This window comes from Streptomyces sp. NPDC085900 (assembly GCF_044540925.1).
Taxonomy (GTDB): Bacteria; Actinomycetota; Actinomycetes; order Streptomycetales; family Streptomycetaceae; genus Streptomyces; species Streptomyces gilvifuscus.
Map to the genome: position 1 here is coordinate 237,283 of NZ_JBITSP010000004.1, position 57,114 is coordinate 294,396.

The 57,114-nt window shown below is 72.5% G+C and carries 47 protein-coding genes (2 of these 47 cut by a window edge); 21 read left to right on the top strand and 26 right to left on the bottom strand.

From position 1 onward, the window contains the following. The 5 genes in view from clpB to dnaK are tightly spaced (at most 8 nt apart) and all read right to left on the bottom strand, a layout consistent with a single transcriptional unit that may run on beyond the window. Window positions 1–558, bottom strand: the 5' end (the start) of a protein-coding gene (clpB, locus tag ACIGDI_RS15160) for an ATP-dependent chaperone ClpB (protein WP_399895848.1). Its footprint begins 2,082 nt before the window's first position; the window shows 558 of its 2,640 coding nt (coding positions 1–558); its start codon is at window positions 556–558; its stop codon lies off the left edge, out of view. Then, window positions 549–956, bottom strand: coding sequence for a chaperone modulator CbpM (locus tag ACIGDI_RS15165; protein ID WP_399895851.1), 408 nt, complete (start codon window positions 954–956; stop codon window positions 549–551). Before ACIGDI_RS15165 ends, clpB begins: the two co-directional genes overlap by 10 nt. Then, entirely contained in the window at window positions 956–1,906 is a 951-nt protein-coding gene (locus ACIGDI_RS15170) for a DnaJ C-terminal domain-containing protein (protein WP_399895854.1), read from the bottom strand. The genes ACIGDI_RS15165 and ACIGDI_RS15170 overlap by 1 nt, the downstream gene beginning before the upstream one ends. 6 nt (window positions 1,907–1,912) lie before the next feature. After that, complete coding sequence (locus ACIGDI_RS15175) at window positions 1,913–2,521, bottom strand: nucleotide exchange factor GrpE (RefSeq protein WP_399895857.1); 609 nt, start codon at window positions 2,519–2,521, stop codon at window positions 1,913–1,915. 8 nt (window positions 2,522–2,529) lie between these two features. After that, a complete protein-coding gene (gene dnaK, locus ACIGDI_RS15180; protein ID WP_399895860.1) occupies window positions 2,530–4,431 on the bottom strand; it encodes a molecular chaperone DnaK in 1,902 nt (633 codons plus the stop codon). Between the two features lie 288 nt (window positions 4,432–4,719). Between dnaK and ACIGDI_RS15185 the strand changes: the two genes are divergently transcribed. Next, the gene (locus tag ACIGDI_RS15185; RefSeq protein ID WP_399895863.1) at window positions 4,720–6,501 is read left to right on the top strand and encodes a PucR family transcriptional regulator; all 1,782 of its coding nucleotides are present in this window, start codon (window positions 4,720–4,722) and stop codon (window positions 6,499–6,501) included. A gap of 61 nt (window positions 6,502–6,562) precedes the next feature. Here the strand turns inward: ACIGDI_RS15185 and ACIGDI_RS15190 are convergent, their stop codons facing one another. Continuing rightward, complete coding sequence (locus ACIGDI_RS15190) at window positions 6,563–7,453, bottom strand: LysR family transcriptional regulator (protein ID WP_399895866.1); 891 nt, start codon at window positions 7,451–7,453, stop codon at window positions 6,563–6,565. A gap of 267 nt (window positions 7,454–7,720) precedes the next feature. Here ACIGDI_RS15190 and ACIGDI_RS15195 point away from each other — a divergent pair, with 267 nt between their 5' ends. The 3 genes from ACIGDI_RS15195 (at window position 7,721) to ACIGDI_RS15205 (ending at window position 10,538) form a co-directional block, all read left to right on the top strand. After that, complete coding sequence (locus tag ACIGDI_RS15195) at window positions 7,721–8,890, top strand: MFS transporter (protein ID WP_399895869.1); 1,170 nt, start codon at window positions 7,721–7,723, stop codon at window positions 8,888–8,890. Window positions 8,891–9,018: 128 nt separating this feature from the next. Further along, complete coding sequence (locus tag ACIGDI_RS15200; RefSeq protein WP_399895872.1) at window positions 9,019–9,864, top strand: aldo/keto reductase; 846 nt, start codon at window positions 9,019–9,021, stop codon at window positions 9,862–9,864. Between the two features lie 224 nt (window positions 9,865–10,088). Beyond that, entirely contained in the window at window positions 10,089–10,538 is a 450-nt protein-coding gene (locus ACIGDI_RS15205) for a DUF1931 family protein (RefSeq protein ID WP_200701286.1), read from the top strand. A gap of 132 nt (window positions 10,539–10,670) precedes the next feature. Here the strand turns inward: ACIGDI_RS15205 and uvrA are convergent, their stop codons facing one another. Further along, window positions 10,671–13,127 carry an excinuclease ABC subunit UvrA gene (uvrA, locus tag ACIGDI_RS15210; protein ID WP_399895875.1) on the bottom strand — a complete coding sequence of 819 codons (2,457 nt, stop codon included), beginning with the start codon at window positions 13,125–13,127 and terminating at the stop codon, window positions 10,671–10,673. 506 nt (window positions 13,128–13,633) lie between these two features. Here uvrA and ACIGDI_RS15215 point away from each other — a divergent pair. The 3 genes from ACIGDI_RS15215 to ACIGDI_RS15225 all read left to right on the top strand — a co-directional run bounded on the left by ACIGDI_RS15215 (window position 13,634) and on the right by ACIGDI_RS15225 (window position 18,625). Next, window positions 13,634–14,725: a hypothetical protein gene (locus tag ACIGDI_RS15215; protein WP_399895878.1), complete on the top strand. Its 1,092-nt coding sequence runs from the start codon at window positions 13,634–13,636 to the stop codon at window positions 14,723–14,725. 316 nt (window positions 14,726–15,041) lie between these two features. Then, window positions 15,042–16,217 carry a glutathione-independent formaldehyde dehydrogenase gene (locus ACIGDI_RS15220; protein ID WP_399895881.1) on the top strand — a complete coding sequence of 392 codons (1,176 nt, stop codon included), beginning with the start codon at window positions 15,042–15,044 and terminating at the stop codon, window positions 16,215–16,217. 233 nt (window positions 16,218–16,450) lie between these two features. Next, on the top strand, window positions 16,451–18,625 hold the full coding sequence (locus ACIGDI_RS15225; RefSeq protein WP_399895884.1) for an FUSC family protein: 2,175 nt from the start codon (window positions 16,451–16,453) through the stop codon (window positions 18,623–18,625). Window positions 18,626–18,674: 49 nt separating this feature from the next. Here ACIGDI_RS15225 and ACIGDI_RS15230 read toward each other — a convergent pair whose 3' ends face one another. The 6 genes from ACIGDI_RS15230 to ACIGDI_RS15255 form a co-directional block, all read right to left on the bottom strand. Beyond that, the gene (locus tag ACIGDI_RS15230) at window positions 18,675–19,163 is read right to left on the bottom strand and encodes a GNAT family N-acetyltransferase (RefSeq protein ID WP_399895887.1); all 489 of its coding nucleotides are present in this window, start codon (window positions 19,161–19,163) and stop codon (window positions 18,675–18,677) included. Between the two features lie 221 nt (window positions 19,164–19,384). Continuing rightward, window positions 19,385–19,627, bottom strand: a complete 243-nt coding sequence (locus ACIGDI_RS15235) for a DUF5302 domain-containing protein (protein ID WP_399895890.1) — start codon at window positions 19,625–19,627, stop codon at window positions 19,385–19,387. Window positions 19,628–19,763: 136 nt separating this feature from the next. Further along, window positions 19,764–21,113 carry a DEAD/DEAH box helicase gene (locus ACIGDI_RS15240; RefSeq protein ID WP_399895893.1) on the bottom strand — a complete coding sequence of 450 codons (1,350 nt, stop codon included), beginning with the start codon at window positions 21,111–21,113 and terminating at the stop codon, window positions 19,764–19,766. A gap of 280 nt (window positions 21,114–21,393) precedes the next feature. Continuing rightward, window positions 21,394–21,981, bottom strand: coding sequence for a hypothetical protein (locus ACIGDI_RS15245; protein WP_399895895.1), 588 nt, complete (start codon window positions 21,979–21,981; stop codon window positions 21,394–21,396). A gap of 247 nt (window positions 21,982–22,228) precedes the next feature. Then, window positions 22,229–23,671, bottom strand: coding sequence for an APC family permease (locus ACIGDI_RS15250; RefSeq protein ID WP_200701295.1), 1,443 nt, complete (start codon window positions 23,669–23,671; stop codon window positions 22,229–22,231). A 53-nt stretch (window positions 23,672–23,724) separates the two neighbouring features. Beyond that, window positions 23,725–24,420: a FadR/GntR family transcriptional regulator gene (locus ACIGDI_RS15255; protein WP_399895898.1), complete on the bottom strand. Its 696-nt coding sequence runs from the start codon at window positions 24,418–24,420 to the stop codon at window positions 23,725–23,727. Window positions 24,421–24,611: 191 nt separating this feature from the next. Here ACIGDI_RS15255 and ACIGDI_RS15260 point away from each other — a divergent pair, with 191 nt between their 5' ends. Then, complete coding sequence (locus ACIGDI_RS15260; RefSeq protein WP_399895901.1) at window positions 24,612–26,033, top strand: amino acid permease; 1,422 nt, start codon at window positions 24,612–24,614, stop codon at window positions 26,031–26,033. Between the two features lie 59 nt (window positions 26,034–26,092). Here the strand turns inward: ACIGDI_RS15260 and ACIGDI_RS15265 are convergent, their stop codons facing one another. After that, window positions 26,093–27,988, bottom strand: coding sequence for an ABC transporter ATP-binding protein (locus tag ACIGDI_RS15265; protein WP_390627348.1), 1,896 nt, complete (start codon window positions 27,986–27,988; stop codon window positions 26,093–26,095). A 174-nt stretch (window positions 27,989–28,162) separates the two neighbouring features. Here ACIGDI_RS15265 and ACIGDI_RS15270 point away from each other — a divergent pair, with 174 nt between their 5' ends. Beyond that, window positions 28,163–29,143, top strand: a complete 981-nt coding sequence (locus ACIGDI_RS15270; RefSeq protein ID WP_399895904.1) for a YbhN family protein — start codon at window positions 28,163–28,165, stop codon at window positions 29,141–29,143. 17 nt (window positions 29,144–29,160) lie between these two features. Here the strand turns inward: ACIGDI_RS15270 and ACIGDI_RS15275 are convergent, their stop codons facing one another. Then, a complete protein-coding gene (locus tag ACIGDI_RS15275; protein WP_399895906.1) occupies window positions 29,161–29,874 on the bottom strand; it encodes an SDR family oxidoreductase in 714 nt (237 codons plus the stop codon). 56 nt (window positions 29,875–29,930) lie between these two features. On the opposite strand from ACIGDI_RS15275, the gene ACIGDI_RS15280 reads away from it, so the two are divergent. After that, on the top strand, window positions 29,931–30,695 hold the full coding sequence (locus tag ACIGDI_RS15280) for a crotonase/enoyl-CoA hydratase family protein (protein ID WP_399895909.1): 765 nt from the start codon (window positions 29,931–29,933) through the stop codon (window positions 30,693–30,695). A 145-nt stretch (window positions 30,696–30,840) separates the two neighbouring features. After that, window positions 30,841–31,935 carry a mechanosensitive ion channel family protein gene (locus ACIGDI_RS15285; RefSeq protein WP_399895911.1) on the top strand — a complete coding sequence of 365 codons (1,095 nt, stop codon included), beginning with the start codon at window positions 30,841–30,843 and terminating at the stop codon, window positions 31,933–31,935. 4 nt (window positions 31,936–31,939) lie between these two features. Here ACIGDI_RS15285 and ACIGDI_RS15290 read toward each other — a convergent pair whose 3' ends face one another. Further along, a complete protein-coding gene (locus tag ACIGDI_RS15290) occupies window positions 31,940–33,481 on the bottom strand; it encodes a M1 family metallopeptidase (protein WP_399895915.1) in 1,542 nt (513 codons plus the stop codon). Between the two features lie 220 nt (window positions 33,482–33,701). On the opposite strand from ACIGDI_RS15290, the gene ACIGDI_RS15295 reads away from it, so the two are divergent. Next, complete coding sequence (locus ACIGDI_RS15295; RefSeq protein ID WP_399895918.1) at window positions 33,702–35,921, top strand: NADP-dependent isocitrate dehydrogenase; 2,220 nt, start codon at window positions 33,702–33,704, stop codon at window positions 35,919–35,921. Window positions 35,922–36,061: 140 nt separating this feature from the next. Here the strand turns inward: ACIGDI_RS15295 and ACIGDI_RS15300 are convergent, their stop codons facing one another. Continuing rightward, a complete protein-coding gene (locus ACIGDI_RS15300) occupies window positions 36,062–37,165 on the bottom strand; it encodes a DNA glycosylase AlkZ-like family protein (protein ID WP_399895920.1) in 1,104 nt (367 codons plus the stop codon). An 82-nt stretch (window positions 37,166–37,247) separates the two neighbouring features. Here ACIGDI_RS15300 and ACIGDI_RS15305 point away from each other — a divergent pair, with 82 nt between their 5' ends. Both ACIGDI_RS15305 and ACIGDI_RS15310 read left to right on the top strand, forming a co-directional pair. Then, a complete protein-coding gene (locus ACIGDI_RS15305) occupies window positions 37,248–37,796 on the top strand; it encodes a YciI family protein (protein ID WP_399895923.1) in 549 nt (182 codons plus the stop codon). Window positions 37,797–37,833: 37 nt separating this feature from the next. Then, the gene (locus tag ACIGDI_RS15310) at window positions 37,834–38,643 is read left to right on the top strand and encodes an N-formylglutamate amidohydrolase (protein ID WP_399895926.1); all 810 of its coding nucleotides are present in this window, start codon (window positions 37,834–37,836) and stop codon (window positions 38,641–38,643) included. A gap of 27 nt (window positions 38,644–38,670) precedes the next feature. Here ACIGDI_RS15310 and ACIGDI_RS15315 read toward each other — a convergent pair whose 3' ends face one another. Genes ACIGDI_RS15315 through ACIGDI_RS15325 form a run of 3 tightly spaced genes read right to left on the bottom strand, consistent with a single transcriptional unit; the run spans window position 38,671 to window position 41,250 of the window. After that, window positions 38,671–39,174: a hypothetical protein gene (locus tag ACIGDI_RS15315; RefSeq protein WP_399895929.1), complete on the bottom strand. Its 504-nt coding sequence runs from the start codon at window positions 39,172–39,174 to the stop codon at window positions 38,671–38,673. A gap of 4 nt (window positions 39,175–39,178) precedes the next feature. Further along, entirely contained in the window at window positions 39,179–39,754 is a 576-nt protein-coding gene (locus ACIGDI_RS15320; protein WP_200701308.1) for an RNA polymerase sigma factor, read from the bottom strand. Between the two features lie 59 nt (window positions 39,755–39,813). Further along, entirely contained in the window at window positions 39,814–41,250 is a 1,437-nt protein-coding gene (locus ACIGDI_RS15325; RefSeq protein ID WP_399895932.1) for a S8 family peptidase, read from the bottom strand. A gap of 150 nt (window positions 41,251–41,400) precedes the next feature. Between ACIGDI_RS15325 and ACIGDI_RS15330 the strand changes: the two genes are divergently transcribed. Further along, window positions 41,401–43,965 carry a CHAT domain-containing protein gene (locus ACIGDI_RS15330; RefSeq protein WP_399897621.1) on the top strand — a complete coding sequence of 855 codons (2,565 nt, stop codon included), beginning with the start codon at window positions 41,401–41,403 and terminating at the stop codon, window positions 43,963–43,965. Between the two features lie 581 nt (window positions 43,966–44,546). Here ACIGDI_RS15330 and ACIGDI_RS15335 read toward each other — a convergent pair. After that, the gene (locus ACIGDI_RS15335; RefSeq protein WP_399895935.1) at window positions 44,547–45,464 is read right to left on the bottom strand and encodes an RNA polymerase sigma-70 factor; all 918 of its coding nucleotides are present in this window, start codon (window positions 45,462–45,464) and stop codon (window positions 44,547–44,549) included. A gap of 158 nt (window positions 45,465–45,622) precedes the next feature. Next, complete coding sequence (locus ACIGDI_RS15340) at window positions 45,623–47,458, bottom strand: LuxR C-terminal-related transcriptional regulator (protein ID WP_399895938.1); 1,836 nt, start codon at window positions 47,456–47,458, stop codon at window positions 45,623–45,625. 95 nt (window positions 47,459–47,553) lie between these two features. Between ACIGDI_RS15340 and ACIGDI_RS15345 the strand changes: the two genes are divergently transcribed. The 4 genes from ACIGDI_RS15345 (at window position 47,554) to ACIGDI_RS15360 (ending at window position 50,573) form a co-directional block, all read left to right on the top strand. Continuing rightward, on the top strand, window positions 47,554–48,639 hold the full coding sequence (locus ACIGDI_RS15345) for a M12 family metallopeptidase (protein WP_399895941.1): 1,086 nt from the start codon (window positions 47,554–47,556) through the stop codon (window positions 48,637–48,639). Window positions 48,640–48,838: 199 nt separating this feature from the next. Continuing rightward, window positions 48,839–49,210 (top strand): hypothetical protein, encoded by a 372-nt coding sequence (locus ACIGDI_RS15350; RefSeq protein WP_399895944.1) that lies wholly within the window; start codon window positions 48,839–48,841, stop codon window positions 49,208–49,210. A 43-nt stretch (window positions 49,211–49,253) separates the two neighbouring features. Further along, the gene (locus ACIGDI_RS15355; RefSeq protein WP_399895947.1) at window positions 49,254–50,102 is read left to right on the top strand and encodes a helix-turn-helix domain-containing protein; all 849 of its coding nucleotides are present in this window, start codon (window positions 49,254–49,256) and stop codon (window positions 50,100–50,102) included. Window positions 50,103–50,147: 45 nt separating this feature from the next. Then, window positions 50,148–50,573 carry a VOC family protein gene (locus ACIGDI_RS15360; RefSeq protein WP_399895950.1) on the top strand — a complete coding sequence of 142 codons (426 nt, stop codon included), beginning with the start codon at window positions 50,148–50,150 and terminating at the stop codon, window positions 50,571–50,573. A 12-nt stretch (window positions 50,574–50,585) separates the two neighbouring features. Here ACIGDI_RS15360 and ACIGDI_RS15365 read toward each other — a convergent pair whose 3' ends face one another. The 3 genes from ACIGDI_RS15365 to ACIGDI_RS15375 all read right to left on the bottom strand — a co-directional run bounded on the left by ACIGDI_RS15365 (window position 50,586) and on the right by ACIGDI_RS15375 (window position 53,330). After that, window positions 50,586–51,563, bottom strand: a complete 978-nt coding sequence (locus ACIGDI_RS15365; RefSeq protein WP_399895953.1) for a cytochrome c oxidase assembly protein — start codon at window positions 51,561–51,563, stop codon at window positions 50,586–50,588. A gap of 175 nt (window positions 51,564–51,738) precedes the next feature. Further along, window positions 51,739–52,725, bottom strand: a complete 987-nt coding sequence (locus tag ACIGDI_RS15370; protein WP_399895956.1) for a DMT family transporter — start codon at window positions 52,723–52,725, stop codon at window positions 51,739–51,741. Beyond that, on the bottom strand, window positions 52,722–53,330 hold the full coding sequence (locus ACIGDI_RS15375) for a TetR/AcrR family transcriptional regulator (RefSeq protein ID WP_399895959.1): 609 nt from the start codon (window positions 53,328–53,330) through the stop codon (window positions 52,722–52,724). Before ACIGDI_RS15375 ends, ACIGDI_RS15370 begins: the two co-directional genes overlap by 4 nt. Before the next feature lie 160 nt (window positions 53,331–53,490). Between ACIGDI_RS15375 and ACIGDI_RS15380 the strand changes: the two genes are divergently transcribed. Next, window positions 53,491–54,765, top strand: coding sequence for a hypothetical protein (locus tag ACIGDI_RS15380; RefSeq protein ID WP_399895962.1), 1,275 nt, complete (start codon window positions 53,491–53,493; stop codon window positions 54,763–54,765). A gap of 68 nt (window positions 54,766–54,833) precedes the next feature. Here the strand turns inward: ACIGDI_RS15380 and ACIGDI_RS15385 are convergent, their stop codons facing one another. Continuing rightward, the gene (locus ACIGDI_RS15385) at window positions 54,834–56,693 is read right to left on the bottom strand and encodes an ABC transporter ATP-binding protein (protein WP_399895965.1); all 1,860 of its coding nucleotides are present in this window, start codon (window positions 56,691–56,693) and stop codon (window positions 54,834–54,836) included. A gap of 380 nt (window positions 56,694–57,073) precedes the next feature. Between ACIGDI_RS15385 and ACIGDI_RS15390 the strand changes: the two genes are divergently transcribed. Then, on the top strand, window positions 57,074–57,114 hold the 5' end (the start) of the coding sequence (locus ACIGDI_RS15390) for an RNA polymerase sigma-70 factor (protein ID WP_399895968.1). Its footprint extends 910 nt past the window's final position; the window shows 41 of its 951 coding nt (coding positions 1–41); it begins with the start codon at window positions 57,074–57,076; its stop codon lies off the right edge, out of view.

Genomic DNA, 57,114 nt, shown 5'->3' on the forward strand with positions numbered 1-57,114 from the left:
GATGACCGGGTCCAGCCGCCCGGACCGGGCCTCCAGGACCAGGTCGCGGCCGTACTTCTCCAGCGCCTCGTAGGCCACTTCGGGGTTGGCGGAGGTGACCCGCTGGTTGCCGCGCACCTGGGTGAGCGCGCTCAGGAACGAGTCCCTGGTGATGCCGGCCTGTTTGAGCAGTCGGCCGGCGGCGGTCGAGGAGCTCTCCTCGGCCAGGGCGAGCAGGAGGTGCTCCACGGACACGTACTCGTCCTTGAGGCGTTTGGCCTCCCGTTCGGCGGCGTCGAGCAGCCGGGCGAGGCGCTGGGTGACGAAGACCTGGCCGGGTGCCGCGCCGGGGCCGGTGACCTTCGGGCGGCGGGAGAGTTCCTCGCGCACGGCGGCGCGCAGTTCCTTCGGCTCGGCGCCGGCCTGCTGCAGCAACCGTGGGATCAGACCGTCCTCCTGATCAAGAAGCGCGAGCAGCAGGTGTTCCCCGTCGACCTCGGTGTGCCCCATGCCGACGGCCGCGGTCTGGGCCTCCTGGAGGGCTTCCTGGGACTTCTGGGTGAGACGGTTCATGTCCATGGGGGTGTTTCACTCCTCGTGCCACGGCCGCGCAGGGCGGCTTCGAGCAGGCTGATGCGATCGAGCAGGTCCAGCACCAGGCCGATGGATGCGTAGTTGAGGCAGAGGCCGGTGCGCAGCCGCTGGATGCGGGCGAGGACCGCCGGGGCCGTGGGGTCGAACACCGGGCGCCCCGCGGCGTCGCGTTCGGCGTCGACCAGGCCGAGGGCGACGAACCGGCGGATCAGATCGGGGTGGAGGCCCGAGCGAAGGGCCACGGCGGTCAGGGAGAGCCTGGGGACGGGGACGAGGGCGTACCGGACAGCCGTCGGGGCGGTGCGGTCGGCACCCGTCCGCGCCGGACGGGCGCCCACGCCGGCCCCGCCGATCCCTGCCGCTCCCGCGGGTCGGTCGTTCATCACGTCCTCCTGGGGTCGTACGAGGAGGTGGCGGCGAGCTCCTCGAACAGTTCGCGCTCCCGCTCGCCGAGGGTGGGCGGCACCATGACGCGGAGTTCGGCGTACAGGTCGCCGTTCGCGCCTCTCGGGTTCGGCATGCCCTCGCCGCGCAGCCGCAGCCGCCGGCCGCTGGACGAGCCCGCGGGCACCGTGACCTTGGCCGTGCCGCCGCCGGGGGTGGGCACCGGCACGGTCGCGCCCAGGGCCGCCTCCCAGGGGGTGACCGGTACTTGTACGTGCACGTCGCGGCCGTCCAGCCGGAACCGGGAGTGGGGCTGGATGCGCACCCGCAGGTACAGGTCGCCCGCGGCGGCGTCACCACTGCCCCGGCCGCCCTCGCCCGCCAGCCGGATGCGCTGCCCGTCGGTGACGCCCGGCGGCACGTCGACCTCGTACCGCCGCGGCTGCCCGGTGGGACCGGCGAGCGTGACGGTGCGACGGCCGCCCCGGTACGCCTCCTCGACGGTGAGCGGCAGTTCGGCCTCCTGGTCCGCTCCGGGGACGCCGCCCCGGGCGGCGCCGGCTCCGAACATGGAGCCGAACAGGTCCTCGATGTCGATGCCCTCCGCACCGAAGTCGTCGCCGAAGCCGGTGGTGTACCGGACGCGAGGACCGCCCCCGCCTGCGGTGCCCCGACCGCGGAAGCCGCCGCCCGCTCCCGCCGCGACCCGTTCGTCGAAGTCCTCGGGGATCTTGCGGAAGTCCTCGCCGAAGCGGTCGTAGCGGGCCCGGGTCTTGGGATCGGACAGGACGCTGTGGGCCTCGTTGAGGTCCTTGAAACGCTCCTCCGCCCCGGGGTCCTTGTTGACGTCGGGGTGATGCCTGCGGGCGAGTTTGCGATAGGCCTGCTGGATCTCGTCCTGGCTCGCGGTCCGCGACACGCCCAGCACCTCGTAGAAGTCCCGTGCCATGACCGGTCACTCCCGCTTCGCGACGGTCACGGCGGCGGGCCTGAGCTGCCGGTCGCCGTCCCCGTAGCCGGGGCGCAGCACCTGGACGACCGTGCCCGGTTGGGCGTCGGGGTCCTGGACGACGCCGACCACCTCGTGCAGGGCCGGGTCGAAGGCGACGCCGGTCTCCGCGTGCCGCGGGTAGCCGAGCAGTTCGAGGACGTTCACCGCCTGGTCGCGTACGGCCCGGACGCCCTCCATGATTGCGCCCGGATCGGCGCCGGCGTGGGTCAGGGCGAGTTCGAGGTTGTCGAGGACGGGCAGGAAGGCGGCCGCCGTGCGGGACCGCTCGACCGCCCGTTCGCGCTCCAGTTCCCTGGCGTGACGCTTGCGGAGGTTGTCGAGGTCGGCGAGTGCGCGCCGCCAGCGGTCCTCCAGTTCCTTGATCGCGGTCGTGTACTCGTCCTCGGCACGCCCGGGACCGGCGGCGTCCGGTCCCGGTTCGCCGTTCGCCGCTTCCGGCCGGGGCGGGCCCGGTTGGGGCAGATCCCCGCGAGGAGGGCGTCCGGCGCCTTCCGGGACCGGTGCGACCGGATCCGACGCGGCCCGGTCGGATTCCTGGGGGTGGGTGGGCATGGCGCGCCTCAGCCCTTGTCGAACTCGGCGTCGATGACATCATCGTCACCGCCACCGCCGCTCGTGGGACCGCCGGTGGCGGCGTCCTGGCCGGGACCGCCGCCCGTGGCGCCGACGCCCTGATGGGCCGCCAGCCCGGCGAGCACCTGCTGGAGTTCTGAGGTCAGGGGCCGCACGCGCTCCACGCCCGCCTCGTCCTTGACCGCCGCCCGGGCGTCGGACACGAGCATCTCGGCGCGTGCCTTCTCGTGCGCGGGCGCCGCGTCGCCCAGTTCGGCGAGGCGCTTCTCGACCTGGTACGCGACGGCGTCGAGTTCGTTGCGGGCGTCGACGGCCTCGCGGAGCGCCTGGTCCTGGCCCCGGTTGCTCTCGGCCTCCTGGACCATGCGTTCGACCTCACCGCGGTCCAGGTTGGAGCTCTCGCTGATGGTGATGCCCTGTTCCTTGCCGGTGTCCCGGTCGCGGGCCTTGACGTTGAGGATGCCGTTGGCGTCGATGTCGAAGGTGACCTCGATCTGCGGTTCACCCCGCGGCGCCTGGCGGATGTCGGTGAGCTGGAACCGGCCCAGCACCCGGTTGTCGGCGGCCCGCTCGCGCTCGCCCTGGAGGACCACCACGTCGACGGCCGGCTGGTTGTCCTCGGCGGTGGAGAAGGTCTCGCTGCGGCGCACCGGGATGGTGGTGTTCCGCTCGATGATCTTCGTCATCACTCCGCCGCGCGTCTCCACGCCCAGCGACAGGGGGGTGACGTCGAGCAGCAGGACGTCCTTGACCTCGCCCTTGAGCACCCCGGCCTGGATCGCGGCGCCCAGGGCCACGACCTCGTCGGGGTTGACGCTCATGTTGGGTTCCTTGCCGCCGGTCAGCCGGCGGACCAGGGTCTGGACTGCGGGGATGCGGGTGGAACCGCCGACGAGGATGACCTCGTCGATGTCGCTCTCGCCGACCTTCGCGTCGGCCATCGCCTGCTGCACCGGTCCCAGGCAGCGCTCCACCAGGTCGCTGGTGATCTGCTCGAACGTGGACCGCATGATCGAGTCGGTGAGGTGCTTGGGACCCGTGGCGTCGGCGGTGACGAACGGCAGGCTGACCTGCGTCTGCGTCACCGAACTGAGCTCGGTCTTGGCCTTCTCCGCCGCCTCGAACAGTCGTTGCAGCGCCTGCGGGTCCTTGCGCAGGTCGATGCCGTTCTCCTTCTGGAAGTCGTCCGCGAGGTGATCCACCAGACGCCGGTCGAAGTCGTCGCCGCCCAGGTGGCTGTCACCGGCGGTGGAGCGCACCTCCACCACGCCGTCGCCGACGTCGAGGATGCTCACGTCGAAGGTGCCGCCGCCCAGGTCGAAGACGAGGACGGTCTCGTGCTCCTTCTTGTCCATGCCGTACGCGAGGGCGGCCGCCGTCGGCTCGTTGATGATCCGCAGCACCTCCAGTCCGGCGATCCGTCCGGCGTCCTTGGTGGCGGTGCGCTGAGCGTCGTTGAAGTAGGCGGGCACCGTGATGACCGCTTCCGTGACCCGCTCCCCCAGTTGCTTGGAGGCGTCGTCGGCGAGTTTGCGCAGCACCTGTGCGCTGATCTCCTCGGGCGCGTACAACTTGTCGCGCACCTTGAAGCGGGCGGCCCCGCCGTCGCCCTCGACGACGTCGTACGCCACTGCCTTGGCCTCGTCGGAGATCTCGTCGAAGTGCCGCCCGATGAACCGCTTGGCCGAGTAGATGGTGCCCTTGGGGTTGAGGATCGCCTGGCGCCGGGCCAGCTGGCCCACCAGGCGCTCCCCGGTGTCGGTGAAGGCCACCACGGACGGTGTCGTGCGGTTGCCCTCGCTGTTGGGCACGACGGACGGCTCGCCCCCCTCCCACACGGCGATCACCGAGTTGGTGGTGCCCAGATCGATGCCCACTGCCTTGGCCATGGGGAACTCCTCCCGGTACGGCGCCTGCGCCGACCTTGCGGATCGCTTTCGTTCAGGTAGAGGAGGGACCTCCGCCGGTTTCCCGCCGGTGCGCACGGAGGATCTCGAACGCTCCCCAGGGTGACCAACCGGGTGGCTCCACGCCTGCGCCTGGGGAGTCAGGATTGCGCGGGTCCGGTCACCCCACGAGTACGAGGGAAATAACGGGAACATTTCGGGTAGGCCGGCCGGGAGCGGGTACGCGGCACGTTCGCCGTCCTGAAGGCTCATGGAGAACGGAGTGATCCCGTGGCCGGCAGTCGGACGAACAGCCTGTACCACCACCGCTCCGACCGGGCAGGCAGCTTTCCGCGGGGCAGCCCCCGGCGGCACCCAACGGCCGTGCGCCCACGACCCCGCCCACCCGCTCGCGCCCCGGCCGATCCTGCCCTCCGCGATCTGACGGTGCTCTCCCGCGCCCTGTTCGAAACCCCGGACGAAGGCGAGATCCTGCGACTGGCCATGGACCACATAACCGCCGCGGGGCCGTGCCGCGCCGAGGCCGGATACCTCGAGGTGGGCGGCCACTTGGTCCCCAGCCCGAGGAACGGGCGCAGGCCTGCCCCGGCCGTGGGCCGCAGGGTGCGGGAGCTGGCCGGGCGGGACGGTCCCGTGACCGTACCCGGCAGGCCCTGGGGCCGGGCTCTGGGGCTGCGCGGACTCGAGGGACTCCACGGCTACCTAGTGGTGACGTCCCGCTCCCGGCCGTCCGAGGCCGAGCGATCCCTGCTCGCCACGATCGTCGGGCACACCGCTGCCGCATTGTCAGTCGCCTTCGCACACCACCGCCGACGCGAGGACGCGCTGGAGCTGCACCGGCTGAGGGACGAACGCGCATCCCTCCAGCGGCAGTTGATCTCCGTCGCGGCGGAGCTGGGGTACCAGCGGGCCGTTCACGCGCTCATGACCGGCGTCGCTGCCTCCAGCGGCGGCGAGGAAGCCATCACCCGCGCACTGCACAGGCTCACCGGACTCCCCGCGCTGGTCGAGGACCGCTTCGGTCGGTTGAGGTCCTGGACCGGCCCCGGCCGCCCCGACCCCTATCCCGAGCCGGACCCCGTACGCCAGGACGACATGCTGCACGCCGTGGCCCGTCAGGCCGGGCCGGTGCGGGTGAAGGACCGGCTGATCGCCCTGGTCCGCCCGCACGGCGAGGTTCTGGGCGTGCTGGCCGTGGTCGATGCCCAGGACGAGGCCGACGAGCACACCGTGCTCGCGCTGGAACACGCCGCCGCGTCACTCGCCCCGCAGCTGACGCACCTGCGCGATCTGGCCGAAGTGGAGCTGAGGCTGCACCGCGAGCTGGTCGACGACCTGCTGGCGGGGACGGACGAGGCGAGCGCCTACGCCCGGTCCGAGGCAGTCGGACACGACCTGCACCGCAGCAACTACATCGTCGTGGTGCAGTGGCGGAACCGGACCGCGGACGATTCCTTCGCGCAGACCGTGGCACGGACGGCCTCTGCCGTGGGCATGCGCTCGCTGCTGACCCGCCGTGCCGACCATGTGGTCCTGGTCGCCGACGACAGGCCGCACGCCCGCGCGTTGTACGAGGCGCTCGCCCGGGAGACCGGGACACGCTCCGGGACGATCGGAGTGAGCGCACCTTGCGACGCCCTGGACGACATACCCCACGGCTACGAGGAGGCGCAGCGTGCCATGGAAGTGCGACGCCACTCCCGCGAGCGCTACGGCACGACGTTCTTCGACGAGCTCGGCCTCTACCGCATCCTGGGGCCAGGCAACGACTACCGGGAACTGGAGACGTTCGTCCAGGAGTGGCTCGGGCAGCTCATCGACTACGACTCCCGGCACCACACGGCCATGGTGGAGACGCTGTCCCGGTACTTCGACTGCGGCGGCAACTACGACGAGACCGCGGAATCCCTCGCGATCCACCGCAGCACGCTGCGCTACCGGCTCCAGCGCATCCGCGACATCAGCGGCAACGACCTCGCGAACGTCGAGGACCGGCTGAACCTCCAGGTGGCGACCCGGGTGTGGAAGATCGTGCTGGGCGGCCCCGGCTGATGCGTTGCTGGAAGGGGGATGAGAAGGTGCCCGACGCCCCTCATGGACGACGGCACGGGCGTCACAGGGCGACGACGTGGAGGTCGACCAGGTCGAGCAGCGCCCGCAGGGCCGAGCTGGGCCGCCGGGTCGACGACGTGCCGAGATGCATGCTCCAGCGGAGCACGGTGCCGGCGACGTCCAGGACGTGCAGGCCGGGGGTGCGGGCGACGGCGAACGTGGGCAGGAAGGCGATGCCCAGGCCGTGCCGGACCAGTGCCGCCCCCATGTCGATGTCCGGCACTTCCAGTGCGACCCGGCGTGCTACGCCCGCCACCGCGAACGCCCGGTCGACCACCTCGCGGTTGCCGTAGCCGGGCGGGAAGTCCACGAAGGGCTCCTCCGCGAGGTCCGCAAGTGCCACCTGTCCCCGCTGCGCGAGCGGATGCGCGGCGCTCACCGCCAGCACGAGCGGCACGGTGGCCAGCTCCCGTGCGTCGATCCCGGCGGGTTTGTGCTCGGGCAGCGACAGGAAGGCCACGTCCAGGTCTCCGCCTAGCAGCGCGTGCGCCAGTCCCGCCGAGCCGGTCGTGGCCAGCCGCAGCCGGACGTCGATCGCCGGGTGCCTCCCGTGCAGCTGTCCGAGCAGCGCGGGCAGGTCCACCACCTCGACCGAGGCCATGGCGCCGACGTTCACCGTGCCGTGCAGCGTGTCCTGTGCGGCACGCACGGCGTCCTGGGCCGCCTGGGCGGCGTGCAGGGTGGCCCGAGCCTCCGGCAGCAGCGCCGCGCCCGCCCCGGTGAGCCGGACCTGCTGCGACGTGCGCTCGAACAGCGCGCAGCCGAGCTCGCGCTCCAGGGAGCGGATCGCGGCGGACACACCGGACTGCACCACGTGCAGCCGACGGGCGGCACGCGTGAAACTCAGCTCCTCGGCGACCGCGATGAAGTGCTCCAGCTGACGTAGCTCCACACGGGAAGTATCACTCGCATTGCTCGAGCCCAGCAAAAACATTCGTTGGCACTGATCGCGGCTGGTGAGGAGGATGGAAGACGCCATCCAGGTCCCATCCGAGGAGGGGTACCCCTGCCTGCCGTTCCGCCGCCGCTCAGTCGTCCCACAGCCGACGCCCCCGACGACCCGACCCACCGGATCCCAGCAATCGCTCCCGCCGGCCTGCCGCCCCGCGCCCCCGCCCGGCGTCGTGCCTCGCACGCGACCGGTTTCTGGTTCGTGGCGGTGGCCTTCACCGTGCTGATGGCCTTCGGCACCGCGCCGACCCCGCTGTGGCCGCTGTACGAGGCCCGGGACCACTTCGGCGCGACCACGGTCACGGTGGCGTACGCCTCGATGGTCGTGGGCGCGGCGGCCGCCTTCCTCGGGCTGGGACACCTGTCGGACCGGCTCGGGCGGCGGCGCGTCATCGTCCCGGCGCTGCTGGTCGGCATCGTCGCGTCCGTCGTACTGATCGCGTGGCGGGACCTGCCGGGGCTGATCGCGGGCAGGATCCTGAACGGTGTCGGACTGGGGCTGATGGCCTCGACCGCGACGACGTACCTGCACGACCTCCACCACGAGGCCCGTCCGGAACGGACGGGTTCGGTGCTGCCCGGCATCGTGGCCACCGCCGCCAACCTCGGCGGCCTGGCCTCAGGGCCCCTGGTCGCCGGAGCCGCCGCCGAGTGGCTTCCCGTGCCCCTGATCACCACCCAGGCGATCTTCGCGCTCGCCATGGCGGTGTGCCTGGTGCTGGTGCTGTCCACCCCGGAGACCGTGGACCTGGAGCTGCCCGCGGCCGCCCCGCCCAGCAGGTTCGTCCTGCGCCCCGGCGGCCGGCGGACGTTCGGCGCGGCCGGCGCGCTGGGCGCCTTCGCCTTCGCGATCCTCGGCCTGATCTCCTCCCTCGGGGCGAGCGTGCTCCACGGCACGCTGCACACCGACTCGCACCTCGTGGTCGGCCTGGCGGCCTTCCTCATGTTCGGTTCCGCGGCGGCCGCCCAGCTGGTGCTGGGCCGTCTCCGACTGCCAAGGCTCCTGACCGTGGGGGCAGTGGTCTTCCCCCTCGGCCTGGTCCTGTGCGCCGTCGCCCTCTACCACCCGGTGCTCTGGCTGTACCTGGTCGCCGTGTCCCTGACGGGTGCCGGCTCCGGGCTGCTGTTCAAGGGAGGCGTCGAACGTGCCGTCTCAGTGGCCGAGCCCGCCTCACGCGCGGGGGTCCTCGCCGTGTTCTTCGTCGTCGCGTACCTGGGGATGGGCGTGCCCTCCGTCCTGTTCAGCATCGCCCTGCGGCATTTCGCCGTACAGACCGCGATGATCGGCTTCGCGGCGGTCCTCTCCTGCGGCGCCGTCGTGTCGGTCGCCGTCGCGCTGCGCGACCGCGCACCCGGTCCCGGCGCACTCTCGGCGTAGTCCGCTCGCCCTGCTGACCTCACTGCGGCGCAGCGACACCGGTCGTCACCGGTTGTCTGGGAGACGCCGGTCCGGGCACTCGGTGCGGGCGCGCGTGACAGGAATCCGCGGCAGACGGGAGGCCGGAGATGTCTACGGGATCGGCCCGCACGATCGCACTCCCCTCCGGTGAGGAGATCGCGGCACTCGGGCAGGGCACCTGGTACCTGGGCGAGGACCCCGCCCGGCGCGAACAGGAGATCGCCGCGCTGCGGCTCGGCCTGGATCTGGGCATGACCGTCGTCGACACGGCGGAGATGTACGGCGACGGCGCGGCCGAGGAGCTCGTCGGGGAGGCCCTCCGGGGACGCCGGGAGGAGGTCTTCCTCGTCAGCAAGGTGCTGCCCGGCCACGCGGACCGCAAGGGCACCGTCGCCGCCTGCGAGGGCAGCCTGCGGCGGCTCCGTGCTGAACGGCTGGACCTCTACCTGCTGCACTGGCGGGGACGGTGGCCGCTCGAGGAGACCCTCGCGGGATTCACCGACCTGATGGAGGCGGAGAAGATCCGTTACTGGGGCGTGAGCAATCTGGACGTCGCCGACATGACCGAGCTGAGCGCCCTCCCCGGCGGCGACGCCGTGGCCGTCGACCAGGTGCTGTACAACCTCTCCCGGCGCGGCATCGAGTGGGATCTGCTCCCCTGGTGCCGCGAGGGCGGGGTGACGGTCATGGCCTATTCCCCCATCGAGCAGGGGCGGCTGCTGAAGGTCGAGGCACTGGGCGCCGTGGCCAGGGACCTCGGAGCCACGCCGACCCAGGTGGCCCTCGCCTGGGTCCTGGAACAGGGGGTGGCCGCGATCCCGCGTTCCGGAGCACCCGACCACGTTCGGGAGAACCGCGGCGCCTTGGACCTCCACCTTCCCACCGAGGCGCTCGACGCCCTCGACGAGGCGTTCGCGCCGCCCAGCGGGCCCACCCCCCTGGAGATGCTCTGAAGGAGTCGACAGGACGGAGCCTCCCATCCCATGGACGGCCGTACGGCAGGCCGAGGGATACCTGCGCACTTCATGCTGCACTGCCAGGGGAAGAATCGGTGCCCTTTTTCGGCCTGGGGTGCGGAGGCGCTCAGCAGGGGGCTCTGCGAATCTCGACCGGGTATCAGCCGATGGCGGCGGGCGGGAGCGAACGACGCCGTCCGTGCCGGGTAAGGAGTCGAGAGATGACCGTGATGGGTGTGTCGAAGTTCGAGAGGTTCTTCCGCGCCGCCGCAAGCCTCGACGTGGACAAGAACGACCTGAAGCGTTACGGCGACTTCGTCGACGCCAAGCTCTACGACTTCCTGGTCGTCGGCCAGGCGTCGGCAAAGGCCAACGGCAGGGATACCGTCGAACCGTGGGACCTGCCGATCACCAAGGGCCTTCAGGAGAGCATCCATCGGTTCCGGCGGCTCGACGAGGAGGTCGAGCTGAAGCCGATTCTGGAACAGCTCGCCGCGCACCCTCCCCTCGACAGGACACCCACCCAGGAGACCGAAGAGCGCTACCCCGAGATCATCGGCGGTCTCAGTGTCGCCCTCGCCGAGACGTTCAAAATCATGTATCCGGATGTCAAGAACCCGCAGACCGGTCACTGGGAAGGCGTGACCGCGGTGTTCGACCGACTGCTGTAGCAGTCGCGCCCCGGTGCATATGGCAGCTGACCGCGCGAGCGGCATCCGCCGCAAGGCGGAACGCAGCATGGCGCCGCGCGCCACCCTGCGCCCCGAACCTCGCCGGCCGGTGCTCAGCCCCTCGCCCCACCGTCAGGAGCGTGCGAGCCGGGCCGCGAGATACGGCGCGGTGGCGCTGCGGCGGGCCCTCGCCACCTTGGTCGGCGGGCCCGCCGCGACCACCCGCCCGCCCGCGTCGCCGCCGCCCGGCCCGAGGTCGATGACCCAGTCGGCGGTGGCGATCGTGTCCAGGTCGTGCTCGACGAGGACGACCGTGTTGCCGGCGTCGACGAGCCGGTGCAGCTGCCGCAGCAGGAGCGCGATGTCCGAGGGGTGCAGTCCCGCCGTCGGCTCGTCGAGCAGGTAGAGCGCGTGCCCGCGGCGGGCTCGCTGCAGTTCGGTGGCCAGTTTGATGCGTTGCGCCTCACCACCGCTGAGTTCGGTCGCGGGCTGCCCCAGCCGCAGGTACCCCAGTCCCACCTCGCGCAAAGTCTCCAGACTGCGGGAGGCGGACAGGAACTCGGCGGCGGCGTCGACGGAAAGCCCGAGCACTTCCGCGATGTTCTTGCCCTGGTAGGTGACTTCCAGCGTTTCGGCGTTGTACCGGGCGCCCTGGCAGGTCGGGCACGGCGCGTAGGTGCCGGGCAGGAACAGCAGTTCCACCGCGACGAATCCTTCGCCCTGGCAGGTCTCGCACCGCCCTTCGGGCACGTTGAAGGAGAACCGCCCGGCCGAGTAGCCGCGCGCCCTGGCCTCGTCCGTCGCCGCGTACAGCTTGCGCACCGCGTCGAACATCCCCGTGTAGGTGGCCAGGTTGGACCGGGGAGTCCGGCCGATGGGCCGTTGGTCGACCAGGACCAGCCGGTCGAACGACTCGACCCCCGACGCGTCCTGGACGTCGACCTCCAACTGCGCCTCGTCAGGCTCCTCGGGTACGACTCCGAGGTGGCCGCGGACGACCTCGGCGAGCACCTGCGTCACCAGCGTCGACTTCCCGGAACCCGACACGCCCGTCACCGCCGTCAGTACGCAGAGCGGTACGTCGACGGACACGTCGTGCAGATTGTGGCGGGAGACGCCGCTCAGGTGCAGCCAGCCGTGCGGAGTGCGCGGGCGGTGATCGAGCGGCTCGGCGCGCCCGAACAGGTACCGGCTCGTGGCCGACTCCCCGACCCGCTCAAGATCGGCGACCGGGCCGCTGTACAGCACGCGTCCGCCGCCCTCACCCGCGCCGGGTCCGATGTCGACCACCCAGTCCGCCCGCCGTACGACGTCCATGTCGTGCTCCACGACGAACAGCGAGTTGCCCGCCGCCTTGAGGCGGTCCAGCACGTCCAGCAGCGGTTCCGCGTCAGCCGGGTGCAGGCCCGCGGAGGGTTCGTCGAGGACGTAGACGACGCCGAACAGCCCCGAGCGCAGCTGGGTGGCGATCCGCAGGCGCTGCGCCTCGCCGGGCGACAGAGTCGTCGAGCGGCGCCCGAGGCTGAGATACCCGAGGCCCAGGTCGAGCAGTACCTCGACCCGCGCGACCAGATCGCCGCAGATCCGGACCGCGACCTCGGTCGTCTCCCCGGACCGTGCGGTCGACGTGGTGGCGTCGGCCTCGGACCGCCCCGCGACGGGCCGCAGCAGCGCCACGACCTCGATGAGCGGCATCGCGTTGATCTCGGCGATGGACCGTCCGGCGAAGGTCACGGCGAGCGCCTCGGGCCGCAGTCCGCTGCCGTGGCACTCGGGGCAGGGCACACTCCTGACGAACCGGAGCGCCCGTTCGCGCATCTTCTCGCTCTTGGAGTCGGCGAGGACGTGCATGACGTGCTTGCGGGCGCTCCAGAACTTGCCCTGGTAGCCGTAGTCGACGCGGTCCTCCTCCGGCTCGATGTACACGGAGGGCTGCTCGTCCGTGTACAGCAGCCAGTCCCGGTCCTTCTTCCTGAGCCTGCGCCACGGTCGGTCGATGTCGATCCCCAGGCCGTTCACGACGCTGCGCAGGTTGGCACCCTGCCAGGCGCCCGGCCAGGCGGCGATCGCCCCCTCGCGGATGCTCAGCGAGGGGTCCGGGACGAGCAGGTCCTCGGCGACGTCGTGCACGACGCCCAGTCCGTGGCACTCCGGGCAGGCTCCGGCCGCGGTGTTGGGTGAGAACGACTCGGCTTCCAGCCGTGCGGCCCCGAGTGGATAGGTGCCGGCGCGGGAGTACAGCATGCGCAGCAGATTGGACAGCGTGGTGAGGGTGCCGACCGTCGAGCGCGAGCTGGGCGACCCGCGTCGCTGTTGCAGGGCCACGGCCGGTGGCAGTCCGGTGATCTCCTGCACGTGCGGTGCACCGACCTGTTGCAGCAGCCTTCGGGCGTACGGTGCCACGGACTCGAAGTAGCGCCGCTGGGCCTCCGCGTAGAGCGTGCCGAAGGCGAGCGAGGACTTGCCCGAACCGGAGACGCCGGTGAAGGCGACCATCGCGTCCCGCGGAACGTCGACATCGATGTTCCGCAGGTTGTTCTCACTGGCGCCCCGGACATGCACGAAGGGGTCGGTCGCGTCCTTGTTCACCGTTCCTGACTACCTGATCGCGCCGGGAACCGCGCGACAGGCGCCGTCACCGGGCCGACCCGCTCACACGAGCGTCCGGCCAATCCCGGTATGAGCCGCAGCCAGGGAACATTCGAGGGCGCTTCACCGTTGAACCACATGTGGGTGTGAAGGGAACAGTGTCCCCGGGCCTCACCTTTTGCCCATGAGGACGATCGTTCGGCTGAAGCCTCATGGAGCCTCCGCCGCGAGGCGACCGCCCTTCGCGCCCACTCTCGATCGGCCCCGGCTGGGGATCCCCCGAACCAGTCGGGGCCTTCGCCTGCCGTGAGCGAGTTCGGTAACCGGTCCACCGGGTACTGGCGGGACGTCGGCGCCTCCTGGGCGGAGGTCGTGCGGCGCACGGTCAGGGGCCAGCGCGTCACACGGCGTCGGCGATGCCTCGGGGGCATCCTGTGGGAACGCGCGATCGCGGGGGCAGCCGACGAGAAGGAGTCATGCGGATGTCGTCTCAAGGCGTTACGGTCGTGGCTCTCCTGGCGGATCCGGACGCGCCCACGGAGATCGCGCAACGCATGGCCCGGATACTTCCTGCTCGGCTCGCCGGCAAGTCCGACCAGGGGCGACGGTTCGACGTCGAGGTGGTCAGTGAGCCCTTCACCGCGGGGACCGAGAATCTGCCCACCCTGATGCGCCGGATCATGGACCGGGGAAGAGCGGAGAGTTGGGACATCGTCGTGGCCCTCACCGACCTTCCGCTGCACTCACAGGGGCACAAGCTCGTGGTGGATCTGAGTCACGAACACGGCTTGGCACTGCTGTCCCTTCCTACGCTGGGGGGCTTGCGGCTGCAGACGAGGGCCCGGCGGGTGGTGGAGGAGGCCGTGCTCAGTCTGGCGCGTCCGCGGGCCTCCGGGGTGGAGGGACCTGCGCAGAGTCAGCCGTCGCTGGCTCCCTTCGTCAGTCGTTTCGCGCCGATCCACCCGGGCGAGGTCGGTGCGGAGGAGACCGCTGATCTTCGGTACGTCGTCAGCGGGCCGCGCGGTTACCTGAGGGTGCTCGTCGGTATGGTCCGCGCCAACCGGCCGTGGCGCTTGGTACCGGGCTTGTCGAAAGCCCTGGCGGCCGCACTCGCCACAGGAGCCGTCGCCACCGTGAACTCCACCATCTGGAGCCTGGCCGAGTCCCTGAGCGCGCCGCGCCTCGTGATCGCCACGGTCGGGTCTGTCGCGCTCATGATCGGTTGGCTGATCGTGGACGCGAACCTGTGGCATCGAACGGCAGACCAGTCGCTCGAGGCGAGGCAAAGGGCGAGGCTCTACAACGCCTCGACGGTCATGACCGTGGGGATCGGGGTGCTCGTCTGCTACCTGGGTTTGATCGTCATCAACCTGATGTGGGCCCTGTTCATCCTCAACGGCCAAGTGTTCGCCTCCACGACACGAACCCCGCTCACCGCCACGGAATACTGGACGTTGTCGTGGTTCGTCGCTTCGGTCGCCACGGTGGGCGGGGCGCTCGGGTCGGGCTTGGAGAGCGACGAGGCGATCCGGGCAGCCGCCTACTCCAAGCGCGAACAGGAACGCCGCCTCATGCTCCAGGACGACGAGGGCGACTAGCTGGTGACCTGCGCCGGAAATGCGTTGGTGGTCGGTGGTCGTCCGCGTACGAAGATTCCGCTGATCGGTCGGTGCGTTGTTGTTTCGCGTCGGGGGCCTGCGGGGACCCGCACGGCACGCCCCGCCGGAGCGCCGAAGCTCCGCCTGGCAAGCCGGCGGCGGCACCACCGTTTCACCTGAATCGGGTGAACGGCCCGCAGCGGCATGCCGGAGCCACGGACCCCGTCGGACCACTTCCCGGGAGTCAGGCCCTGTACGCCGTCTCCATCACCGCCGTGCCGCGGTCATGCTGCGTGCGGTACCGAAGGAATCCATCATGAAAGCAGCGGTATACGAAGGTCCGCGAACGGTCACTGTGAAGGACGTACCGGACGCGAAGATCGAGCACCCCTGCGACATCATCGTCAAGATCACCGCCACCAACATCTGCGGTTCGGACCTGCACATGTACGAGGGCCGCACCTCGTTCGAGTCCGGCCGCACCCTGGGACACGAGAACATGGGCCAGGTCGTGGAGGTGGGCCCGGCCGTCCGCAAGGTCCAGGTCGGCGAGTACGTGGTCCTGCCCTTCAACATCGCCTGCGGCTTCTGCAAGCAGTGCGAGCGGGGTCTGACCAACTACTGCCTGACCATGCAGCCGGAACCGGCCCTCGCCGGAGCGGCCTACGGATTCGCCGACATGGGCCCCTACCAGGGCGGCCAGGCGGAACTGCTGCGCGTGCCCTACGGCGACTTCAACGCGCTGCGCCTGGGCGAGGACGCCGCCGAGCGGCAGACCGACTACGTGATGCTCGCCGACATCTTCCCCACCGGCTATCACGCCACCGAGATGGCCAACGTCAAACCGGGCGACCAGACGATCGTCTACGGAGCCGGTCCCGTCGGGCTGATGGCGGCCTACTCCGCTCTCCTCAAGGGCGCCGGCCGCGTCTGGGTTGCCGACCACCAGCCCGACCGGCTGCGCAAGGCGGAGGAGATCGGGGCCATCCCGATCAACACCGCCGAGCAGAACCCGGCGGATGTCGTCAAGGAGGCCACCCTCGGTCTGGGCGCCGACAACGGCTGTGAGTGCGTCGGCTACCAGGCGCACGATCCCGACGGACACGAGGACGCCAGCCTCACGCTCAACGGACTGATCGACTCGGTCAGGTTCACGGGCGACATCGGTGTGGTGGGCGTGTTCCTGCCCCAGGACCCCGGCGGCGAGAAGGCCCAAGGGGAACTGGAGGCGCAGGGCAAGGTGCCGATCGACTTCGGCATGATGTGGTTCAAGGGCCAGCGCATGGGCACCGGGCAGGCGCCGGTGAAGAGGTACAACCGGGCGCTGCGGGACCTGATCGCCGGCGGCAAGGCGAAGCCGAGCTTCATCGTCTCCCACGAACTCAGCCTGGACGAGGCCCCCACCGCCTACGAGCACTTCGACGCTCGCGACGAGGGCTGGACCAAGGTCGTCCTGCATCCCGACGGTCACGGGAACGGCCACAAGCGGTAAGGGGCCCGGGACCGGCGTCCCGCCGGTTTCCCCCGGCCCGGTCCGGGGTGGACGGGTGGCGAACCGCCCGTCCACCGGCCGGGGCCGGGGGCAATCCCCCGCTCCCCGTTCGGACTTGGACGAACGGCGATCGCCCGCGCTCCGGCGTCCTGGGAGGCTTCCTTGCCCGACGGCTGCCGCACCTCAACGAGGCCGAAACGACCCGGCAGGGCGTTCCGGTCAGGCTCAGACCCGTGACCTGGCCGCGGGCCTTCGGGGAGGTCGTGCGATCCGGGCTCACGATCGAGGAGACGCGGCTGGAGCCCCTGCTCGCGCTGCGCACGGCCGCCGGGGTGGCGATCGTCGTCGGGGCGGCCCTGTGGCTGGTCTCCCCCGCGTATGCCGCGTCCGCCGCCCTCGGCGCCTACTCCGCGGGTGGGGCCACCTTCCAGCGCACCTGGCGTCCACGCAAGGTGATCGCACTCGGCGCGGGCGCTGGTCTCGCGCTCAGCACCTTCGTGGGCTACCTGGCGGCGGGGCGACTCGTGACGTTCCTCCCGCTGCTGGCCGTATGGGCCTTCACCGCGGGAATGGCGTGGGCCGTCGGATCGACCGCCGGGATCGTCGCGGCGACGACCGTGGGCAGCATGCTGGTGACCGTCACCCTGCCCACGAGCGTCGGGCGAGCCCTGGAGCACGCCGGGGTCATCGCGCTCGGGGGCGTGACGCAGGCCGTGCTGATCCTGCTGTTCCCGATCCGGCGTTGGGGAGCGCATCGTGACGCGCTCGCCGACGCCCTGGCCGCCGTGGCGGACTACGCCCGGCGGTTGCGGCACGACCCGACCGCCCCGTTCGACCCGGAGCCGTTGATGACGGCCCGGGACGCGGCCGCCGTGACGCCGTCACAGGCCCGCACCCGTCCCCCCGTCCTCCACGGCCCCCGGGGACTCGCCGAGCGCATTCGGCCGGTCGTCGCCGCGCTCGCCGACCCGGACGTCGGCGCCCCGGCGGAGGGACCCGGGCGGGACCGTGCGCGGGAGTTGCTCAACGCCGCCGCCGACGTCCTCGATGCCGCCGCTCGTTCGATCCGCCGCGGCGCTCCCGCCGAAGTGCGGCCCGGGACCACGGACGTCCTGCGTGTCGACGAGGAGCACGAGGTACTGGAGGGCCCCGCGCGGCAGGCCGCCGAGCAGCTCGTGGAACTGCTCGGCGAGGCGTTGGAGATCGCCCGCTGCGGCGACGCGCGCGGGAGGACGCCCACGCCGCCCGGCCCCGCGGGCGCCCAGTTCCTGGTGCGCCCGACGATGCTCCGGCTGGTCCGGGTCGTCGTCCGGGCGGTCCGCCGTGAACTCCGGCGGGACTCGCCCGTGTTCCGGCACGCCGTCCGCCTGGCGGCGGTGGCCACGCTCGGCTATCTGATCGCCGCCCGGCTCCCCCTGGGCCACGGCTACTGGGCGCCCATCGCCTCGGTGATGGTGATGCGGCCGGACTTCCACCGGACGTACGCGCGTGCGGTGGCCCGTCTCGCCGGGACCCTGGCGGGGGTCGCGCTCGCCACTGGGGTGGTGCGGGCCCTGGGTCCGGACGCCCAGGTGTCCGGCGCGCTGGCGGTGGTCTCGGCGGGCCTGTCGTACACGCTGATCCGTACCGGCTACGCCTACTCGCAGTGCTTCACCGCCGCGTACGTCGTCTTCCTGCTCGGCATGGGCGGCCAGGCGTGGGAGCAGACGGTCCCGGAGCGGGTGGTGCTCACCCTGCTCGGCGGCGCCCTGGCCATGCTGGCCTACGTGGTGTTCCCCGCGTGGGAGACGCCCCGGCTGCCGGGCCGGCTCGCGGACTGGCTCGCGGCGAACGGCCGCTACGCGGCCGCGGTGCTCCGCGACTACGCCGAACCGACCCGGGAGCATCATGCCGACATGCGTAGGGCACTGCTGGCGAGCAGGGAGGCACGTGCCGCCTGGCAGGAGGCATACGACCGGGCAAGGCAGGAACCGGTCCGCCCCAGGGGGCTGACGTCGCGCGAGGCGCAGGAGGCGCAGGAGGCGCTCAAGGGGCTCGGCCGGGCGGCGATGCTCATGGAGAGCCACGTCCCGCGGACCGACAGCCGTTTCGTCCCCGAGGCGGAGCGGTTCGCCGAGGCCCTGGAGGCCGACACCGAGCAGGCAGCGGTCGCCGTGCGCGAGCACAGAAATCCGGACTGGGGGCACGTGGATGACGCGCTCCGCGCATGGGAGGGCGCCACCGGGGACCGAAGCCCGGTCGTGCGGCGCGAGGCGGAACTTCAAAGACGGGCCTTGGAAGAGCTCGCGACGGCCGTGAGCCGCACGCCCCTGGAACGAGACGTCGGCTCCGCTCGCGAGGAGCAGCGGGTGCGGGCGGCCGTGGCGGCGGAAGGTGAGGGATCAGCACCCGCGCACCGGGGCGGGTGACGAAACCGGCCGCGGGGAGCCGCGCCGCCGCCGAGCGGCGCACACGGCGTCATCGCGAGGGAATGCGGAACTCGAACTCGGGACGGTCCCACGGCACGGCGGGCGGGTTCGCGAGCGCGGTCCCGGTTCGCACCGCACCGACGCGGTGGTAGAAGTCCTCGGCGGGAAGGTGCGACACGACCTTGAGACGGTCGATCCCGGCGGCGCGGGCCTCGGACTGCATGTGCTCGACGAGCAGCCGTCCAATACCCCGTCCCTGCACGTCGTCGGCGACGAACAGCAGGTCGAGCTCCGGTGGCTCCAGGACGAGCGAGTAGAACCCGAGGACCCGGCCTCCGTGCTCGTCGGCGTCGACGGCCACGAAGGTGCGGTGGGCCTCGATGTAGTCGGGCCCCACCCGGTAGCCCGCGACCGCGGCCGCGTACTTGCCCTGGTAGGCGCCCGAGCCACGCACGAGCCGCGTGAGCCGCTTCGCATCCCGCGCGACGGCCCTCCGAATCGTGATTCGGAGGTTGATCGGGAAGGTGCGTGGGCTCATCGGGAGAGTATTTCGCACCGGGGAACACCTTCGTGCGGTGGGTCGGCCGCTCTCGCGGGGAGGGGATCGCGCATCGCCGCGGGAGATCGCCGACCACGCCCTGTCCGCGACACGCTCGGCGAACGGGCTTGAGCGTGTTGCGGGCCACCGGCCACCGCACCGGCGCGCGTGGAGGGCGCGCACAGTGCCGGTGGAGTGCTCAGGCCGCGGGACCTACCGGCTCAGCCGCCGCTCTTGCGCCTGAACGACCGCTGGCTCGCGGCCGGGCCGTGCGCCGCCCGCACCTTCGACGCGTCGGAGCTGGATGCGGCATCGGCGGCATCCGCCTGCGCGCCGCGCTTGCGCGCGAGGGCTTCGCGGAACTTGCGCTTGAGGTCGTAGTTGCCGTCGCTGTCCGGCGCGAGAGGGGACGGCTCGGCGGCGGCCGGCTCCGAACCTTCCGTGGAAACGGGCTCTGCGGTCATGGTGACCTCCTGGGTTCGGGGATGTGCGACCACAGCTTGTCATGGCGCACGGGACGGCGGCGGGCCGGGCCGAGGCGTGGCGATCCCCGTGTGGCCGGAAGTTCACCGCCAGGCTTCACCGCCGGGGCGACGCGTCTCAGCCGTTGCGCCGCACGAGGGCGGCCCTGCGGGCTTCGGCCAGCTTGCGTGCCTCGCCGGCCTTTCGGGACTTGCCGCCTGCGCCGCGGGAGTTGTCCTTGCTGGTGCCGAGGCCACGGAAGGGCAGGTTGGCGTTCTTGGGCCGGGGGACGGCGGGGCCGCCGTCGAGCGGGGTCCCGGAGGGGGCCTTGGCGCCCGTGATCCGGCTCAGTTCCGCCTCGCCCGAGCGCACCTTGGTGACGGTCGCCTCGACGCCGGCCTCGGCCAGCATGCGACTCGTCTCCCGGCGCTGGGCCGACAGCACGAGGGTGACCACGCTGCCGGACTCACCGGCGCGGGCGGTGCGGCCCGCCCGGTGCACATAGTCCTTGGGGTCGGTGGGCGGATCGACGTTGACCACGAGATCGAGGTCGTCGACGTGCAGGCCACGGGCCGCCACGTCGGTCGCCACCAGAACGCTGATGTGGCCGTCCCTGAACTGCGCCAGTGTCCGGGTGCGCTGCGGCTGGGACTTGCCGCTGTGCAGGGCCCCGGCATGCACCCCGTTGGCCCGCAGATGGCGGGTGAGCAGGTCGACGGAGTGCTTGGTGTCGAGGAACAGCAGGACGCGGCCGTCGCGGGCGGCGATCTCCGTGGTGACGGCGTAGCGGTCGGGACCGTGGACGACCAGGACGTGGTGCTCCATCGTCGTGACCGTGCCCGCCGACGGGTCGACCGAGTGGACGACGGGGTCGTGGAGGTAGCGGTGGACCAGCTGGTCGACGTCGTGATCCAAAGTGGCCGAGAACAGCATCCGCTGGCCGTCGGGATGCACCTGGTCGAGCAGGTCGACCACCTGCGGCAGGAATCCCAGGTCGCACATCTGGTCGGCCTCGTCCAGCACGGTGATCCTCACCCGTCCCAGGCGGCAGGCGTTGCGCTCGATCAGGTCGTGCAGGCGCCCGGGGGTTGCCACGACCACTTCGGCTCCCTGGCGCAGCGCGGCGATCTGCCGGCCGATCGACATGCCACCGACGACCGTGGCCATCCGCAGCCGCAGGGCCTCGGCGTACGGCGTCAGCGCCTCGGTGACCTGCTGGGCCAGTTCGCGGGTGGGCACGAGGACCAGGGCGAGGGGCTGCTTCGGTTCGGCGCGCCGCCCGGCCGTACGGGTCAGCAGCGGCAGGCCGAAGGCCAGCGTCTTGCCCGATCCGGTGCGCCCGCGTCCCAGGACGTGGCGCCCCTTCAGGGCGTCGGGCAGCGTGGCGGCCTGGATCGGGAAGGGGTTGCGCAGCCCGAGCGCGCTGAGTGTTTGCAGCACCTCGACCGGCAGTCCGAGGTCGGCGAAGGAGTCGTCGGGGCGCGTCATGAACAGCCTTCCGTAGAGGAACGTACCGAGGAAGGCCCGCCAGGATCGAAGAGCCCACGCACAGGTGGAACCGGACGCACTGGACCGGCCGGCGCGAGGACCACGCAAACGCACCACGGTAACACGAGGCATGTCATCGTCCTGACTTCGCGCGTTTCGGTCCGGGTCCGGCCGGCCCCTGCCCGCGAAGGCACTTCGCTTTCGCCGCACCCCGGGGCACGCGGGAGGGGCGGACCGCCCCGTGAGCGGTCCGCCCCGTCTTTCCTCCGTCCTGGACCGGCTACTCGGTGGCCGGCAGCGAGGGCAGTCCGCCGCCCAGGAGGCCGGTGACCAGGGAGAGTACCGGCGACAGCGCGCCCGTCACGGCGTCGAGGGCGGAGCCCAGGTCGAGCGAGCCCAGGGCCTTGAGCAGGTCCTGGACCGCCGTCTGGATCTGGGCCAGGGCGTCCGAGATCGGGTCGGCGGCGCGCGCTCCCGCCCGTGTCGTGCCGTCGGCGGCCGTTCCGGACCGGTCTCGCAGCTCCCGTACGAGCGGGGCGGACGCCGTTTCGACCGCCTTGCGGTAGGCGGTCACCTCGTCCGTGCCGAGCCGCTCGCCGCGTCGGTCATTGAGGTCGGTCAGCACACCGAGCAAGGGGTGGAGCCCTTCGGTGCCGGGCAGCCGCTTCGCCTCGTCGAGGCGACGGCCGACGTCCGCCGCCCCGTCGGTCGTCGGCGCCCCCGGGACGGAGGGCTGCGCGACGGCGGTGTCGGTGGCTGCGGTTCGAGGGCCGGTCGTGGCGGCGGCGGTGCCTGCGCCGCCGAGGACCAGCGCGGCGCAGACGACGGACGGCAGGAGCAGTCCGCGGGATACTACGAGGGGGGACATGCAGATTCCTTTCAAGGGCTGTGGGACACACCCTTCTCGGGCTCACAGTGGGAAGCCCCGACAGGCCCTGCAACCGCTCCGGCGGACGCCTCACCGCCGTCCGATCCCCTCGAAGAAGCTCTCACCTGCGGGTTCTCGTCCACACTCCCGTTCACGCGCTCCTTCGGCGCACTCCACCGTCAGGGTGCGGAGGGCACTTCACGCCGCGTCGGTCCACACCACGTCGCTTTGACCCACGTCGGCTCACTCACTCCACGTCCGCGACGACGGAACCGACCCTTTCCGCCAGGCCCGGGTCGCGGCGGACCAGGAGGGCCGCGTAGCCGACGGCCAGGAGCAGGGCCGCGAGCGCCGCGACCGGGAACCAGTTGTACGGCGCCGGCTGGCCGGGCTTGGCCAGGTAGTACAGCGGCACCAGGATCGCCAGGACGCCGAGCGCGGGCAGCACCAGGTGGCGGACCGTGCGGAACTCCTGCGGCCGGTAGCGCCGGTAGTAGAAGGGGAGGGCGATGTTGGAGGCCAGGTAGACCACCAGGATCAGGATCGTGCCCAGGGTCGAGGACTCGGTGAAGAAGACCACGGGGTCCATCGGGCCGCCGTCGGCCCCGATCAGGTGGCCGAGGCCCCAGCCGCCGATGATCAGCAGGGCGGTGACGGCGAAGGTGACGATCGCGTTGTTCGGCGTACGGCGCACGGGGTGGACGTAGCCGAAGAAGGACGGCAGCAGTCCCTCACGTCCGGCGTTGAAGACCAGTCGGGCCTGGGAGTTGATGCCGGCGATGAGCACGCCGAGGGTCGAGGTAAGGCCGCCGACGTAGGCGAGGAAGGCCAGCGCGCCGAGAGTGTCGTGGGCGACGTCGATGAAGGGGATGGCCGAGTCGCCGAGCCGCTGGACGTCGTAGTCGAAGCCGGTGACGGTGGCGTAGGAGAAGAGGATGTAGCTCGCCGTCATGATGCCCACCGAGGAGAACACGGCGCGGCCGACGTTGCGCCGCGGGTTCTCCGTCTCCTCGGCGAGGGCGGCGGAGTTCTCCCAGCCGACGAAGAGGTACACGGCGAGCGGGAAGCCGGCGGCCAGGCCCTTGAGGCCGTGGTGGATGTGGTCGGGCAGGAAGGGCGCGGCCGACAGGTTGCCGCGGTGTTCGACGAGCGCCGCGACCGAGACCACGACGAGGACCAGCATCTCCACGGCGAAGAAGTAGCCGGCCCACTTCGTGGAGACGACGATGCCACGCAGCATCAGCACCACCGAGGCGCCGGTCAGCAGCAGGGTCCAGATGATCCAGGGGATGTCGACGCCGGTGTAGTGGTGCAGGGTGATCTGCACGAAGCCGCCCGAGATGGCGATGACCGAGGCCATCGCGATGATGTAGCCGAGGCCGGCCAGCAGGGCGGTGGTCACGGCGCTGACCGGGCCGAAGGTCTTGCCGACGAAGGTGATGAAGCTGCCCGCGGAGGGGTGCGCCCGGGAGAACTGGGCGAGGGTGTTGCCGAGCAGCGCGACGGCCACGCCCGCGGCGAGGATCGTCAGCGGGGAGGCGACACCCGCTGTGGTGGCGAGGAACGCGAAGCCGAAGAAGAAGCTCATGGCCGGGCCGACGTTGGCCATGGTGGCGGCGGCGATGTCCGCCATGCCGAGGACGCCGCCGCGCAGCCGCTGGGGCGGGCCGGCGGTTCTCCGGTCGGGCATGACGGCGGCTCCTTGTGCGGGGTCGGTGCGGAGGTCGGGGTCGCGGGCGGGGCTCAGACCGTTCCGGCGTCGCGGTGGGCCTTGACCGCGGCCACCGCCGGGGCCATGGCGCCGCGGGCGAGTTCGTCGAGCAGGTCGGTGTGGTGGCGGTTGCGCGCCCGTACGACCTCGGGGGTCGGGGCGGGCAGCAGCAGGCACTGGCGGCCGAGCAGGTCGGCGGCGAACTCGCGGATGCCGGGGCCGCCGAGCGCCTCGGCGAGGTCGAGGTGGAAGCGGGTCTCCAGTTCGAGCAGGCGGTCCGGTACGTCGGTGCGGTCCAGTTCGTCGGTCAGCGCCCGCAGTCCGTCGAGCCGGTCCTGCGGCACCTCGCCGACGGCGTGGGAGACGAGCCCGCACTCCAGGAGCGCGTGCACGGCGTCCAGCGAGGCAGCCTCGTCGGGGTCGTGCATCACGGCAACGACGGTGTCCCAGTCCTGTGCGACGAAGGTTCCCCCGGCCCGGCCCCGCCGGCGGTCGAGCAGACCGTCCTGGCACATGCCCTCCAGGGCCCGGCGCACGGTGATCTCGCCGATGCCGAGTTCCTCGGCCAGGACGCCGACGTCCGGCAGCCGTTCCCCCGGCGGCTCGGACCTCAGGCGCACCCGCAGGGCGATGCGTGAACGGACGAGCTCCGATCCTGTCTGTCCCCTGCCGGGCAGGACGCGGACGTCGAGCACCCCGGAGACGAACTTGCCCGCTGCCTTGGCCACGACGTCACCTTAACCGCCTGCTGAGCGGGGTCACGGCCCGCGTGAGATGTGCATGGGGGCTCCTACGGACGTAGCGGCTCCGCGTTGCACGCAAAATAGAGCATGATGAACAGTTAAACAAGTCTTGTTCTTTTGGATCGTACTGAACTAATTTCCGGGTCACCGTCCCCACTCCTCTCATGGATGTCGCGATGACCTCAACGCTCACCCAGAGTCCGCCCTCCGAGCCCGGCCTGAAGCCGGGCCTCAAGAACCGCCACCTGTCGATGATCGCCATCGGCGGTGTCATCGGCGCCGGCCTGTTCGTCGGCTCCGGCTCCGGCATCGCCGCCGCCGGCCCCGGCATCCTCGTCTCGTACGCGCTCGTCGGCGTCCTCGTCGTCCTCGTGATGCGCATGCTGGGCGAGATGGCCGCCGCCAACCCGACGTCCGGCTCCTTCTCCGCCTACGCCGACCGGGCGCTCGGCCGCTGGGCCGGCTTCACCATCGGCTGGCTGTACTGGTTCTTCTGGGTCGTGGTGCTCGCCGTCGAGGCGACCGCCGGGGCCAAGATCCTGGCGGGCTGGGTGCCGGCGGTACCGCAGTGGGGCTGGGCCCTGATCGTCATGCTGGTCCTGACCGCCTCCAACCTCGCCTCGGTCAGCTCCTACGGCGAGTTCGAGTTCTGGTTCGCCGGCATCAAGGTCGTCGCCATCGCCGCGTTCATCGTGCTGGGCGGCCTCGCGATCTTCGGTCTGCTGCCCGGCTCGGACCACCCGGCGTCCGGCTTCTCCTACCTCACCGCGCACGGCGGATTCCTGCCGCACGGTCCGGGCGCGATCCTCACCGGCGTGCTGATGGTGGTCTTCTCCTTCATGGGCAGCGAGATCGTCACGCTCGCGGCCGGTGAGTCCCAGGACCCGCGGGGCGCGGTCACCAAGGCCACCAACAGCGTGATCTGGCGGATCGCGGTGTTCTACCTGGGCTCGATCCTGGTCGTGGTGTCGCTGCTGCGCTGGGACGACCCGGCGATCCTCAAGGACGGTTCCTACGTCGCCGCGCTCAGCTCCATCGGCATCCCGCACGCCGCGCAGATCATGAACGCGATCGTGCTGACCTCGGTGCTGTCCTGCCTCAACTCCGGCCTGTACACCGCCTCCCGCATGGCCTTCTCGCTCGGCGGACGCAGTGACGCCCCGGCCTCCTTCGCCCGCACCACGCAGCGCGGTGTGCCGCGCACGGCGATCCTGGCCTCGGTGGTCTTCGGCTTCGTCGCGGTCGCCTTCAACTACCTGTGGCCGGACACCGTCTTCCAGTTCCTGCTCAACGCCTCCGGTGCGATCGCGCTCTTCGTCTGGCTGGTGATCTGCTTCTCCCAGCTGCGGATGCGGAAGATCATCCAGCGGGAGTCGCCGGAGAAGCTCGTCGTGCGGATGTGGCTGTACCCCTACCTGACCTGGGCCACGATCGCCCTGATCACCTTCGTGCTGGGGTACATGCTGACCGACACCGCCGACGGCGGCGGACGCGACCAGGTGGTCCTGTCCACGCTGGTGGCGCTGGGCGTGGTGGCCTTCGCCCTGGTCCGCCAGCGGGTGAGCCGCAAGCGGGACGAGCCGGTCCTGCAGTCCTAGCGGCCTCACGACACACGGCCCCGGGGGCGGCGATGCCGTCCCCGGGGCCGACGCCGTCGCTACGCGACCACCTCGACCTCCGGCGCGCCGCCCTCACCGCCGCGCTCGTCGAACTGGGTGCGGTACAGCTCGGCGTACCGGCCGCCGGCCAGCAGCAGTTCCTCGTGGGTGCCGCGCTCCAGGACCCGCCCGTCCTCGATCACCAGGATCATGTCCGCGGCCCGCACGGTCGACAGCCGGTGCGCGATCACGACCGCGGTCCGGCCCGCCAATGCCTCGGTCAGCGCCTCCTGGACGGCGGCCTCGGAGGTGTTGTCGAGGTGGGCGGTGGCCTCGTCGAGGATGACGACGCGCTGGCGGGCCAGCAGCAGGCGGGCGATGGTCATGCGCTGGCGCTCGCCGCCGGACAGGCGGTAGCCGCGCTCACCGACGACCGTGTCCAGACCGTCGGGCAGCGAGCGGACCAGGTCGTCGAGGCGGGAGCGACGCAGGGCGTCCCACAGGTCGGCCTCGGCCGCCTCCGGGCGGGCCAGCAGCAGGTTGGCGCGGACGGTGTCGTGGAAGAGGTGGCCGTCCTGGGTGACCATGCCGAGGGTGGCGCGCAGCGAACCGGCGCTCAGGTCGCGGACGTCCACGCCGCCGATGCGCACGGCGCCCTCGTCGACGTCGTACAGGCGCGGCAGCAGCTGCGCGATGGTCGACTTGCCGGCGCCGGAGGAGCCGACGAGCGCCACGGTCTGGCCGGGTTCGGCGCGGAAGGAGATGCCGTGCAGGACCTCGGCGCCGCCCCTGGTGTCCAGGGACGCGACCTCCTCCAGCGAGGCCAGGGAGACCTTGTCGGCGGACGGGTAGGCGAAGCGGACCGCGTCGAACTCCACGGAGACCGGGCCCTCGGGGACCTCCCGCGCCCCCGGCTTCTCCACGATGAGCGGCTTCAGGTCGAGCACCTCGAAGACCCGCTCGAAGCTGACCAGCGCGCTCATCACCTCGACACGGGCCCCGGCGAGCGCGGTGAGCGGCGCGTACATGCGGGTCAGCAGCAGGGCGAGGGAGACGACGGCACCCGGCTCCAGGCTGCCGCGCAGGGCGAACCAGCCGCCCAGGCCGTAGACGAGGGCCAGTGCGAGGGAGGACACCAGGGTGAGCGCGGTGATGAACACGGACTGGGCCGTGGCGGTGCGCACGCCGATCTCCGCGACCCGGCGGGCGCGTGCCGCGAACTCCACCGACTCCTGCTCCGGGCGTCCGAAGAGCTTGACCAGGGTGGCGCCGGGAGCGGAGAAACGCTCGGTCATACGGGTGCCCATGGCCGCGTTCAGGGTGGCCGCCTCGCGCTGCATACGGGCCATGCGGCTGCCCATGCGCCGGGCCGGGATCACGAACGCCGGCAGGAGCAGCAGCGCCAGCAGCGTGATCTGCCAGGACAGGGTGAGCATGACGGCGAGCGTGAGCACGAGGGTGACCAGGTTGCTGACCACGCCGGACAGGGTGTTGCTGAAGGCGCGCTGGGCGCCGATGACGTCGTTGTTGAGTCGGGAGACCAGCGCTCCCGTACGTGTGCGTGTGAAGAACGCGACCGGCATCCGCTGCACATGATCGAACACAGCCGTCCGCAGATCGAGGATGAGCCCCTCCCCGAGCGACGCCGAGAGCCTCCGGCCGAGAATCCCGAGCGCCGCCTCCGCGACCGCGATGAGCGCGATGAGCAGGGCGAGGCGTACGACGGTGCTCCGGTCGCCGTGCGACACGATCGCGTTCACGACATGCCCGGCGAGCACGGGGGTCGCCACGGCCAGCAGCGCGGTCACCACCCCGAGGAGCACGAACTGTGCGATGCGGGCGCGGTGCGGACGGGCGAACGCGCCGATACGGCGCAGCGTGGCGCGCGCCACGGGTCGGCGCTCCTGCTGGGCGGTCATGACACTGTGCAGCTGTGTCCACGCTGTGGTTTCCATGCTCATGGGAGAGAACGTAGAACCTCGAGCGTCGTTGAGGTCAACACTCCCGCCGCATCGTCCCCTGCCCCGAAGGACCTCATGGCCCTGCCTCCCCACCCGCTTCCCGTCCGTAAGCCGCTGTCCGCGATCCCGCAACCCGCAGTTGGCGCGGCGCGGAAACCCTCTCCCGGTGTGACTGCGGTTGAAGTTCCCCACGGCTCCCTTCCTCCGGGACGGTTCCCCCGTCGCGTCCCGGTCCGCCAGGTCCTGTGCCTGCTTCCGCTCCTGCTGGTCACCGTCGTCGCCGTGCGGCACCGTGACGTCCTCGCCGAGGGTTTCGGCCATCTGCGCTCGGCCGACTGGCCGTGGCTGCTGGCCGCGGTCGCCGCCACCTGTCTGACCTGGGTGGCCGCCGCCTTCACCCGGCAGGGCGCGGTCGTCGACCGGCTGCCGAGGCGGCGGCTCCTGGCCACCCAGTTCGCCGCGGGCTCCGCCAACCACCTGCTGCCCACCGGCCTCGGCGCGGGGGCGGTCAACCTGCGGTTCATGACCGTGTGCGGCATTCCGCTGGCCCGTTCCTCGGCCGCCCTCGCCCTGTACCTGCTGGCGGAGTCGGTCACCCGGGTGGCCCTGCTGGTCGCGCTGCTGCTCGCGTTCCCCGACGCGCTGCGCTTCGGCAGCCTGGTGCCGCCGGACGCGACGGCCCCACTGCTGCTCACCGTCGCGGCGGTCGCGGTCCTCGCCGTCACCGTCCTGGTCCTGGTACGGCGGCTGCGCACGGCCGCGCTGTCCTTCCTGCGTACGGCGCTGGGCGAGCTGCGCTCGGTGCACGCCCGCCCGTCCCGGGCCCTCGCCCTGTGGGGCGGCTCGCTCGCCTTCCCCGCGCTGCAGGCGGCCGGGCTCGTCCTGGTCGGCATGTCGCTGGGGCTGCCGGTGCCTCCGGTGCACATGGCCGTGGCGTATCTGGCCGCGACGGTCGCGGTCGCGCTGGTGCCGACGCCCGGCGGGCTCGGCTCGGTGGAGGCGGCGCTGGTGGTGGCCCTGGTGGCGGCGGGCGGCCCGGCGGCCGTGGCGACGGCGGTGGTGCTCGCCTACCGGATCATCACGGTGTGGCTGCCGCTGGTGCCGGGTGCGCTGACCCTGGGGGCCCTGGTGCGGCTGAAGGTGATCTGAGCCCGGGAGCGAACGCCCTACCAGGCGAGCGGCTCGCCGTCCCGGAAGAAGCCGCCGGTCGGGCCTCCGTCGGGCAGCGTGGCCGCCCACACGACGCCCGCCGCGCCCTCGGCCACGGGCCGGCCGCCCCGGCCGCCCATGTCGGTGGCGACCCAGCCCGGGCAGACCGCGTTGACCAGCACTCCGTCCCGGCCGAGCTCCCCGGCCAGCAGACGGGTGAGGGCGTTGAGGGCGGCCTTGGAGACGCTGTAGGCCGGGGTGCCGCCGCTCATCGCGTGCAGGGAGCCGCCCTCGCTGCTCACCATGACCACCCGGGCGTGCGAGCTGCGCCGCAACAGCGGAAGCAGCGCCTGGGTGACCCGCCAGGCACCGAACAGATTGGTGTCCAGGGCCTGTTGGACCTCGGCCAGATCGGCGGACCGGGCCTGCGCCCAGGTGTCGTAGAGGATCGCCGCGTTGTTGACGACCACGTCCACGCGGCCCTGCTCGCGGGTCACCCGGTCGGCCATCGCGGCCACGCTCTCCGCGTCGGCGACGTCGAGCCGGACGGCGGTCACCCGCTCGCCGCCCGGGTCGAGGCGGGCCGCCGCGGCACGCCCCTTGTCGAGGTCGCGCGAGCCGAGGACCACGCGGTGGCGCCGGTCGGCGAGCTGTCGTACCACCTCGTACCCGATACCGCGGTTGGCCCCGGTCACGACGGCGACCGGGAGGTCAGCGCCTTCGCCTGCCATCAGGAACACTCCCTCTGTACGCGACATCAGCCTCGCACAGGAAAAGGGGACCCAGCATGCCGGTCCGGACCGAGCGCCAGGGACACGTCACCACGGTCGTCCTCTCCCGCCCCGAGGCACGCAACGCTGTCGACGGCCCGACGGCCGCCGAACTGGTCGCCGCGTTCCGGGAGTTCGAGGCGGACGAGCAGGCGCGGGTGGCGGTGCTGTGGGGTGAGGGCGGCACGTTCTGCGCGGGCGCCGACCTCAAGGCCGTCGGCACGGAGCGGGGGAACCGGGTCGCGGAGGACGGCGACGGCCCGATGGGCCCGACGCGGCTGCGGCTGTCCAAGCCGGTGATCGCCGCGGTCGCCGGGCACGCCGTCGCGGGCGGTCTGGAACTGGCCCTGTGGTGCGATCTGCGGGTCGCTGAGGAGGACGCGGTCTTCGGCGTGTTCTGCCGGCGCTGGGGTGTGCCGCTGATCGACGGGGGCACGGTGCGGCTGCCCCGGCTCATCGGGCAGAGCCGGGCGCTGGACATGATCCTGACGGGCCGTCCGGTCCCGGCGCGGGAGGCGTACGGGATGGGGCTGGCCAACCGCCTCGTGCCCACCGGCACGGCCCGCACCGCGGCGGAGGAACTGGCCGCGGAGATCGCCCGTTTCCCGCAGGCGTGCCTGCGCGGCGACCGGGCGTCGGCGCTGGAGCAGGAGGGGCTGCCGGAGGAGGAGGCGATGCGCGGCGAACTCCGTCACGGGATGGACGTGTTGGCACAGGGCCTGGAGGGTGCGGCGCGGTTCGCCTCCGGGGCGGGACGGCACGGGTCCTTCAACGACCTGTAACGGGACGTATGACGAGTCCTTTGGCGAGTCGTTCGGCGAGTCCTTTGACGATCGGAACGCGCCAGGCTCCCCCGGCAGCGAGTACGAACTTCCGTACGCATGCGGCAGGATGAGCGGTTGCACATCCCGAAATTGGAGGTAACCGGTGAACCGAGCGCTCACCGTGGACGACCTGGTCCTCGCCGGAATCGCGCTGGGCGCGGGCCTGTTGGCCGCGTTCCTGCTGCGCGTGCTGATGCGGTGGCTGGGCAAGCACGCCGACCGGACCCGCTGGAGCGGTGACGACGTCATCGTGGACGCGCTGCGCACGGTGGTGCCGTGGGCCGCGTTCCTGGCCGGGGCCGCGTCCGCGGGCGGGATACTGCCGCTGACGAGGACCGTCCAGAAGCATGTGAACCAGTCGCTCACCGTCGTACTCATCTTCGTCGTGACGCTGACGGCGGCCCGGGTGATCGCCGGACTGGTGCGCGCGGTCACCCAGTCCCGCTCCGGGGTCGCGGGGTCCGCCACGATCTTCGTGAACATCACCCGGGTCCTGGTCCTGGCGATCGGCTTCCTGGTGGTGCTGCAGACGCTGGGCATCTCGATCGCCCCGATGCTCACCGCCCTGGGCGTCGGCGGTCTGGCGGTCGCCCTCGCCCTTCAGGACACCCTCGCCAACCTCTTCGCGGGCATCCACATCCTCGCCTCCAAGACCGTGCAGCCCGGTGACTACATCCAGCTGAGCAGCGGCGAGGAGGGCTACGTCGAGGACATCAACTGGCGTCAGACGACCGTGCGCGCGCTCTCCAACAACCTGATCGTCATCCCCAACGGGGAGCTCGCCAAGGCCAACATGACCAACTTCATGCGCCCCGAGCAGAAGCTGACGATCACCGTCCAGGTCGGCGTCGCCTACGACAGCGACCTGGAGCACGTCGAACGCGTCACCTGCGAGGTCGTCGCCGAGGTGATGAAGGAGATCGACGGCGCCGTCACCGACCACGAGCCGCTGGTGCGTTTCCACACCTTCGGCGACTCCCGGATCGGCTTCACGGTGATCCTCGGAGTCGGCGAGTTCAGCGACCAGTTCCGGATCAAGCACGAGTTCATCAAGCGACTGCACCGGCGCTACGCCCAGGAGGGCATCCGCATCCCGGCGCCCGCCCGGACGGTGGCGCTGCAGCAGGGCTCGGTGAGCATCCCGCAGCAGCGCAGCGCCGGGCAGGTGGGCGACGCGCACGTCGCCCACCTCGACTGACGGCTCAGAGGGTCGCCGAGTTCTCGTGCCAGTGCCCGCCCCGGCGGCTGTGCGGGGTGGCGAGCGAGGAGCTGACCGGCGTGACCGTCCAGTCCGGGTGGCCGGGCATCCGCGGGGTCTTGGTGCCGTAGAGCCAGTCCCGCAGGAAGCCGGTCAGGTCCTGGCCGGAGACCTCCGAGGCGACGGCGATGTAGTCCTCCGTCGTCGCCGAGGAGCCCCGGTACCGGTCCAGGAAGGCGCACTCGACGGCGTGGAAGACGTCCTCGCCGACGACCTGGCGCAGCGCGTACAGGACGAGGACGCCGCCCGTGTAGCGCTGGTTGTCGAAGAGGTTGACCTCGTTGGGCGCGGCGACCGGGCCGGAGTCGTGCCGCCACTGGTCGCCGACGCCGTACGTCCACTTCATGCGGTCCTCGAACGTGCTGTAGCCGAGCGAGTCGGTCCAGCCGCGCTCGTAGCGGTACAGCAGTCCGTAGTAGTCGGCGTGGCCCTCGTTGAGCCACAGGTCGGCCCAGTTCGCGGGGCTGACCATGTTGCCGAACCAGGAGTGCACCAGCTCGTGCATCATGTGCGAGCCGATCTTCTTCTCCTCCTGGAGCAGGAAGTTCGGCTTGTACAGGGTGAGGGTCTGGGTCTCCAGACCCGTGAAGTCGAAGGCGGTCGGGCTGTCGGAGTTGCAGGGCAGCAGGCCGTACGTCTCGAAGGGGAACGCCCCGAGGCGCTGCTCGATCCACTCCACGAGCCCGGGCGTGAGCGCGAGCGCGGGCTCCAGTGCGGCGGCGCGGGCCGTCGGCACGATGTCCCGCAGCGGCAGGCCGTTCGGGCCCGGCCGCTCCTTGACGACGTAGTCGCCGACCGTGATCTGCACCAGCTCCGTGGCCATCGGCTCACGGGACTCGTACGTGTAGGCGGTACGGCCCCCGTCGAGGCTCTCGGTACCGCAGAGGAGGCCGTTGGCGACGCCCCGCAGTCCGCCGGGGACGGTGACGCGGAAGGTGAAGTCCGCCTTGTCCGAGGGGTGGTCGTTGCAGGGGAAGACGGTGTGCGCGGAGTTCGGCTGCGGGCAGATCGCGAAGCCGTCCGGGGTGACGACCCAGGCGGTGTGCGGGAGGGAGCGGGCCGGATCGGCCGTGTACTCCACGCAGACCGTCACCCGGGACTTGTCGGGCAGCGGCCGGGCGGGCGTGATCCGCAGCTTCTCTTCGGCCTGCTCGAAGGAGGCGGAGCGGCCGCCGACGCGGACGGCGTGCACGTCCAGGCCGAGGCAGTCCAGGGAGAACCGGCTGAGCGGCTGGGTGGCGCGGATCCTGAGGGTGGCGGTGGCCTCGACGAGCTTGGTCGTGGCGTCGTAGGCGAGGTCGAGGTGGTAGGCCGAGACGCGGTAGCCGTCGTTGCCGAGGGCCGGGAAGACGGAGTCGCCGAGGGTCTCTGCGCCCGGGGTGCCCCCGTCCCGTGGCGTCGCCTGGGCCGCTCCCCCCACGGTCAGTGCCGCGGCCGTACCGATCAGGGCGGCCGCGGGGGCCGTCACTCTGGTGCGATATCTCATGGTCAGCTTTCGCTCGGGCGGCCGGGTGGTCAGCTCCGGCCGTCGACGATCAGTTAGGACGATCTACATCCAGGACCATGGGGTGGGGTGTTTGGTTGCATCCCCGCGCGGCGTTTCGAACTCCGTCGAAGCGGACTCGGGGCGGACCCCTGTCGAGTCCGCCTCGCTCACGAGATATCTTGATGTCGAGCAATGTTGCAGACGTGGAGCGGAGCACCCGGTGACTGACTCGACCATCATCTATACGCACACTGACGAGGCCCCGGCCCTGGCGACGTATTCCTTCCTGCCGGTGGTCCAGGCGTACGCCTCGCAGGCGGGTGTCTCCGTGGAGACGCGGGACATCTCCCTGGCGGGCCGCATCATCGCGGTGTTCCCGGAGTACCTGAGCGAGGACCAGCGCATCCCGGACGCCCTGCACGAGCTGGGCGAGCTGGCCAAGACGCCCGCGGCCAACATCATCAAGCTGCCGAACATCTCGGCGTCGATCCCGCAGCTCAAGGCCGCCGTCGCCGAGCTGCAGGCGCAGGGCTACGCGCTGCCGAACTACCCGGACGACCCCAAGACCGACGAGGAGCGGGAGATCCAGGCCCGCTACGACAAGATCAAGGGCTCGGCCGTGAACCCGGTCCTGCGTGAGGGCAACTCCGACCGCCGCGCCCCCGCCTCGGTCAAGAACTACGCCAAGACCCACCCGCACCGCATGGGCGCCTGGACCGCCGAGTCCAAGACGAACGTGGCGACCATGGGCCAGAACGACTTCCGCTCCACCGAGAAGTCCGTCGTCATCTCCGAGGCCGGCGCGCTGCGGATCGAGCTGGTCGGCGACGACGGCTCCACGACCGTGCTGCGCGAGTCCGTCCCGGTCCTCGCGGGCGAGGTCGTCGACGCCTCCGTGATGCGGGTCGCCGCGCTGCGCGAGTTCCTGACCGCGCAGGTCGCCGAGGCCAAGGCGCAGGGCGTGCTGTTCTCCGTGCACCTGAAGGCCACGATGATGAAGGTCTCCGACCCGATCATCTTCGGTCACGTGGTACGCGCGTTCTTCCCGAAGACGTTCGCGAAGTACGGCGAGACGCTCGCCGCGGCCGGCCTGACCCCGAACGACGGTCTGGGCGGCATCTACAAGGGCCTGGAGGCCCTGCCCGAGGGCGCCGAGATCAAGGCCTCCTTCGACGCCGAGCTCGCCGAGGGCCCGGAGCTGGCGATGGTCGACTCCGACAAGGGCATCACCAACCTGCACGTGCCGTCCGACGTCATCGTCGACGCCTCGATGCCGGCCATGATCCGCACCTCCGGCCACATGTGGGGCCCCGACGGCCAGGAGGCCGACACCCTCGCCGTCCTGCCGGACTCCTCGTACGCGGGCGTCTACCAGGCCGTGATCGAGGACTGCCGGGCCAACGGCGCCTACGACCCGTCGACCATGGGCTCGGTGCCGAACGTCGGCCTCATGGCGCAGAAGGCCGAGGAGTACGGCTCCCACGACAAGACCTTCGAGATCCCCACCACCGGCACGGTCCGCCTCGTCGACCAGGCCGGCAACGTGGTCATCGAGCAGACGGTCTCCGCCGGCGACATCTTCCGCGCCTGCCAGACCAAGGACGCCCCCATCAAGGACTGGGTGAAGCTGGCCGTCACCCGCGCCCGCGCCACCGGCAACCCGGCGGTGTTCTGGCTGGACGAGACCCGCGCGCACGACGCCAACCTGATCGCCAAGGTGAACGCGTACCTGGCGGAGCACGACACCGAGGGCCTGGACATCCGGATCCTCAACCCGGTCGAGGCGACCAAGCTGTCGGTGGAGCGCATCCGCCGCGGCGAGGACACCATCTCGGTCACCGGCAACGTGCTGCGCGACTACCTGACCGACCTGTTCCCGATCCTGGAGCTGGGCACCAGCGCCAAGATGCTGTCGGTCGTCCCGCTGATGGCGGGCGGCGGCCTGTTCGAGACGGGTGCCGGCGGCTCCGCGCCGAAGCACGTCCAGCAGCTGGTCAAGGAGAACTACCTGCGTTGGGACTCGCTGGGCGAGTTCTTCGCGCTGGTGCCGTCGCTGGAGCAGTTCGCGAGCGCCACGGACAACCCGAAGGCCAAGGTGCTCGCCGACACCCTCGACCGGGCCACGGCGACCTTCCTCAACGAGGACAAGTCCCCGACCCGTCGCGTCGGCGGCATCGACAACCGCGGCAGCCACTTCTACCTGTCCCTGTACTGGGCGCAGGAGCTGGCCCGGCAGACCGACGACGCGGACCTGGCCAAGGCCTTCGCCCCGCTCGCCGAGACGCTCGCCGCGAACGAGCAGAAGATCGTCGAGGAGCTGAACGCCGTCCAGGGCAAGCCGGCCGACATCGGCGGCTACTACCAGCCCGACCCGGCCAAGGCCGCGGCGGTCATGCGCCCGTCGACCACCTGGAACGAGGCGCTGGCGTCCCTGAGCTGACGCCCGGGCCCGTCATCCGCTGAGCCGGCGTCCCGGCAGGCACCCCGCCTGCCGGACGTCGGCGTCTGCGGCCTCGGGGGTGCTCCGATCGGGGGTGCTCCAACAGGAATTTCGGCCTCAGGCGTTTCAAGTTTTCGGCCTCAGCCGGGCAGGGCGAGGTCCAGGCCCAGCCAGCGGGCCAGGTCCTCGATCTCCTGCCCGATCTCGGCCCGCATCGCCGCGGTGAACGGGACGTCCTCGTGCACGGCGTGCACGCTCAGCACGCCCGCCCGGCGGTCCGCGCCGGCGTCGAGCTTCCCGACCAGCCGGTCGCCGTACAGGATCGGCAGCGCGAAGTACCCCCAGCGACGCTTGGCGGCCGGCTTGTACATCTCCAGCTGGTACTCGTACTCGAACAGCTCCACGGTCCGCTTGCGGTCGTGCACCAGCCGGTCGAAGGGGGACAGCAGCGCCGCCCGGCCCTCGAAGGGCTCTCCCAACCGGGCCGGGTCCACCCGCCATCTGCCCCCGACGCCCTCGACGACGGCCTCCTCCCCCGCCGCGCCGACGTCCGCCGGCTCCACCTGGCACTCCGGGCCTCGGGCGCGGGCGATACCGAGGGCGCGCAGCCGTCGCTCGTCGCGGATGCGCAGGGCCTCCTCGACCGGGACGGGCGGGGTGTCGGGGTAGACGCGCTCGGCCAGGTCCCACAGCCGGTCCCCGCCACGGCGGCCCGCGACGGCGACCTCGCCGCGCTGGACCATCAGCTCCAGCAGCTTGGTGACGTTCCGGTTGTTCGTCCAGCCGCTGGATCTCCAGGGCTTGGCGCAGGTGTCCGGCAGGGCGCGGGAGGGCAGCGGTCCCTCGGCCCGCAGCCGGTCGAGGAGGTCGCGCCGGCACGCGTCGTTGGCCGCCACCCAGGCGCGGTGGTGCTCCCGCCAGGACGACGGCGTGCCCCGCTCGGGCCACTCGGCCATCTCGGCGCGGTACAGCGCGAGGTCCTCGGCGGGCCGGATCGTCGCCTGCAGCTCCAGCAACGTCCGCTGCTCCAGCGCTTCCCCGACCTCGTCGGCCGGGTGGGCCGAGCCGAGCCGGCTCCACGCCACGAGCTCGGCGTTGGGCGCGATCGCGGCGGTCGGATCGATCTGCAGCAGGGTCAGCCCACGCACGACATCGAGCAACCCCACGGGCCGTACGGCATCCAGGAGTTGAGCACGTACGGCGATGCGCCGGGCCTCGGTGCGCGACAGCTCGTGGACGGTCATGGGGCCGAGAGTAGGCGAGGGGTCTGACAGTGGCCCTGGACTCGTGCGGCGGCGGCTTGCGGCCCTGGCAGACTCTGCCGTCATGGAGTTCTTCTGTTATCACCGTGACCGGCCCGGCTCGGCGGGCCTGCGTGACGAGTTGCTGGAGGCGCACTGGTCCTACATGGACCGTTACGCGGCCGAGCTGATCGCCCGCGGTCCGACGTTCGCGGCGGGCGGCGACACGCCGACCGGCAGTGTGCACATCGTGGATCTGCCGGACGCGCCCGCCGCCCGGGCGTTCGCCTTCGACGAGCCCAACCAGCAGGCCGGCGTGTACCGGGACGTACTGCTGCGCCGGTGGCGGAACCTGCTGGGACGCACCATGTGGGAGTTCCCCGGCGGGCGCAGCGGGGGCAACCGGTACCTGGTGATCGGCCTCGGGGCGGGAGAGGCCGTCGACCTCGAACCGCCGTCCGACAGGGACGAGTTGGTGGCGTACGGGCCGCTGCTGTCCGACGACGGTCAGGCCTGGCTGGGGACGGCGGCCCTGGTGCGGGCCCCCGACCCGGAGACCGCCCGTGCCGTCCTCACCGTGGACCGGTACGCCGATGTCGAGGTGCACGAATGGGAGTTCGGCGGGCGACGATAGCTCCTCGTCCGTGACACCGAACCGCAGGGAGCAGCCCATGCCGCACGCCGACGAGCCGCCCTTCGAGCTCCTGCCCGGCGCGCCCGGCTCCCCCGTGATCCTCCATGTGCCGCACTCGGCACGGAGGATCCCCGCCGGGGCGCGTGCGGGCATCGTGCTGGACGACGCGGCGCTGGAGCGGGAGCTGGACCACATCACCGACGCGCACACGGCCGAGCTCGCCGAGGCGGCGGCGCGGTCGGCGGGCGTCACCCCGTGGCGGTTCGTCAACCGGGTGTCGCGGCTGGTCGTCGACCCCGAGCGGTTCCCCGACGAGCGGGAGGAGATGCTCGCCGTCGGAATGGGCGCGGTGTACACGCGGACGACGCACCGGGAGGCGCTGCGGCCCGCGGACACCGACCCCGGGCCGCTGATCGACCGGTACTTCCGGCCGTACGCGCGGGCCATGACGGACGCGGTGGCCGACCGGCTCGCCGCGACGGGGCGTGCCGTGATCGTCGACGTGCACTCCTACCCGACCGCGGCCCTGCCGTACGAGCTGCACGGCGAGGGCCCCCGTCCGCCGGTCTGTCTGGGCACCGACTCCTTCCACACGCCACCCGCCCTGCTGCGGGCGGCACGGGAGGCGTTCGCGTCCTGCGGGGAGACCGGGCTGGACAGCCCGTTCGCCGGGACGTACGTGCCGCTGCGGTTCTACGGCGTGGACGCGCGGGTCGGCGCGCTGATGGTGGAGATCCGGCGGGACACCTACATGACCGAACCGGGCGGCCCCGCCGGACCGGGGCTCGGCCGGCTGGCGGCGGCGCTGGCCGATCTCGTCGACGCCGTCACCGGCTCCACCGGCTGACCTCGGGCCGGCCGGGGGAGCCCCTTCTCACACCGTCAGCCAGTCCGTGACGAGCACTCCCTCGCCGGTCCGCAGCCGCAGGGCGAACGGACCGGTGGGGGGCCGGTCGTGGGTGAAGCGTCCCATGTCGTCGGTCGTCAGCGGGGCGCCCGGGTGCGGGCCGGTGAGCACCTCGATCCGGGCCGACTGCGGGGGCAGCACCTGTCCCATCAGCCCGTGCGCGGTCAGTTCCACGTCGACGGTCACGCCGCCCGCGTGGAACGTCAGCATCCGCGGCGGGTCGGCGGCTCCCCGGATCGGGATGGCGTCGACCACCGAGTCGAAGGTCAGCTCGGCGAGCCGGGCCTCGAGGTCGTGCAGGGCGAACGCCTCCACGGCCATCTGCTGCAGCTCGGCCGGTACGGGGTCGAGGACGGCCGCGGCCCGGCGGAGCTCCTCCTCCAGCAGGCCGAGGTCGAAGTCCTCGCCGTCGAGGGGCGCTTCGCCGTCCATGTCGTCCATGCCGTGCATGTCGTTCACGTCGTCGTCCATGCCCTCACACCGCTCCCCGTGCCTCGAGCCGCGCCCGCAGGCGCCGAAGACAGCGCTGGCGCAGCGGTCCGATGCTGCCCACGGCGATCCCGAGGGCCACGGACACCTCCTGGTAGCTGGGCGGCGGCGTGGCCATCAGGACGCGCAGCAACTGCCTGCACCGCTCGCCCAGTTCCTCGAACTCCTGCCACAGGTGCCGGATCCGCTCCGACTCGGCGGCGGCCTCCTCCAGGTCGAGGAAGGACTGCTCCGGCGTACGGTCCTCGCTGATCCGGTCCAGCAGCTGCGGATCGTCCGTCGGAGTCAGCCGCTTCAGGCTCTTGAGCACCTTCAGGCACTCGTGCCGTGCGGTGCTCGCCAGCCACGAGCCGGCCTTGTCGGGTTCGCGGATGCGCCCCAGGTGCTGGGCGAAGCGGAACCACACCGTCTGGTAGACCTCGTGCGCGTCGGCGTCGGAGAGCCGGTGCGAGCGCACGACCGACCACACCAGTGGGCTCAGCCCCTCCACGAGCGCCTTCCAGGCCGCCGCGTCGCCGTCGACGGCGGTCTGGACCAGCGCGCCGACATGTGCTCGGTCCACGGTCCCACTCCTCGTGTACGGCCTGTCATCGTACGCCGTGGACGGGACCGTTCCGCACCTCATGCCGGAGGCACCAGCTGCGTGACCGGCGACGGACGCCAGCCTGCCGGGAGCAGCGCCGGCACGTGCGCCCCGCGCACCTCCGCGTACGCCGTGTCCCCGGCGAGCAGCTGCTTGCGGGCGGCACGCGCGTCGCCCTCCTTGTCGGCCGTCATGAAGGCGGCGATCATCCCGGCCGCCACCGGGGTGGCGAAGGAGGTGCCGCTCCAGTGCGCGTAGCCCTCGAACATCACCTGATCGGCCTTGCCCGAGGTGGGTGTGCCCGCCTCGCTCAACACGCCGGTGTGGCGCGGCGACTGGCAGGTGCACGCGTAGGTGAAGTTGTACCTGCAGGCGTCGTAGGTGCTGTGCTGGTAGAGGTACGGCACCGGCGCGTCGAAGCCGGTCAGCGTGCTGGTGAGGCGTTCCCCGGGGGCGTAGGCCTTCACCCAGGGGCCGTAGTTGGAGAAGCAGGCGCCGTACTCGCCGTCGGTGCGCAGCGCGCCGACCGACAGCACCGCGTGCGCGTACTCGGGCAGCCCGGCGTAGGCCGCGGGCCAGAACGGGCTGGCGCTGGAGTTGTTGCCGGCCGCCGCGACCAGCAGGGTGTTCTGCTCGCGCAGCTCCTCCATGAAGGCGGCGACGCCGAGCAGGCCGTCGTCACGGCCGTTGGAGGTGCCCGCGGAGAGGCTGAGGATGGCCGGCCAGCCGTTGTGGTCGACCGCGTCGAAGAGCCGTTGGCCGAACTCGTCCTCCAGGACGGCGCCCGCGTCGTTGAGGGTGTTGCGGACGGTGATGTTCGTGTTGGGGGCGACGGCCGCGACGAGCCCGGCGATGAACGTGCCGTGCCCGACGTACTGCAGCAGGTTCCCCTGGGCGTCGGTCTCGGTGCCGTGCAGGTCGCCCTGGACGTGGGCGAGCAGCGGCACGAGGGCGTGATCGTGGGTGAGGCCGTTGTCGACGACGAGGACGTCGACGGCCGTGTCGGGGTCGTGGCCGCCCTCGGCGGGGGCCGGGTTGGTGCCCTGGGTGAGCGGGGCGGGCACGGGTTCGTCGCCGGGACAGGAGTTGACGGCGAGGGACACCACGTGGTTGCGGCTGACCAGCCGGCGTCCGGCGCGGGACTCGTGCCCGCGCAGGGCGCGCAGCGCGTGGGCGACGGCCCGGTCGCCGCGCCTGTCGCCGTGGCCGGGGTCGCCGACCTGGATGCGGGTGATGCCCGAGCGGTTGGTCTCCGGGCTCCCCCGGCGCACCTGGTCGCCGCTCAGGCCGGTCGCCTCGGTGAAGTGCGCGCGCACGGTGTCCTCGACGAGCCGGGCCTCCTCGCCGTCACGGGCCAGGACCACGCCTTTCTCGTAGACGAACTCCGCGGAGTCGTCGGGTCCCAGGGCCAGCGGTACGTCCGGCATGGAGCGCTGGATCTGGTCGAACTGCTCGTGGAATCGCTGTGGTGCCATGGCGTGTCCTCCCCCTCGAGGCAGCTGTCGTCAGTTCAGAGTCACGGAGACGTCACCTGATACAGCGCCAAACGGGTGTATCGCGCCACCAGGGCCGTTAGCATCCTCAGAGTGACAGCGGGAAGCGACTCGGTGCTCGAACTGCTGCCGATGGTGTTCGCCGCCCCGAACGAGGCGCTGGCGCGGGCGCAGGACGTGCTGGAGTCCGATCCGTCACCGTGGAGCGCCTCCGTGGCGCACCAGGCGATCGGCATCTGGCAGCGGGACTGGGGCGACCTCAGGATCGCGCTGCGCCATCTGCGCCAGGCTCGCGATCTGGCCGCGCGTGCCCAGGACCCGGACCGTGAGGCGGACGTGCTGGCCGCGCTGGGCGTGGCCCTGATCCACGCGGGGCGCACCCGGCAGGGCCTGGAGGCGCTGGAGCGGGGTGTCGCCGTCAGCAGCGGGCACACCCGCGCGCGCGTACTGTTCCGGCGGGCGTACGCCTCCTGGGTGCTCGGCCGGCACCGTGAGGCACTGGAGGACGTGCGGCGGGCGATCCCGGTGCTGCGGCAGGTCGACGACGTCATCTGGACGGCTCGGGCGCTGACCCTGCGGGCGACCGTGCATCTGGCGCTCGGCGCGGTGGAGCGGGCGGACGCCGACTTCGCGTCGGCGGAGGCGCTGTGGGACACCACCGGGCAGGACCACGACAAGGCCGACGTCGTCGAGAGCCGTGGGCTGGCCGCGTTCCGGCAGGGGGACGTGCCGGCCGCGCTGCGGCTGCTGGACGAGGCCGAGGAGCGGTACCTCAAGCTCGGCACGCCGTCGTTCATGCTCTACATCCGGCGCTGCGAGGTGCTGATGGCCGCGGGCCTGGTGCCGGAGGCGCTGGCCGAGGCGGACGCGGCGATCGGGACGCTGGACCGGATCGGCGGCCAGTCGACGCGGAAGGCGGAGCTGCTGCTGGTCGCGGCGCGGGCGGCCCGGCTGGCGGGGGACGCGCGCACCGCGATCGCCCGCGCCGCGCTGGCGGTACGGCTGTTCGCCGGGCAGCGGCGCACCTGGTGGGAGACGCACGCCAAGCTGGTGCTCATCGAGGCGCGGCTGGCCGCCGGGCGCGGCTCGGGGCGGCTGGTCGCGGAGGCGGCCGCGGTCGCCGACCGGCTCGCCGCCTTCGGCGCGCCGGCCGCGCCGGAGGCCTCGCTGCTGGCGGGCCGGATCGCGTTGGGGCTGGGCTGGCGGGCGGACGCGGAGCGGCATCTGGCCGTCGCGGCCCGCAGCCGGCACAGCGGGCCGCCGCTGGCCCGGATGACGGGCTGGGCGGCGCAGGCACTGCGGGCCCGGGCCGCCGGTTCGGGCCGGGGCGTGCTGGAGGCGTGCCGGCGCGGTCTCGACGTGCTCGACGACCACCGCACGACCCTGGGCGCCTCGGAGCTGCGGGCCCGGGCCACCGCGCAGGGCGCCGAACTCGCCGCGCTCGCCCAGCGGGTCAGCCTCGACTCGGGCGCGCCGCGGCGGCTGCTGACGTGGAGCGAACGCTGGCGGGCGACCGTGCTGTCCACGCCGCCCACCCGGCCCCCGGCCGATCCGGCGTTGCTCGGCAGCCTGACCGCCTTCCGGGAGATCGCGGCCCGCGCGGAGGAGGCCCGCAGCGACGGCCGCCCCATCCCCGCCCTGGAGCGGGAGCAGCGGCGCCTGGAGCGGGAGATCCGCTCCCGCACCCTGCACATGCGCGGCGACGCGCCCGGCGACGAGCGCCGCTTCGACCCCGCCCGGCTGCTGGCCGGGCTGGGCCGGACGCGGCTGGTGGAGCTGGCCGTGCTGGACGGTCGGGTGCAGGTGCTGCTGTGCGGGGACGGGCGGGTGCGCAGGTTCGAGGCGGGACTGCTGGCCGACGCCGAGGTGGAGGCCGAGCATGTGCAGGCCGGGCTGCGGCGCCTGGCCCACCCCGGGGCGGAGGCCCGCCTTCCGCTGGTGGAGGAGATGGGCCGCCGCCTTCAGGAACTGCTGCTGGGGCCGGCCGCCGCGCACCTGGGCTCCGGGCCCGTGGTCGTCGTACCGCCGGGGCGGCTGCACCGTGTGCCGTGGGCGCTGCTGCCCTCGCTGCGCGACCGGGTGCTGAGTGTGTCGCCGTCGGCCGGCAGCTGGCTGCGGGCACGTGAGACCGAGCCGCCGCCGGGTGGCCGCCATGTGCTGGTGCGCGGCCCGGGCCTGGCAACCGGTGGTGCGGAGGTGCCCGAACTCGTCGGCCGGTACGGCAGGCCGGTGCTCCTGGAGCACGACCACGCGCGCGTGCCGCGGGTGCTGGAGGAGCTCGACGGGGCCACGCTCGCCCACATCGCCGCGCACGGCACCTTCCGCGCCGACAGTCCCCTGTTCTCCTCGCTGCGGATGGCGGACGGCCCGCTGATCGTGCACGACTTCGAGCGCCTGGACCGCAGCCCGTACCGGATCATCCTCTCCAGCTGCGACACCGCCCGTTTCGCCTCGGTCGGCGCGGACGAGCTGCTGGGTCTGGTCACCGCGCTGCTGCCGCTGGGCACGGCGGGGGTGGTGGCGAGCAGCGCGCCCGTCAACGACCACGCGGTGGTGCCGCTGATGCTGGCGCTGCACAAGGGGCTCAGCGCGGGCCTGTCCCTGGCGGAGGCGCTGCGCGACGCGCGGGCCGCGCTGCCGGACGACGCCCTGCACCAGGCGACGGGCTGGGCGTTCACGGCGTTCGGCGCGGCCTGAGAGCCGAGCCGACGCACGCCGCCCCCTCGACGCCCACCGGCCGTGCGTGGAGCGGGTCCTCCGGATCCGTCGGCGCACGCCCGCGCGAACGTCCTGAGCGTCCGCCACCAGCACCGGACACCCGCCACGCGCACGTCACCCCCTCGGCGCGCGCCTGAAACCACGACCCCAGGGGCGCCCCCCTGCGCCGAAGGACCCGCCCACACGCCCTCACCCCCTCGGCGCGCCCCGAACACGCGGCCCCCAGGCCTCCGCCACCGGCGCCAAAGGCCCCGCCCGCGCGCCCCCTCAGCGCGCGCCTGAACCCACGGCCCCCAGGGGCGCCCCACCCGGCGCCAAAGGCCCGCCCACACGCCCTCACCCCCTCGGCGCGCCCCGAACACGCGGCCCCCAGACCTCCGCCACCGGAGCGCCAAAGGCCCCGCCCGGGCCCCCCCTCAGCCCGCGCCTGAACCCACGGCCCCCAGGGCCGCCCCACCCGGCGCCAAAGGCCCGCCCACACGCCCTCACCCCCTCGGCGCGCCCGAACACGCGGCCCCCAGACCTCCGCCACCGGCGCCACGAGCCCCGCCCGCGCGCCCTTACCCCCTAGGCGCCCGCTTGAACTCGCGGGAGATCGCCCAGGCGTCCGCCACCGGGCCCAGGTGGGCGAGCTTGTCCGGGTTGATCACCAGGCGGATGGCCTGGATCTGGCCGTCGAGGACGTCGAGGGCCAGGGTGTGCAGCACCTTGCCGTCCCGGTCGCGGAAGACCGCGCCCGGCTGGCCGTTGAGCTCGTGCGGCTCGAACGACACGTCGATACGGGCCATGCGGGGCAGGACGGAGGCGAGCAGCCGGGCGACGTTGTCGGCGCCCATGACCGCGCGGGCCAGCTGCGGGGCCTTGCCGCCGCCGTCGCCGACCATCGACACGTCGGCGGCGAGCAGGTCGCGCAGGCCGGCGACGTCGCCCTCGCGCAGAGCGTCGAAGAACCGCGACGCCAGCTCCTGACGCTCCTCGCGGTCGGCGTCGAAGCGGGGCCGGCCGGCGGCCATGTGGCGCCGGGCCCGCACCACGAGCTGGCGGCAGGCGGCCTCCGAGCGGCCCACCGCCGACGCGATCTCGGGGTAGCCGAAGTCGAACACCTCGTGCAGGACGAACACCGCCCGCTCCAGCGGACTGAGCCGCTCCAGCAGCAGCAAGGCGGCCATCGACACGGAGTCGGCCAGCTCCGCCGCGCGCGCCGGGTCCTCGTAGGGGTCGGTGAGCAGCGGCTCCGGGAACCACGGGCCGACGTAGTGCTCCCGCCGGACGCGGGCCGAGCGCAGCACGTCGATGGAGATCCGGGTGACCGTGGCCGACAGATAGGCCTTGGTCGACCGGGGTTCGGTCGGCGCGCCCTCGAAGCGCAGCCAGGCCTCCTGGACGGCGTCCTCGGCCTCGCTCACGCTCCCCAGGATGCGGTAGGCGATCGAGAACAGCAGCGGTCGCAGCTCCTGGAACTCCTCGGTCCTGGTCATGCCTGCCTCTCCTCGGGACGACGTCGTCTGCACCTTCCTACGACGAGACGGCGCGTGCGCCTGTGACATCGGCGAGGGCGGGCGAGATGCGGGCATGGGGTGGCGGCCTGACCCCTCCCCCGAATACTGGGGGTCAGACCGCCGGTCCATGAAGTGGCTCAGGCCGATCGGGCGTCCGGCGGGTCCACGAGCCACACCAGCGCCGCCCGGTCGTTCGCGCCGAGGCGGGCGTAGGCGCTGTAGAGGTGGTTACCCACGGTGCGGATGGACAGCGTGAGCTGTTCGGCGATCTGCCGGTTGCTCAGGCCGGCGGCGGCGAGGGTGACGATCTGCCGCTGGCGGGCGGTCAGTTCACCGAGGACCAGGCCGGACAGGGCCGGGGTGCGGGCGCCCTGGCAGCGGCGGGCGAGGGCGGCGGCACGCGTGCGTGCGACGCGGGCGGCGCTCGGGTCGCGGTGCGCCCGTACGGCCTGTGCGTGCGCCTCGGCCGCGAACAGCTGGAAGCCGCGCTCCTCCAGCGCCTCGGCCACCCGGACCAGCTCCGGCCCGTCACCCCGGGCGAGCGCGTCGGCGTGCCGCGCGAACACACCGCCCTGCGGGAGGCGTCCGGCGACCTTGTCGGGGGCGCCGAGGCGTACGGCGTCGTAAAGCGCGTACGCGTCCCGCCCGTCGAAGGCCTCCAGTGCCGCCCCTTCCACGTCCCCGCGGGCCGCCGCCAGCCACGCGGCCGGCTCCTGGAGCTCCGGCCGGCCCCCCACGGCCTCCTGGGCGGTGACCGCGTCCCCCGACTGCGCGGCGGCCAGGGCGAGTTCGGTACGGCAGGACGCGTCCCCCGGCGCGTTCCGCAGTCCCTCCCTCGCCCAGGCCGCCGCCTCCCGCAGCTCCCCCCGAAGCCGCGAGAACCGGGCGCGCACGGCCGCGTGTGCGGCCGGTACGTGCGCGCCCTCGTGCGCCAGCCACTCCCCCACCGGGGCCGGCAGCACGCGTACGTCGGTCTGTTCGATCCGCGCGGTCAGCGCGGCCGTCTCGGCGGCGAGCGCCGGTCCGCACTGGTCGGGGGTGCGGGCCAGCCGCCTCGCCCGCAGCCGGCCGGCCGCGGCCCGCAGCACCGGGCCGTGCAGGGGGTGGGCGAGGCGGGCGCCGCCGGGGTCGTCGACCGTGACCAAACCGTCGGCCTCCAGGGCTTCCAGGGCCCTCAGGTCGAGGTCGTCCATGGGCAGCGGCAAGGGCTCGGAGAAGGCGAGCCGTTCGAGTGTCGCGCGCTCTTCGTGGCAGGGGCGGGCCAGGGCCCCGGCGGTGCGTTCGCGGATCGCCGCCGTCACCGGGACCGGGCCGCGCCATGTCCAGGCGTCGGTGTCCTTCACGCGCGTGTGCGGCGCCCACTCGCGCACCGCGTCCACCAGGTCGCGCAGGAGTCGCAGATCGCCCTGGGCGAGGTGGAGCAGCCGGCACAGGGTGAGCGGCTCCACGGCGCCGCCGACGCCGGCCACGAGGAGCTGTTCCAGGTCCTCGCGGGGCAGCGGCTCCAGGGCCAGGCGCGGCAGAAGTTCGCCGGTCCACAGCCGGGCGACCGCAGCGGGGTGCGGGGCGCCGTCCACCGCGGCGACGATGAGGCGCGTGCGGCCGTGCACGGCCAGCTGGTGGACGAGGGCGGCCGAGGCGTCGTCGAGCAGATGGGCGTCGTCGACCAGCAACAGGCGTACTCCGGAGAGCAGTTGGACGGCGCGGTGCAGGGAGACCGACTCGGGCAGCAGGTGCGCGAACGCGGCGAACGGGATGTGCCGGGTCTCGGGTGTCCCGGCCGCGCGGGCGCGGTCGCCGCCGCGCACGGCCTCGGTCACCAGCCGGGTCTTGCCGCAGCCGGCCGGCCCGGTGACCACGATGCCGTGATGACCCGCCGTGAGGGACCGGCGGATCAGCTCCAGTTCGTCCTCACGGCCGGTGAACTGCCAGGGCAGTTCAAGGGTTTTCGCGTCCCGTTCGAAAGTCGTCACGTGAGTGGGAGTGCGAGTACTCACTCCTGATACAGGGCGACTTGAGTAGCCCCCGACTCAGGCGCCTGTGACCCCGCTCGCGGCAGGCTGTGCGCATGACCGGACGGTACTGCAGCCTCGCGCAGCAGTCGGCCCCCGCACCGGCGCCGGGGCTGACCGCCGAGCGGCGCGGTGCGCTGGTCGCGGGCAACCGGATCTGGGTCAACGGCACGGTTCTGCACTACTGGTTCTTCGACGGCGACACCGACGCCTCGGTCATCGCCGTGCCCGGAACCGGCTCGATGCGGCGGGTGTCGTGGGGTGGCGGCCGGGAGCAGCGTGACGTGGTGCGCGACTGCTTCCGGGAGTGGCGGGACCTGGGCATCGGCCTGTCGTTCGTCGAGGTCGGCGACCGCTCGGAGGCCGAGCTGCGGATCGGTTTCCAGCCGGGCGACGGGTCCTGGTCGGCGGTGGGCCGGGACGCGCTGCGGGCCGGGCAGAACGGACGCACGATGAACTTCGGCTGGGACCTGACCGCGCCCGGGGAGCGCGGGACGGCCCTGCACCAGATCGGGCACGCGCTGGGCATGCTGCACGAGCACCAGAGCCCGTATGCCGGGATCACCTGGGACGACGAGGCCGTCTACGCCGACCTGGCCGGTCCGCCGAACTACTGGGGCCGGGACACGACGTTCCGCAACATCCTGCGCAAGCTCGACCCGGACGAGGTCAACGGCACCGTCTGGGACCCGCATTCGATCATGGAGTACCCGTTCCCGGGCGGGCTGATCCTGGAGCCCGAGCAGTTCCGCGGGGGTCTCACCCCGCCGGGCACGCTCTCCGTGGCCGACAAGGAGTTCGTCCTGCGCTGGTATCCGCCCGCCGAGCGTGGGCGGCCGCCGGCGCTGGTGCCCTTCCGGTCGGCGCCGCTCGGTCTCGGCCCGGGGGAACAGGCCGACTTCACGATCGAGCCGCCGCAGACCCGCGAGTACACGGTGGGCACCTTCGGGGCGAGCGACAGCACGGTGGTGGTCTTCGAGGAGCGGGACGGGGAACCCCGCTACCTCGCCGGCCACGACGACGGTGGCACGCCGCACAACGCGACCGTCCGGGCGCGGCTCGTCAGGGGCCGCCGCTACTTCGTCCGAGTGCGGCAGTACTCCGCGTGGGGTTCGGGGGAGACAGCGGTCATGTGCTGGTGACGGCACGGACCGCCCACGCGGTCGGCTGGACCCACAGTCCGGCGCCGGGGGAAGGTCGGAGGCACATCACCTTCGGGGGAGGGAGATGTGCCTCCGACCCATGTCCGGACCGGGTCCCGGGCGAGCCGCACGGCGACGGGGCGTCGGCCGGGAGCGGGTACGGTCTTCCGCAAGGCCCTCGTCCTCAGGGAGACACCTCGTGATCCACGGTTACGTCATCGGTGAAAGCCTGCGCCCCGGAGCCGAGTTCGCGCCGCGCGGGCTGCGGCTGCGCAAGGTCGGCCGGCTCGACGTCTCGGAGAGTGTGGCGGCCGGGCAGCCCTCCTACTGGACGTTCGTCGAGTGGGAGGCGGAGGAGGACGACGTCGCCGGGCTCGCCCAGGCCCTCGCCGACGCGCTGGAGCCGGAGAACGGCTGGTACGCCGACTTCGCGGCCGGTGAGGAGCGGGTGGTCGTGTTCGCCGGGAAGGTGTTCCGGTACCGGCGTGGGGATTCGGCGGGGCGGGCCGAGGTGGTGGCGTACGGGCGGTCCGTGGGCACCCCCGCGCATCAGCTGGACTGGCGGGAGTGACATACGGGCTGCCGGAGCCGGGCGGGCGCGGGAGGATGGCCGTATGGCTGCCGAGGTCGTGGACGAGGCGGTGCGGGCGGCTCCCGCGCCGCCGTTGCGCGGGCTGGTCGGCTGGTACTCCGGCTATCGGCAGCGCGGTCTTCCCGCCGCCCGGCACCGCGGTCTGCCGTCGCCGTGGCTGACGCTGATCCTCACCCTCGACGAACCGCTCAGCATGGCCGCCCACCCCGACCCGGCCGCCTCCCCCGGCGACTACCCCACCCTGCTGGGCGGCCTGCACGTCACGCCCGCGCTGATCGACATCCCCGGCCGGCAGTCCGGCATCCAGGTGGCGATCAGCCCGCTCGGCGCCCGCGTCCTGCTGGGGCTGCCCGCCGGGGCGCTGGCCGGGATCGACGCCCACGCGGACGACGTGCTGGGCGCGGACGTGCGCGAGGTCCACGAGCGGTTGCGCGAGGCTCCCGACTGGCCGGCCCGCTTCCGGGTCGTCGACGGCTGGCTGCTCGGTCGGCTCGCCCGCGGCCGGGACGTCCGGGCCGGCGCCGCGGTCGCGGAGGCGTGGCAGCGGCTGCTGGGCGCCGGCGGCCGGCTGCGCGTCGACGAACTCGCCGCCCGGACCGGCTTCAGCGACCGCCATCTGCGCACGCTCTTCCGCACCGAGATCGGCCTCACGCCCAAGGCCGCCGCCCGGGTCGTCCGCTTCGACCTGGCCCGGCGCCGCCTGGCCGCCCGGCCGGGCCCGCCCGATCTGGCGGGTCTGGCCGCCGACTGCGGCTACGCGGACCAGTCCCACCTGGACCGGGAGTTCGCCGCGCTGGCCTCCTGCACGCCCAGCGCCTGGCTGGCGCAGGAGTTCCGAAACATCCAAGCCGGGCACCATCCGCCCGCGTGACGCTGAGGGAGTCCACCCACCGGCCCCGAGAAAGAGGCGCATCCCATGACCAGCACTCCCGGCCCCGCCGAGCGATCGCCCGCCCCGCAGGTCTGGCCCACCCTGCGCGCCCGTGACGCCCGTGCCCTGATCAGGTTCCTCGTCGACGCGTTCGGCTTCGAGGAGACGGTGGTGTACGGCGACGGCGAACTGGTGCAGCACGCGCAGGTCAGCTGGCCCGAGGGCGGCGGCGTGATGCTGGGCTCCGTGCGCGAGGGCAAGGACGCGGGCGACGGCCCGACGCCGCCCGGGCACTTCAGCGCCTACGTCGTCACCGCCGACCCGGACGCCGTGCACGCCCGTGCCAAGGCCGCCGGCGCCGACATCATCACCGACCTGCATGTCACGGACTACGGCTCCCGCGACTTCGCCGCCCGCGATCCCGAGGGCAACCGCTGGTACTTCGGCACGTACCGGGGCGAGCCGCGCTGAGGCGGGGCGAGGTCAGGAACCCGGTCGCTGCTGCCGGATGCGCTGGGCGACGGCGCTGTTCTCCGTCTCCCACCACGGACGCACGAGATCGGACTCCTGCGCCGATCCCTGCACCGGGCCGGCCGGGACCAGTTCCGTCGCCAGGCGGCGGTCCAGCGCGACCGTCTCCGCGCGTTCGGTGCGGGCCCACTGGACCAGGATCGCGAGCAGGAAGGGCAGCGCCACCAGCTCGGCGATGCTGATCATCGCACCGCCGCCGACCTGCTGGTCGTGCTGGACGTCCGGCGACCAGGCCGGGGCATGGTGCAGATACCAGGCACCGGCGATCAGGGTGCCGTGGGTCATGACCACGATGCCCGGTACGGCGTCGACGATGCCGTCGAGGAACACCAGCGCCGCCCGCACGGGGTGGGTGCACCAGCGCGGCAGCGCCTCCTCGCGGGTGAGTACCGGTACGACGAACAGGCAGCCGGCGAGCAGCAGATGCAGATACATCACCTGGTGCAGCCAGCCCACGCGCAGCGCGGTCTCGAAGTACGGCGTGAAGTACACGGTCAGCTCGGTGGCCAGTACCAGGACCGTACTGACCAGCGGGAAGGTGAGCACCCGTACCGAACGCCCGGTCATGGCCCGCCGTACGCGTCCGGCGGCGGGCTCGGGCAGGGCGCGCAGGGCGAGCCGCAGCGGGTCGCCCAGCGCCAGGCCGAGCGGTGCGATCAGGTCGAGGAGGATGTTCTGCACCGCGGCCGGCCAGAACAGCACCCGGTCGTAGACGGCGAGGGCCGACATGGTGGCCACGACCAGGGCCCCCAGGCCGAGCAGCCCGAAGGCGGCGCCGCGGGCCACGGGCCACGGCTCGCCCCGGCGCCGCAGCCGCAGGACGCCCCAGCAGTAGAGGCCGCCGAGGAGGGCGACGAGCAGCAGCGCGGGCACGTCCGACTGCCACGAGGTGAACAGGCGTCCCGGGGTCAGCTCCGGCAGACTCCCCATGACGCCCCTCTCTCCACGGCACGCCGGCCTGGCGGCGACCGGACTCGCCGAGGCACTTTACGCCGCCGGTGACCGGCCCGAAGGCACCACGCCCGGCGACCGCCCACCGTCATACCTCCCTCATGCCGAGCTCTTACCGGAGGGGTCCGGTCCGGGCCGTGGCGGTGGCCCGGGGTCAGCCCGGGCAGGCCTGTTCCGGTTCCGTCGTGGGTGTGGTGGTGGCACGAAGCCGTGGTGCGGGGCGGCGGGACGGTGTGGTGAGGACGGCGAGGCAGCCGACGACCAGGGCGACGCCGGCCCAGCCGAGCAGAGGCAGGCGTTCACCGACGACCAGTACGGCCAGCACGGCGGCGACGGCGGGTTCCAGCAGCGAGAGGGTGGTTGCGGTGCTCGCAGGGACATGTGCCAGGCCCCAGCCGAACAGCAGGTAGCCGAGGAACATCGGGATCAGGGCCATGTAGGCGCCGACGGCCGCGTTGGACCAGGACGCCAGCAGCGGGGCGCCGGTGGCGAGCAGCACGGGCAGGAGCAACAGGCCGCCCAGGCCGAAGACCGTGCCCATGGCGGCGCCCGAGGGAATGCCGCGGCTGATCAGGCGGTGCGCGGCCCAGGAGTACAGGGCGTAGGTGAAGCCGGCGACCAGGCCGAGTGCCACGCCGAGTACGGTCGCCCGGGCGGAGTGGCCCGCCGTACCGGATTCCGACCGGCCCGTTTCGGCCAGGCAGAGCAGCACGGTGCCGGACAGGCCCAGGCCGGCTCCGGCCGTCCAGCGGCGGGTGAGGCGTCGGCCGTCCCTCACCCGCTCGATGAACGCCGAGGCGAGCGGGGCCGAGCCGATGGAGACGACCGTGCCTGCGGCGACGCCGGCCAGGTGCATGGAGCTGTAGAAGGCCAGCGGGTAGGCGCCCACCGACAGCGCGCCGGTCACGACCACACCGCGGTGCGCGCGCAGGCGGGCCGCTTCCCCGGCGATGCGCGGGGCGGCCAGGAGGGCCTGGAGCAGGCCGCCCAGTCCCATGGCCGCGGCCCCGATGGCGAGCGGTCCCACGCCCGGGGCGAAGGTCGCGGCGGTGCCGGTGGTTCCCCATAGGACCGACGCCATGAGCACGCACACCGCGCCCATGCCGGCCGGGCCGGGCGCGTGCACGGCCGGCCGCGTCACAGCCGGTCCAGCAGGTCGGCCGCCATGGCCCGCGCACGCACCACCCGGGTGGCCGCGCCCTCCAGGCCGGCGCGCGCCATGGCGCCCTCCAGCAGGAAGGACAGCTGCTCCGCGAGGGCGCGGGCCTCCTCGGGGCGGTCGGGCAGCAGTTCCCCCAGGTGTCCGGCGAGCAGGGCCTCGACCTCCTCCTTGTGCCGGCGCACCAGGTCCCGCCCCTCGTGCCCGGCGGGCAGTTCGGCGGCCGCGTTCAGCAGCCCGCACCCGCGGAAGCCGCGTTCGTAGGCGAAGGCGGCGTGATCGGCGTACGCGTCGAAGACGGCCAGGACGCCGCCGCGCGGGTCGCGGGCCTCCGCCAGCCGTTGCCGGTACAGGCCGAGCCACTCCTCGTGCCGCTCGTCGAGGTAGGCCAGCACCAGGTCGGCCTTGGAGGAGAAGTTGTTGTAGAGGCTCATCTTGGCCACGCCGGCCTCGGCGGTGATGGTGTCGATCCCGGTCGCCGAGACCCCGTCCGCGTAGAAGCGGCGGGCGGCGGCGGCGAGCAGCCGGCCACGCGCGCTGCCGGGCCGCTTCCCGGGGCGTGCTGCCGGGGTGGCCGGGTCGTCCATGGGTCCCTCCAACCAAGGGATTAGGTAGGTCGGTCTACCTAGTATTCCATACGGTTTCCCGGTGCAACCATTCGTGTGCGGAGGGGGTCTGTTGTTGCGGAACTCGCGTTCCCACAAAGTTCGTTCGCCCGCCGCCGATGCTTCACCCCGAGGACCCCCCATGCTGCAGAGCTCCCCCGGCCTCCGCCCGCTCCGACTGGCCGCCGGCACCCTCGGCGCCGTCGCCCTGACAGCCCTGGGCGTCACGCCGGCCACGGCCGTCGACGACTCCGGGGCCGTACTGACTCTGAGCCCCATCGCCCCGGTCAGCGGTGTGAAGCCGGGCGCAAGCTTCGACGTGCCGGCCTCGTTCACCGACACCGGCAGCGCCTCGGTCGGCAAGGTCTATCTGTCGTACTCCGTCACCCGCGGCCTGAGCCACACGGAGCTGCCCTCCAACTGCCTGCGCTACGAGGTGGCTTCGTTCGACGAGGCACCCAGCAAGTCCGAGGCGGTCTGCGAGTTCGACCAGACGGTGAAGCCGGGTGTCGTCTACGCGCCGGAGAAGTCGCTGACGCTCAAGGCCCTCGACCGTGCCCTCTACGACCGGCTGCGGGTGGTCGTCGCCACCGACGACCCCGCCCCCACCGACGGCGCCGCCGAGCCCGTCCGCGGCACCGGCCCCGCCGTCAAGCTGGTCGAGCGGCCCGACGACAAGCCGGCGCAGCCCGGTCACAGCGCCCACCCCGACTGGGACGCGGTCGATGTCGCGGTCACGGCCGAGAACACCGCCGACTTCCAGGTCACCGGCGCCGATCTCAAGGGCCGGGTGGGCGACACGGTCGGTCTGACGGTGAGGTTCACCAACGCCGGTCCGGCCTGGGTACTGCGGGACGGGGACATCCCGGTCACCAAGGTGAAGATCAGGATGCCGGCCGGTACGACCGTCACCAAGGCCCATGACTTCTGCGACAAGGTGGCCACCGGAAGCTACGAGTGCGGCACCAGCCAGGCCTGGGAGAACGAGGGCGAGGGCGAGACCTACACCTTCAAGCTGCGCATCGACAAGGCGGTGCCCGGCGCCAAGGGCTCGGTGTCCCTCGGCGGGGCTCCCCGGCCGTTCGACGACCACAAGGCGAACGACAAGGCCGACATCACGCTCGACGTCGCCGGTGGCTCGACGGGCGGTTCCGGTTCCACGGGCGGTACCGGCTCGACGACGTCCGGCGGCGGTACGGGCGGCTCGTCCACCGGCGGTTCCACCTCCACGGGCGGCGGTTCCGCCACCGGGGGCGGCTCGTCCACGAACGGCACCTCAGCGCAGTCCGGCTCCGGCGGCGACCTGGCGAGCACCGGTTCCGGCGCCGTCCTGCCCGTCGCGGGCGCGGCCGCCGCGGCCGTCGCCGTCGGCGCGGGCGCCGTCGTGGTGGCCCGCCGCCGCCGCGCCTCCCGATAGCGGCCGCAGCCCCGCAGATCCTGCGCGCCCGGCACCCCGTGGGCGGTTCGGCCCACGGGGTGCGGGGGTCAGCGCAGGTCGGCGCCGGCGACACTGCCGGTGACCCGGCCGTCCGTCAGCGCAGAGTCGGCGGGCGCGTTGTCGTCGAGGAAGCCGCCCGACTGGTGCGACCACAGCTTCGCGTAGGCGCCCTCGGCCGCGAGCAGTTCCTGGTGCGTGCCCTGTTCGAGGATCCGGCCGCGGTCGAGGACGACGAGCCGGTCCATGCCCGCGACCGTGCTCAGCCGGTGCGCCACCACCAGGGCCGTCCGCCCCTCCATCAGCCGCCACAGCGCTTCCTGCACGAGGATCTCGCTCTCGGAGTCCAGTGCGCTGGTCGCCTCGTCGAGCAGCAGGATCGGCGCGTCCCGCAGGATCGCCCGGGCCAGGGCGACGCGTTGGCGCTGCCCGCCGGACAGCTTGATGCCGCGCTCGCCCACCATGGTGTCGAAGCCGTGCGGCAGCGCGTCGGCGAACTCCGTGACGTGCGCCGCCTCGGCAGCCCGGCGGATCTCCGCGTCGGTGGCGTCCGGCCGGGCGAAGGCGATGTTGTCGCGCAGGGTGCGGTGGAACATGGCCGGGTCCTGCGGCACGTACGCGATGAGGCCGCGCAGGTCGGCCTGGCGCATCCTGCTGATGTCCTGGCCGCCGATGAGGATCCGGCCGCCGTCGATGTCCGTCATCCGCAGCAGCAGCCGCGTCAGCGTGGTCTTGCCGCCGCCGGACCGGCCGACGAGGCCGATCTTCGTGCCGCTGGGCACGGCCAGGTCGAGGCCGTCGAAGAGCGGCTCCCCTCCCCCGTGGGCGAAGGTCACCCGCTCGAAGCGGACATCGGCGGGGCCCTTGCGCAGCGGCTCCGGGGCCGTCGGGTCGAGCACGGTCGGCGGCACCAGCAGCAGCTCGGTGAACTGCGCGGCCTCCGTCATCGAGCTCTCCAGACGCCGGTAGATCTGGTTGAAGTCGAACATGATCTTGGTGGCGTTGGTGTAGTAGGTGAAGGCGACGACGATCGCCTCCACCCCGTGCTCGCCGCCGGCGAGCGTGACCGCGAGCAGCAGCCCGAGGACGTTGGTCAGCACCGACATCGGCGCGACCAGGGTGTCGATGCGGAGGTTGCCGTAGTCCCACGACCGCAGCATCAGGCGCCGTGAGTGCGCGACCCGCGAGCGGTGTTCGGCGGCCTCGCGTTCCTCGGCGGCGAACGCCCGGACCGTGTCCATGTTCATCAGGCTGTCGGCGACATGGCCCGAGACCCGCGCGATCGCCTCCTCGCGCTGGTCGACGAGGGCCTGACGGCGCCGGATGAGCGGTATCACCAGCAGGGCCGTCAGCGCGATCATCGCCAGCAGTCCGACGACCAGCAGCGGTTCGTAGCGCCACAGCACCACCGACCCGAAGATCAGCGGCACGAGGCTGCCCACGACGTTGAAGGTCAGGGTGTCGATGAAGTCCTCGAAGCGGGAGGCGAAGCTCAGCACCCGCTTGGTCAGCGATCCGGCGAAGTTGTCGTGGAAGAAGGCGGCGTCCTTGGCGAACAGCTCGTCCATGCCCAGGACGTACAGGTGCTCGACGCCGAGGGCGTCGAGGCGGTTCAGACAGTGCAGGCCGATGCGCCAGAGGCCCTCCGCCAGCAGCATGACGCCGGCGAAGCCGATGACGTACGGCAGTGTCGCGCCGAGGCCGACGCCGTCGTCGCCGGCGATGCGGGCGACGAGCTTGGCCACGATGAGCGGCGCGATGTAGTTGAGGCCGATGTTTCCGAGGGCCGGCAGCAGCATGGCGGGTGCCGTCAGCCGCCGTAACCGGGCCAGTTGTCGTCCGTAGTAGCGAAGTGCGAGGAGCACGGAGCCCCTGCGCGGCGAACCCGCGCGTGCGTCAGCTGATCCCATCCCGATCCCGTCGTCGTACGGCGGTGGTCCTGCGCGTGATTCGGCGGAGAACGTCGTTCGCGTGAGCGCCCTCGCACAGCTCGCGGCGACGCCCTCGCGCGAGTACGTGCAGGCCAGGAATGGGAGTGTCCCGCGAAGGCCCCTGCCCGGTCCACGCGTTTTCCGCCCGCCGGGAGGTGCGCCCGCGGCGCGCGGGACGCACGTCACGAGCGGTCCGGGGAGTGCGTGGGTGTAAGGGGAGTGCGTGGGTGTCACAGAACCGCCCCCTGTCCGGTCCTGGTTCTGTGAGGACCGACATCAGCACCACCCGACAGGCGGAGGTGGCCGCGGAACCGGCGGGGTACGGCTCCGGCATGACGGACGCGGAACCGGGAGCAGGGATGACCACTGGGGACGAGAAGGCTTCCGACGACGACACGGG

Bases quoted from the DNA above. Each gene is read 5' to 3' on its own strand.
- ACIGDI_RS15175 (WP_399895857.1), bottom strand. From the start codon at position 2,521: ATGCCCACCCACCCCCAGGAATCCGACCGGGCCGCGTCGGATCCGGTC.
- ACIGDI_RS15375 (WP_399895959.1), bottom strand. From the start codon at position 53,330: ATGGACGACCCGGCCACCCCGGCAGCACGCCCCGGGAAGCGGCCCGGC.
- ACIGDI_RS15275 (WP_399895906.1), bottom strand. From the start codon at position 29,874: ATGGCAGGCGAAGGCGCTGACCTCCCGGTCGCCGTCGTGACCGGGGCC.
- ACIGDI_RS15290 (WP_399895915.1), bottom strand. From the start codon at position 33,481: ATGAGATATCGCACCAGAGTGACGGCCCCCGCGGCCGCCCTGATCGGT.
- ACIGDI_RS15385 (WP_399895965.1), bottom strand. From the start codon at position 56,693: ATGGGATCAGCTGACGCACGCGCGGGTTCGCCGCGCAGGGGCTCCGTG.
- ACIGDI_RS15335 (WP_399895935.1), bottom strand. From the start codon at position 45,464: ATGACCAGGACCGAGGAGTTCCAGGAGCTGCGACCGCTGCTGTTCTCG.
- ACIGDI_RS15280 (WP_399895909.1), top strand. From the start codon at position 29,931: ATGCCGGTCCGGACCGAGCGCCAGGGACACGTCACCACGGTCGTCCTC.
- ACIGDI_RS15355 (WP_399895947.1), top strand. From the start codon at position 49,254: ATGGCTGCCGAGGTCGTGGACGAGGCGGTGCGGGCGGCTCCCGCGCCG.
- dnaK (WP_399895860.1), bottom strand. From the start codon at position 4,431: ATGGCCAAGGCAGTGGGCATCGATCTGGGCACCACCAACTCGGTGATC.
- ACIGDI_RS15345 (WP_399895941.1), top strand. From the start codon at position 47,554: ATGACCGGACGGTACTGCAGCCTCGCGCAGCAGTCGGCCCCCGCACCG.
- ACIGDI_RS15260 (WP_399895901.1), top strand. From the start codon at position 24,612: ATGACCTCAACGCTCACCCAGAGTCCGCCCTCCGAGCCCGGCCTGAAG.
- ACIGDI_RS15170 (WP_399895854.1), bottom strand. From the start codon at position 1,906: ATGGCACGGGACTTCTACGAGGTGCTGGGCGTGTCGCGGACCGCGAGC.
- ACIGDI_RS15245 (WP_399895895.1), bottom strand. From the start codon at position 21,981: ATGTCCCCCCTCGTAGTATCCCGCGGACTGCTCCTGCCGTCCGTCGTC.
- ACIGDI_RS15250 (WP_200701295.1), bottom strand. From the start codon at position 23,671: ATGCCCGACCGGAGAACCGCCGGCCCGCCCCAGCGGCTGCGCGGCGGC.
- ACIGDI_RS15300 (WP_399895920.1), bottom strand. From the start codon at position 37,165: ATGACCGTCCACGAGCTGTCGCGCACCGAGGCCCGGCGCATCGCCGTA.
- ACIGDI_RS15205 (WP_200701286.1), top strand. From the start codon at position 10,089: ATGACCGTGATGGGTGTGTCGAAGTTCGAGAGGTTCTTCCGCGCCGCC.
- ACIGDI_RS15220 (WP_399895881.1), top strand. From the start codon at position 15,042: ATGAAAGCAGCGGTATACGAAGGTCCGCGAACGGTCACTGTGAAGGAC.
- ACIGDI_RS15315 (WP_399895929.1), bottom strand. From the start codon at position 39,174: ATGGACGACGACGTGAACGACATGCACGGCATGGACGACATGGACGGC.
- ACIGDI_RS15380 (WP_399895962.1), top strand. From the start codon at position 53,491: ATGCTGCAGAGCTCCCCCGGCCTCCGCCCGCTCCGACTGGCCGCCGGC.
- ACIGDI_RS15325 (WP_399895932.1), bottom strand. From the start codon at position 41,250: ATGGCACCACAGCGATTCCACGAGCAGTTCGACCAGATCCAGCGCTCC.
- ACIGDI_RS15365 (WP_399895953.1), bottom strand. From the start codon at position 51,563: ATGGGGAGTCTGCCGGAGCTGACCCCGGGACGCCTGTTCACCTCGTGG.
- ACIGDI_RS15360 (WP_399895950.1), top strand. From the start codon at position 50,148: ATGACCAGCACTCCCGGCCCCGCCGAGCGATCGCCCGCCCCGCAGGTC.
- ACIGDI_RS15240 (WP_399895893.1), bottom strand. From the start codon at position 21,113: ATGACGCGCCCCGACGACTCCTTCGCCGACCTCGGACTGCCGGTCGAG.
- ACIGDI_RS15265 (WP_390627348.1), bottom strand. From the start codon at position 27,988: ATGGAAACCACAGCGTGGACACAGCTGCACAGTGTCATGACCGCCCAG.
- ACIGDI_RS15200 (WP_399895872.1), top strand. From the start codon at position 9,019: ATGTCTACGGGATCGGCCCGCACGATCGCACTCCCCTCCGGTGAGGAG.
- ACIGDI_RS15235 (WP_399895890.1), bottom strand. From the start codon at position 19,627: ATGACCGCAGAGCCCGTTTCCACGGAAGGTTCGGAGCCGGCCGCCGCC.
- ACIGDI_RS15230 (WP_399895887.1), bottom strand. From the start codon at position 19,163: ATGAGCCCACGCACCTTCCCGATCAACCTCCGAATCACGATTCGGAGG.
- ACIGDI_RS15305 (WP_399895923.1), top strand. From the start codon at position 37,248: ATGGAGTTCTTCTGTTATCACCGTGACCGGCCCGGCTCGGCGGGCCTG.
- ACIGDI_RS15310 (WP_399895926.1), top strand. From the start codon at position 37,834: ATGCCGCACGCCGACGAGCCGCCCTTCGAGCTCCTGCCCGGCGCGCCC.
- ACIGDI_RS15165 (WP_399895851.1), bottom strand. From the start codon at position 956: ATGAACGACCGACCCGCGGGAGCGGCAGGGATCGGCGGGGCCGGCGTG.
- ACIGDI_RS15330 (WP_399897621.1), top strand. From the start codon at position 41,401: ATGGTGTTCGCCGCCCCGAACGAGGCGCTGGCGCGGGCGCAGGACGTG.